This is a genomic window from Olivibacter jilunii, assembly GCF_900607235.1.
In the GTDB taxonomy this organism is placed as follows: Bacteria; Bacteroidota; Bacteroidia; order Sphingobacteriales; family Sphingobacteriaceae; genus Olivibacter; species Olivibacter oleidegradans.
This window is the reverse complement of record NZ_LR027862.1, coordinates 57,672-103,627: the sequence shown is the minus strand read 5'-3', so window position 1 is coordinate 103,627 and position 45,956 is coordinate 57,672. Positions and strand designations below refer to the sequence as shown.

Sequence of the window (45,956 nt, the reverse complement as noted above, 5' to 3'; positions counted from 1 at the left end):
CCTTAACAATGGTATCCTGCCACATACTGCTCCGACCTATATGGGGGGTGGTGGGCCTGCATGGGGCGGGATTGTGGTGACCTTACCTTGGGCAATGTATCAACAGCAGGGCGACAAGCGGATACTGGAAAAGAATTTTGAATTGATAAAAAATTGGCTGGCTTTTCTGGATTCAAATACGAAAGAGGGCCTCTTGCAGCGATTTGGCGGGCATTGGGATTTTCTGGGCGACTGGCTCTGGCCAGGAGCTACTGCTGAAGGAATGAATAATGATAAGCCCGAAACGCTCTGTCTTAATAATTGCTACCGGGTGTACAATTTAAGGACAGCCGCAAAAATTGCAGATGCACTTGGCAAAGAGAAGGAAGCTAACCAATGGGAGGAACAGGCGAATGTCTATAGTAAAGTTATTCACGATCGTTTTTTTAACAAGACGGACAACAGCTATGCCGATAGCTCCATGGCGAATCTGGCCGCAGCACTCTTAGCGGATATTATGCCTAAAGATTTGCGTCCTCAGGTGATGGAAAGACTGGAACAAGAAATTCTGCTTAACAGGAACGGTCATATTCATGTGGGTATCACCGGTGGTGCGCTGTTGTTTAAATTGCTCCGTGAAAATAACAGAAACGATTTGATTTATAGCATGACTTCCCAAACGGATTATCCGAGCTGGGGCTACATGAAAGCGAATGGCGCAAGCACCATTTGGGAGATGTGGGAGAAAGATCTACCCGGGCATTCGCTCTTACATAGCTCGTACCTTTATCCGGGAGCGTGGTATATAGATGGTATTGCTGGCATCAAACTGGATCCAAAGCGGCCTGGATATCAACATTTTGTTGTGAGTCCTCCCAGCGCCTTACCCGCGCTGCGATGGGCGGAAGCTTCATTCAACTCTCCTGCGGGCCTTATTGAAGTGAAATGGAAAAGGGAGGAGCGCTTAGCCCTGCAGGTTATTGTGCCACCCAATTGTAGTGCAACATTGCGATTGAAGCATGAAGATGATATTGATGTGGAACCCTACGGAAATTATATCAAAAAAATCGGTCAGCAGGGCGGTGAAGTGATTTATGAACTGCAGGCCGGTACGTATTCTTTTTAGCGGATTGATCACCTTTTAATAATAAATTATGATACGGAAAGTAAATGAACATGTTTGGTGGAAATGTACTTGTTTGATCTTGTTATTTTGTGCTATCGCTATGGGAGAAAGTCAGGCACAAAAGCTTAGTTTATATGGCTTAACTTGTGAATATCAAAAAAATCCCGTTGGCATTGATATCGCAGTTCCACGGTTAAGCTGGAAGATAAAGGCGACGGAAAAAGGGGTGATGCAAACGGCTTACGAGCTGAAAGTAGCCACTGATGTTGGTGGATTGAAAAAGGGAAATACGTGGCATTCGGGAAAAGTCGCAAGTGATGCTTCGGTACTTATACCCTTTGGCGGAGCTACGCTGGAAAGTAAAACGCGTTACTTTTGGCAAGTCCGTGTTTGGGATAACAAAGGAAACGTTTCGCCATGGAGTGAGGTAAGTTTTTGGGAAATGGGCTTGCTCAATCCTACCGATTGGAACGCGAAATGGATTCAGCTTGATCAGGCAACCGCGCCTATTTCCAATCCCAGTCCTCAATTTAGGAAAGTGTTTGACCTGAATCAAGGGATAAAAAAAGCAAGACTCTATATCACATCGCATGGCTTATACGAGGCTTATCTGAACGGTGAAAAGGTAGGGGATGCCTATTTTACCCCTGGATGGACCAGCTATCATAAGCGTTTGCAGTATCAGGTCTACGATGTTTCCAAGCAGCTCAAAAATGGACAGAATGTTATAGGCGTTCTACTGGGCAATGGCTGGTTCAAAGGAAATTTGATGGGTGGAAACAATTTTTACGGAGGCGACCTGGCTCTTTTGGCTCAGCTGGAAATCGAGCTTGAAAATGGGGAAAAGATGAATGTTTCCAGCGATGGTACGTGGAGCTGCTCAACGGATGGCCCGATCCGAATGACTGACATTTACAACGGCGAAACTTATGATGCCCGTATGGAGCAGGTTAATTGGACAACTGTTGCTTTTAAGGATGATACATGGAAGCCCGTTAAAGTGAACGATTCACTTGCATACCAACGGCTAGTCGCATCGCCCGCTCCACCCGTGACGGCACAGGAGAGTATTCAACCCCTTAAGATTATCACAACACCAAAAGGCGAAAAGGTGATTGACTTTGGACAAAACCTGGTGGGATGGATTCAGTTTGACGCCAAGGGAAAATCAGGTGATTCCCTGGTTTTCTATCATGCTGAAGTATTAGATAAAGAAGGTAATTTTTATACGGAGAATCTGCGTTCGGCTAAGCAGCGATTGACTTACATTTTCAAGGGGAGCGGCTCGGAAACGTATCACCCTCGTTTTTCTTTTCAGGGCTTTCGGTATGTGAAGATTGAAGGTGCTAACGAAAAAATCAATTTAAATAATATAAAAGCAGTTGTTCTACATTCAGATATGCGTCAAACAGGGGACTTTGCAACCTCGGATAGCTTGATCAATCAACTGCAGCACAATATCCGCTGGGGGCAAAAAGGAAATTTTTTGGATGTCCCTACGGATTGTCCACAGCGCGATGAACGATTAGGTTGGACGGGCGATGCACAGGCCTTTTTCAATACGGCAGCTTATAACATGGATGTCGCTGGTTTTTTTATGAAATGGTTGCAGGATGTAAAGGCCGACCAGTTCGCCAGCGGTGCGATACCACACGTCGTACCCTATTACTGGAAAACGAAAGAGGGTGGCTCGGCTGGCTGGTCGGATGTGGCTACGATTATTCCGTGGAATTTTTATCGTCTGTACGGCGACAAGCGGATACTGGAGCAGCAATACACCTCAATGGCAAAATGGGTGCAGTTTATGGTAGATAATAGCACGAATGACCTTTGGAATAAAGGGTTTCATTTTGGTGATTGGCTTTTCTATATTCCTAATGATGATCGGGATGGACGGGCTGCTATTACCGACAAGTATCTTATTGCCCAGTGTTTTTTCGGACATTCCGTACAATTGATGATCAATGCAGCCGAGGTATTAGGAAAAAGGGAGGATGTTGCCCGTTATCAGCAATTGCTGCAGCAAGTGAAGACAGCCTTTATGAAGGAGTATGTAACACCGTCAGGTCGCTTGGTTTCAAGCTCACAGACAGCCTATGTATTAGCCCTGCAATTCGATATGTTGCCGGAGAATCTACGTGCACAGGCAGCAAAACGCTTAGCCGATAATATCAAAAGCTATGATAACCACCTTACCACCGGCTTCTTGGGGACACCCTACCTTTGCCACGTCTTGAGTCGATATGGCTATGAGGATCTCGCTTATACCTTATTAATGCAGCGTACCTATCCATCCTGGCTTTATCCGGTGTTGAAAGGTGCTACCACTATTTGGGAGCGCTGGGATGGTATCAAGGCGGATGGTTCCTTTCAAAATAAAGACATGAACTCGTTTAATCATTATGCATATGGAGCTATAGGCGATTGGATGTATCAACAGGTTGCCGGTATTCAGGCGCCAAGTGAGACACCGGGCTATAAAGCGTTTGTGATTGCTCCGCGACCTGGAGGTGGATTGTCTTTCGCCAACGCTTCGCTTGAGACGATCTATGGAAAAATCGTCTCGAACTGGAAAATTACCGGCACGAAGATGCAAATGACGGTAGAAGTTCCGCCGAATACCACCGCAAAAGTATTTTTTCCCAATGCGGTGGAAAACTCGGTGAAGGATGAAAAGGGAATTGTAGTGGATAATTCCGCTGTGGAAATAGGTTCCGGTAAGTATAGTTTTACATTTGATGTGGTACGCAATTAATCAAAAATCTGTATCTTTCGACTTTGTAACCTATATCCATGAAGTGTGATCCGTTTTTTGAGTATATAAAGATTGATGAGTTTTCGGCAACACCAAAGTATTTACAGCTAACGAATGCCATATTGAATGCCATTAAAAATGGTAAAATCGATAAGGATACGATGCTGCCCTCTATTAACGAGTTAAGTTTTGTTTTAGAGGTCTCAAGAGATACTGCTGAAAAGGGTTATCGGTATCTCAAGAAATTAGGGGTGATCGATTCCGTGCCCGGTAAAGGGTATTATGTGAGCCGTACCGACTTCAGGCAAAAGAGAAGCATCATGTTACTTTTCAATAAATTGAGCGCACACAAGAAGATTGTGTATGATGCCTTTATAAAAACGCTCGGAACGGATGCTGCGGTCGATTTTTATATTTACAATAACGATTTTAATCTTTTTAAAAAGCTCTTACAGAACCAAAAGCAGGATTATACGCACTATGTGATCATCCCTCATTTTGTGGAGGAACGTGAAAAAGCCGCCGAAGTAATCAATCAATTGCCAAAAGAGAAATTGCTGTTACTGGATAAAAAGGTACCCGGAGTAGAAGGCGATTATGCTGCCGTATATGAAAACTTTGAAGAAGACATTTACCATGCCTTGGAAGAGGCTAAAGGGGAATTGGCTAAATACCATACCTTAAAATTGATTTTTCCGGATAAAAGTTACTTTCCACGAGAGATTATAAAGGGATTTTATCGCTTTTGTCAGCAATATGCTTTTGACCACCTGCTTGTGAGCGATATTGCGAAAGAGCCGATCAGTGCAGGCGAAGTTTATATCAATCTAATGGAAGACGATTTAGTGATTTTGTTGGATCGTATTATTTCCATGAAATTGGAAATCGGAAGCCAGGTTGGTGTCATTTCTTACAACGAAACCCGCGTTAAACGATTTATACTGAACGGCATAACCACCATCTCAACTGATTTCGAAAAAATGGGCACAACTGCTGCCAACCTCATATTGGAAAACTCCAAACAACATGTCGAAGTGCCCTTCTATTTGTTTAAGAGAGCGTCTATTTAGTTATTGGTTATTAGTTGTTAGTTATTAGTTGTTAGTTATTGGTTAATAGTTGTGCGTTGCGAGTTGCCAGTTGTGAGCAGAGACGCTCATAAGGGCTAGGTTAGTTGTTGGTTATTGGTTACTAGTTGTTGGTTATTCGTTATCGGTTAATAGTTATTCGTACTAACTACTTAACTACTCGACTATTTAACTACTTAACTAGATTAGTTATTCGTTATCGGTTAATAGTTATTCGTACTAACTACTTAACTACTCGACTATTTAACGACTTAACTAGATTAGTTATTCGTTATCGGTTAATAGTTATTCGTACTAACTACTTAACTACTCGACTATTTAACTACTTAACTAGATTAGTTATTCGTTATCGGTTAATAGTTATTCGTACTGACTATTTAACGACTTAACTAGATTAGTTATTCGTTATCGGTTAATAGTTATTCGTACTAACTACTTAACTACTCGACTATTTAACTACTTAACTAGATTAGTTATTCGTTATCGGTTAATAGTTATTCGTACTAACTACTTAACCACTAGACTATTTAACGACTTAACTAGTTATCACATCGGCTAATTGTCACATTAGCTAATTCCCTACTCAACTATTTAACGACTTAACGTCTCAACGACCCGATCGCTTCGCCTACTTCAATCGGTAAATCGGATTCCAGCACATCGGCGCCGTCTTCAATAATGGCTCGGTAGGCTTTTGCGCGTTCTTCTTTCGTTTTTAACTTGTCATAAGTGGGCGCTGCCGAAATCATACAGCGTATGCCTTTTGCATGCAGTAACTTGTACATCACTTGATTATCGGGTTTTATATCGGGTCCGATATAAGCGATCATTTGACTGGCTGGTATTCCCACATCCTCATAAGGCTTTAACGCATCGGGGGTTTTTACAAAAGCAGAGAACATTTGATTTTTATTCTGTTCGTAATAAAATTTCGCTTGCTCGGCATTGTGTACTGTTACCATCACAAAGGCTTCTGCTTGGTGCTTTTTGATTAAGGCGGCGGTCATTTCCATCGGTACATCCTTTTTGTCGAGGTTTAGAACCGTTTTACCCCTTGCCCACTCGATTGCTTCAGAAAGGGTAGGGATATGGTAAGGTGTGACGTTTCCGTTAACATCTTTTAACTTGAACTGTTTAAGTTCTTCATAGGTGTAGTCGCTAACCTTTCCTGTGCCGGTAGTCGTGCGTTCAAGCGTCGCATCGTGCATCAATACGATGATGCTGTCTTTCGTAAGCCGTGGATCGATTTCATAAAATGCTTGTGTATATTTTAGCGTATTTTCGAATGCTTCGATCGAGTTCTCGGGAAAGCCTTTTTCCGTACCGCCCCGATGGCCTGAAATAATGGGTTTATTGCCGGGCCTATATTGGAAAAAGCGGTGTAGCTCTTTTGCCGTTTTAACGGAAATAACATGTAACTTTTCTTGAGCGGTAGCGGGGCGACTTAAGCTGCTGACAATAAAAAGGCTTAATAGAAATAATTTATTCATAAGGTAATTAAATTTTAACGTGTATTCAATTGATGAAGGCTTAATATCCCCTGATTGTCCAGTTCAAAAAGAGTGATGGCAGAATTTTCCTGAACAATCCGACGATAATTTCGCAAAGGCATTCCCAATTTGTAGGCAAGATATAACCTGTTGACGGTGTTATGAGCCACCACCATAATGCTGCGATCGCGATGCGTCTGCAACATTTCCAAGAAAAAAGCATCTACGCGTTCCACAATTTCGCTACCGGTATTACCGGTACCACCGGCTCGGGCAGTTTCGGGTGCTTTTTCCCACGCATTCCAAAGTTCAGGATCTTCCCGCACAAATTCCTCCCTGGTTTTTCCTTCCCAATTACCAAAGTCAAGTTCTTTTAAACGCTCCTCCTTCTGTATTTGTATCTTGCCCTCAATGGCTAGAGCGGCTGTTGTAAAAGCCCGTTGCAAGGGCGAAGCATAGACGGCTTCGATGGGTGTATCCTTCAGAAAGAATGCCACTCGTTTTGCCTGTTCTACCCCCCTTTCCGTCAGGCCTATATCTGTTAGGCCACAGTAGCGGTTCCCGTCTGCATTATAGGCTGTTTCGCCATGTCGTAAAAGATATACCGTTAACATGTCGCAATATATTGTTTGTCGATTAACAGATGAATAAATTGATGATAATTTTCTTCGTATATGGAAATAAGCTCTTTTTCCGGCAATACCTCTTCAGTTATCTGTGTCATGTGGTTGACGGCTTCTGTCATAGAGCCATATATGGTTTTGGACGCAGCAGCTATTGCCGCCCCCAATACACCGGTTGCTTCCCGGGATTTATAAATGGGCTTCTTGAGTACACTGCTTCGGATACGCAACCAGGGAGCGCTATTGCTGGCCCCCCCGGCGGTGAAGATAGCGCTTACCGGCTCGGATGACAGACCTTCGATTTGTTCATAAGCATAGCGTTCGATATAAGCCACGCCTTCCATATTGGCCGTATAACGTTCTTCATTCGATATGCTTGGAGGAGCAAAACCCATTGCATGCGGTGAAGTAAAAGGGAATCGTTCGCCTTTTTGTTTTAATGGCCAGGCAAGATGTGAGGTGGGCAAGAGTCGAGCGGCATGCGCGTTTAATATCGGCAGCTCTTTTTTATCAAAATCCAAACTAACCCAATCGGCACCGGTGTTGCTCGCGCCGCCCGGCATCCAATATCCTTCGGGATGCCGATGGCAATAAATGCTACCGCTGGGATCAATGATTTTGTTACGGGTTACGCCCTTAATCACCATGGTAGTCCCAATAGTCGTATTCCAATCGCCTGGTTTGACGGCGCCGGAGGCTAACTGTGAAGCGCAACCATCGGTAAGACCTACTACGACCTTTGTTTTGTCCAATCGTAGTGCCCCTGCTAAGTCCGTGGCCAATTCGCCAATTACCGTTCCTGATGGAACCACCTCCTGTAGCCAGGTGGTTGTAATAAGTCGATCGAGGTAATCCGGCCAGCAATAACGGTCTACATCAAAACCTGTTTTCAATGCATTGGTGTAATCCGTTATATCGAACCGGCCACAGAGTTTGCCGGTAATGAAGTCGGCAGCATGGATCCATTTGTGTATCCGTTCCGTCTTTTCCGGATAATTTTTGTCGAACCACCTGATTTTGGAAAGTCCACACGATGCATTAAAACCGGTAAATCCGTCCGGATTGTACTGTTTTGCCAGCGCTTTGCAGTATTGACCCTCTTCGGCCGAACGGGTATCACTATACATAAGTGCGTCATGTAGAGGAATGCCGTTTTTGTCTATCGGAATAACGGTTCCGGATGTAGAGGTTGTCGCAATGGCTTTGATCGCCCGGGGCGCAATATCATTCGCTGTTTGCTTTCTGATTTCCAACAACGCTTCAAGCGTATGTTTCCACCACATATCCGGCGACTGCTCTTCTCTTGACCGGGCGGTAAGTTTAAAAGGAGTAGATACTGTCTGTATAACCGTTCCGTTTGCCTGAACAAGTGCTACCCGAACCCCCTGCGTGCCAACATCGATTCCAATGATATATTCCTTCATTTTACCTGCTTAAATGTTTTACGGACTTTAGACCATTCTTCATAAAGGGCTAAGTAGCGATCGCGCTCGCGGGGAACGCTTGTGTCCAGCACATGGGTTTCATAGGACACGGTTTGTAAAGCTTCGGTACAGATCAGCGCTGCTCCGATGATGGATGATTGTCTATAAGTATCGCGGATGATGATCTTTTTATTAAATAAGTTGGCCAGAAACTGCCGCAACGTTTTACTCTGTACCCCACCGCCGCATGCTAATACATAATCCTTCGAGTGCCCGCTAACCTGATCAAGCGTTTTGTAATTTTCGTAAATGCTGCAGGCGATATCCCACAATATGGCCCAGACAAAGTCGCCCCTCGTGAGCTGGTGGGAAACGGGTGCATTGAAAATAAAACCTCCTTTGGTTAGGGGCGATTTTTCGTCTGCGATCAGCGACCCTAAAGACGCGATACACTGGGGCTGTGATACCTTGTTCAGTTCTTCCTCAATAACCTCGTAATCTTCATTTGGATAAAAAATTTCTTTAAGGCGCTGGTAATTTAGGCCGGTGACACCCGCATTCGCTTCCAGTACAAAATAGTTGTCATCGATGTGCCGACTTGTCCAAGTACGTTCCGAGGCATCGACCAGGTAGTTGTCAACGATCTTAACAACCGGCGTGGTGGTGCCTGATACGATAACCACATCATCCGTATTGGGTGACACGCTTTTTATGGCCATTTGGGTGTCCGATCCACCGACAATGACCCGAGCCTTAGGATTAATGTTGAGTTCCAACGCTAGTTGGGAGCGGACAGGGCCTAGCACTGTTCCGGCTACATTTAGCGGTGGCAATAGTGCTGGAGATATTCCGAAAAGGTCGCCGTAGGCTGCTTCCCATTTCCCGCGCTCTACATCGTATAACAATGTCTCTGAAGCTTGCGAATGCTCATAAGCAAGGATGCCCGAAAATTTAAAGTTAACCCAATCGCTGATACTGGTAAAAGCTGTTATTTTTTTGCCTGCTCCCGTTTTTCTTTCCCTGAAGCCTACCAGCTTCAGAGCGGAAAACAGAGCGGTTGGGTATCGCCCTACGACCTTATACATGGCCGATTTGTCCTTTATCATGTCTTCCCATTCGCGTCCGCGATTATCGTGGTTAGACATGCCTATCAATTCACTTTCGTCCGGGCCAAAGACTACGATCCCTTCTCGTTGACTCGTTGCGGTAATAGCGATAATGTCGAGATTTTCTGTTTCCTGAAGCACTTGCTGGCTCATTCGAATGATCTGTCCCCATAAGCATGCCGGGTCGAACGAAATGGCGTCCGGATAGTCGGCATCTTTTTCATAATGAACGTTCTCCCGCCTAAGGGCTACGATTTTTCCGTCGGTCAGAACAGTTGCAACGCGTGCATTGCCCGTACCTATGTCTACCACTAAATAAGCTAATTGCTTTTCCTGATTCATAATTTACAGCTTAAGGCGCTAAATTTCTTTGTTGACAAGTTGTTTAATACGTTTGTTGCCATTTTTGAAGAATTCCTTTAAGCAATTATTCATAATGTCAGCATGGTGATCTTCAACTTCAAATGTTGCGCCTGCAATGTGTGGAGTTGCCAGCACGCGTTCGTGATGAATCAGCTTATAATCCATTTCGTCGGGCGGTTCATGGTCAAAGACATCCAATATAGCTCCGCCGATTTTTCCTTCCGTTAGCGCTTGCAATAAGTCCACGCGATTTACGACCACTGCACGGGCGGTATTTACAAAAATAGCATCAGCCTTCATCTTGCTAATTAAATCTTTATTAATCATACCTTTCGTTTGCTCCGTAACAGGTAGATGTATTCCTACAATATCAGCGGTGCTGAAGACCTCCTCTAAAGATACTTTTTTGAAATTTACATTTTCGGAAGTATAGTAGGGATCATAATATACGATGTCGGTCGGAAAATGCTGCAGTAAATTGGCAATGGTTTGTCCAACGGCACCAAAGCCAACCATTCCAACTTTTTTTCCGGCAAGCTCATGTCCCTTGAATTGAAGATAAGAAGCATGAGCACCGGCCTCCCATTTTTTCGCCTCAAGCCATTTAATACCGGCCAGTGTGTTACGCATAAAGGTAATCAAGTTGGCTATAAACATTTCGGCGACGGCCTGTGCATTTCTTGCCGGTGTATTAAACACCGGTATGCCTAATTCAGTTGCTTTATTTATTGCGACATTGGAGGGGGTTCCCCGGCAAACACCGATAAATTTTAAATGAGGAAAGGTGGCGATGACCTTCTCGGTAACCTGGTCATGTTCCGTGATGAGCGCATCCGGTTGTTCCTCAGTAAGTAACGCTATCAGTTCTTCTTCTGTGTAAGCACTTCCTTTGATTTTCCACTCGCGGTATATAATTTCTCCGAACAATTCCTTTAGTTCGCCTTGAGCTTTCTCATTGTAAGGGGCCGTTATTAATATTTTCATTTACGTAAAGTTTTCTTGTTTCTATTTGTGTTTTGTTTTTGGGTAGCGTTATAAATAGCGTTAGCAAGGCGCTTATAAAATATAATATGGCCAGAATCCAGATGATGCCGGCATTGCCGATTGTGCTGATGAATAAACCCACTAAGGCAGGGCCGACAAATACAGGAAGTCCCGCACCGAGGTTTAGAATTGCCATAGCAGCGCCCTTGTCCTTTTCTACGAGTGAAGGAACGAGCGCAGAAAGTGGAACATAACCAGCTAATAAAGCTCCCCATAGCACACCGGCCAACATAACTGCCCAATAACTTCCATGGGTCCATGCAGGGATATAAAAGATAAGGAGTGTGGTAAGGCCACAGCCAATGCCTCCGAACCAGATGATCGTGTTGCGCCATCCGAGACGGTCGCCCACAAAACCAAAAATTAAATTAAAGGCAATGTTTGCGGTAAAAATAGTTCCCCATATCTGTAACCATTCTTTGGTGCTGATATTAAATTGCGCCATATAGATAGGTAAGAAGACAGGAAATGCAAATTGCGCCGTTGTATTGATAATCCGTACAATCCCTCCTAAAAGCACCTTCGGTTCCGCTTTAATAATGGTAAACCCTTTCAACAGCTCTTCCTTCTTACTGGTCGTTTGCCCCTGCGGTTGATGGGTATTAAAAGATTCTTTGTTAAACACGAGCGCAAAAAGAGCACCCAAAGCTACCCAGAAAATTGAACTCCAAAGGGTGTTCTGATATCCTAATTTTTCGATCGCCCAGCTGGAGTAATATGCTCCAAGCACGTTTAGGCCGCCGGTGAATACAAACCAAAACCATCCAACGGCTCTTCCAAGCATTGCTTTTGGTGTTTTGTAAGTAATCCAAACTAAAAATGAATAGGCAAACAAGGGATAGCCAAATCCACGGATGGCGTAGGTTATTAGCATGATGGGGTAATTCAAATTCGCCATGCCAAAGCCCACAAAACCAACGGTGCCGATAATGTATAATAATAGCCCGGCTAACATCGACTTTCGTGGGCCGAATGTTTCTGCTAATACCCCCGATAACCAAGACGATATGGCTATCGTAACGCCATACACGGTAAATAAAGCAGCGGATTGTTCAATATGCATATTGTGTGAAAGCAGGTAAGGGCTCAGCCAGCCCTGTTCAACTCCGTCACCCATCATAAAGATCAATATGCCCAAGTATCCCCAAGTCAGTGTTTTTGGAAGTCCGACTTTTGTTAGTAGGGAGGAATTTTCGTACATCATAGTTCCTGTTTATATTGGTATTAGTTAGCATCAAATAAACAAAAAGAAATAAAAAATAACAAATTTAAATATAAATAAATAAAATTAAAGTTTAGCCATTGGTATGCACGAGCAACACCAATGGCCATACGGTTATCTCGACTCCCACCCGGCGTTCTGTTTTAGATTGGGATTGAGGGTTATTTCCTCGATAGGAATAGGTCTTAAATACATGAAATCGTCAAATATCCGTCGTAAATTGTTTTGTGCGACAATATTTCCGCTTGTTTGATTTGTCAAATAATGTTGCGTGCCGTTAATGACAAAATACACAATACCCTTTTGCGGATTGGAGGGTACAGCGGTTACAAAGGAGACATCGTTTTTACCATCTTCATTGAGATCATACGGTGTATTCATTGCAGGAACATAAAGTCCGGTATAAGGCTTAAGTAACAAATTAGCCAACTTCCAGCGCATGAGATCATCATATCGAAAGCCTTCCATGGCTAGTTCAATAGCACGTTCTCTGCGTATTTCAAGCAGCGCAGCGCTGAGGTTTTGATCGGCAAAGTATTCCTGTTCCAGATAAGTGTCGGCTGTTAAAGGCATTGCCGTGTTGCTTAAACCGGCACGTTCGCGAAGCAGTTTGATGGTTAAGTTCCATTCCGCCTCTGTGAAACGGTTCAGCTCGGCCATTGCTTCGGCATAGTTCAGTAACACTTCCGCATAGCGCATCAAGGGAAGTGAGTTGTTGTTTTCGGCACGTCCATCGGTTGCTTTCGAATCGAGCGTAAATTTGTAGGGCATGTAGCCGGTGTAGGTATAAGTGAAGTCGGGCGGTGCCGGCTGGCCCTCCCGTTGATAGCTGCCCATGCGAATGCACTGTTGTAGGCGGAGATCTCTGTTTTTTACTTCCTCCCAGAAAGGGATCTGATTGTAGTTCGCCTGATCGGTAAATCGACTGCCATCGCGATTTAAGAATGTATTAACGAATGTTTTCGTGAAACTGAGCCGCCGACCGTAGGTTGCACTTGTCCAGTACCAATTGGCATCGTTCAGTACGCGCAAGGAGGCGTTGTTGATTGCTGCCAACATGATTTCGTTGGTTTTTGGTTGCTCATTGATAAATAGGTTTCGGAAGCTCGTCGTCGGGTCCGATTCTATGTTCAAACGGTATTGGCCGCCGTCAATTACTTGCTTGGCTGCATCAGCGGCTTCTTGCAGCCAAGTGTTTGCCGTGGCTTGAAGATTGAGTTCTTCATGATACTTGCGATAAGTGCCTTCGAAAAGACAGATTCTGGATTTGAAGGCCAAGGCTACCGGTCTGCTGATTTGGGAAGACGTGGGATCAATGGCCGGTGAAATGTTCTCGCAGGCAAAATTAAGATCTGCTAGAACTTTTTCCATTACATACGCACGTGAGTCCTGCGGTTTGTATAAATCGGGATCATCAATCGTGAGTGTTTTTTCTTGCCAGGGAACGTTGCCGAATTGTTTTACTTTATTAAAGTAGAAATAGGCACGGAAGAAACGGGCTAACCCCTCAAAATGCTTACGTGATTCGTCGCTTATTTGTGCTCTTACCATTTGCTCGAGGAAGTAGTTGATATTTCGAAGCGGCCCCCAGGTCCATCCACCGGCTTGTGCGGCCGAATAACTACCCGATAAATAATTGTCGATCGTGGAGCCTACGAGGAAATCACTTGTTTGGTCACCTCTGACGATATCATTGGCGCTAGGCAAATTGTTGTAGAAAGAATTCGCATATAATTGCAGATCCTTTTCGGTATTGAATGCATTTTCGGGTGAAAGCTTGTCCGGTGGATACTGCTCGAAGGATTTTTCGCAAGCAGTTAACAAAGCGAGTGTAGCAATAAAAAATATCTTTTTCATCCTATATTTTCTTTTATTCATTTTTTGCTTGTTTTAAAAGGCATTTTGAATAGATTCTTATTAGAGTGTTACGTTGATTCCCAGTGTATAGGTTTTGAGCATCGGATAAGCCATGCCCTGTCCTGCATTTGGATTCAGCTCCGGATCGGCACGTTCTATATTTTCCGGATCCATGTTGGGATTGTGTTTGAACATGGGCGACCAGGTCCAGAGGTTTTGGCCGGTGAAGTAGACGCTCAGGTTTTCGATGTTGAGCTTACCTAACCACGACTTCGGCAAATTGTAGCCGATCGAAATACTTTTCAGGCGTATATAGGCGGCATTTTGAAGGTAACGGGTCTGATTAAACGTTAGTTCGCCGCGCGAATTAAGTGCCGTATAGCCGCGTGGGCGAGGGAAATATGCATCGGGATTTTCTTCTGACCACATGTTATTCACAACATAAGTTGGATGCCAGCTGTACGGACGATTGTAAGGTCCCCAGAAGAGCGCGTTGTCTGCACCAGGCATAAATTCACGCTTCCCAACCCCTTGAAAGAAGCTGGTTAAGAAGAAATTGTTCCAGCTAAAATTAGCATTAAAACCAAATTGAAAGCGAGGCTCCGTATTGCCGATAATCACTTGGTCGCCGGGATCGCCTAAGGTATTGGTTCCTTGGTCAATTTTTCCATCGCCGTTTATATCTTTAAATTTAATATCGCCCGGTAGGATTTTGTTAGCGGCTGACACTCGTATAAACGACTGGTCGATTGCGTAATTATCGATTTCTTGCTGACTTTGGAAGAAACCGTCATTAACAAAGCCCCAAATGTCTCCCACGCGTTGTCCTTCGTAATAGGTCGTAATCAATCCGAGTGGATTGTTGAAGCGTGTGATGAAAGCCCTGCTGTCCGCCAGCGTAAACCGTAGGTCGTAATTGATTGGCTTCGACGTTTTGATCTGGTCGCGCCAGTTAAGACTTAATTCCCAACCGATTGTTTTCAAATCAGCGTAGTTTCCTTCGGGGACATCTGTTCCAAAAATACTTGGTAAGGGAAGTCCAACCGTAAACATATCGGTTGTTTTCCGGGTATACCAGTCGAACGTAGCATTCAGCCTGTTTTTAATGAAGGACAAGTCGGTCCCCAAATTAATAGTGGTTGCTTTTTCCCAGGTTAGCCCGTTTGGTATTACGCCGGGGTTAGACGTGTAATTCGGCCGAATACCTCCCAAGATAAGACCAGATCGGCTGACGTCCATTATCTCCAGGAATTGGTAAGGGTCAATATTGCCATTACCTAAGCTGCCGTAGGAGGCTCTCAGTTTAAATTCGCCAATCGCCTCTTTTAGACCGTTTTTCCAGAAGTTTTCTTCAGAAACGCGCCAACCGCCTGAAATGGACGGGAAGAAACCCCATTGCTGTCCGCGCGGAAATTTAGACGATCCATCATAGCGACCGTTCGTTTCGAGTAAATATTTACCGTCGTAATCATAACTAATCCGATAGAAACCTCCGGCAGTCAGCCATTCGTTTCCTCCACCTGTTAAGAGAAAATTTTGTCCATCAATTAAAGAGAAATCAGGAAGCGAAGGATTGATCAAATTATCACGTTCCATATAACGGCTCGACAATTTTGATCGCTCGTAATTATAGCCAAGTACGGCGTTGATATGGTTTTTTCCGAAGTCTTGTGTGTATTGACCATAGGCATTGAGCGCTAGATAGGTTGTGTTGTCAATAAGCTCGTTCATTTTGCTGATCCCTCGCTCGAGCGTAACACCGGGTGCATTGCTATACGGGACAGGCGTGTACAGGCGCGTGCGATTGAAAGCGGTTTTTTCAAAGGTGAAGTCGCCGTTGATTTTTAGCTTATTGTCGAAAAAATTGGTAAAAATCCGGGAGGTATTGCGGGTTTGTCTACGGGATTCATCCCAATGATTATTACCGGAAATAAAGCTGCCGAAAACAATGGAAGCATTTTCCGTGAGCGTTCCATCCGGATTACGCAACATGGCTACCGGAAAAGCTTCATCCGAAATACGTCGCCATACCGGGGTATTGCTTGGATGATTCAGTATGGGTGTAAAATAGGCTCTTTCGTTATAGGTAATGTCGTTTTCCACACGCAGCCATTCTTTCACCTGTATGCTTCCTTTAGCGCGTAAATTATATTGGTTGTATTTATCGGGATTATAACGAAAAATCCCGCCTTGGTTATTGTAGCGACCTGAGAGATAGAATGATGTCTTTTCACCACTGCCGGAGAAGCTTAATTGCTGCTCCATTGAGGGCGTGTGGTCAGCATACAATTCTTTCAACCAATCTGTGCTTCCATAATAAACGTATCTTCCGGTAGCCGGATCAATATCGGTAGAAGGGGTGTTGCCGGCCTCATGCCGCTTACGCAATTCTTCCAGGTATTCTTGCGACCAAGGAAATACACTATTAGCTTTTTGCGGGTCTGCATTGTAGTCGTTCCACGAACTAAAAGCCTCATTGAACGTTTTTGCCCACGGATATCCTTCCGTTACCAGATCCGGGCGTATGGTATGATCATTTCTGGAATAGCCGGATGAATAGTTAATAACCGATCGTTCTTTACTGGGTGTTTTCGTTGTTATTAATACGACCCCGAAGCTACCGCGGGCACCGTAGATGGCTGCGGATGCCGCGTCTTTTAAAACAGTGACGCTTTCAATATCATTGGGATTCAAGAGATCGGCATTGCCCGGTACACCATCTATAAGTACCAGCGCCGATCCTCCGGCACCAATGGAGGTCGTTCCGCGAACATTAAAGGTAGCGCCACGCGTAGGTTTTCCATCGGTCATTTTAATGTTCAGGTTTGGTATAACCCCTTGGAGCCCCCGAGTAGTGCTTGCGAGGGGGCGATTTTCAAAAACCTCTTTTCCGACTTGATCAACAGCGCCGGTTAAATTTGCTTTCTTTTGTGTGCCATAACCAACCACTACCACTTCTTCCAGATCGGCCTGCCCGATTTTCATGACGACATCCAGTTGGCTTGCGCCTTGTGGGTTCAGCTGTTGTGTGATGTAACCGATAGCAGAGAATGAGAGCGTAGCATCATCTGGAATTGATAAACGGTAGATCCCTTGCTCATTAGTAGTTGTTCCAATGCGTTTATCTGTCCCGATAACGGTAACTGAAACACCGGGTAAGCTTTCTCCACTGTCTGTCACGACTTTTCCATGAAGCGTTTTTAGCTCTTGTCCATTGGCTAGAAAAATGCAACAGAGGCAGTAGAAAAGGCTTAGGTAAATCTTTCTTTTCATTTTTTTTAGTTTTATTGATTGTTGATTTTTGTTTATAAATATTTTATAACGTTGCCAAAATTCCCTTTTGAATGTTAAAGCTTTGTTAAGTACAGGTTATTAAATCCTTTTATAGCTATTGTGCAAGGGTTTGTACTTCAAAATTCAAAATGGATTGACGCTTTTACTTGATATTTAACTACCCGCTGGTAGGCTGTATTTCGGTTACTAACTGGTTTTAAAGCCTCTAAGATAGAATATTTAATAAAAAATAACAAAATAAATGTTTTAAAAAGTTTTAATAAATAAAAAATAACAAAATGAAACATATTTGGTGTGGTATGATATTTAAGAAATAATAAGTACTATTGCAGTAGAATCCGTGATTATGAGGAATATTACCAAAAGACATGAGGCAATCATCAAGCTGATCAAAGCAAATGGAAGCGCAACCATTCCGGAATTGGTAGAGATGACAAAAGTTTCGGGGGTTACGATAAGAAAAGATTTGAAATTTTTGGAGGATAAGAACTTGTTGTTTTGTACTCGAGGAGGGGCTTCATTAACCAATCCGTATGCGAATGATCGTCCAATTGTGGAGAAGGCGTTGATTAATCCGGATAAAAAGCAAAAGATTGCGAAAGCATCTTTATCGTTGATTGGACAAAATGATTCCATCATGATCGGATCGGGTACAACCGTGTTCGAATTAGCAAAGGCATTGCAGCCAAACCATCCGATTACGGTTATAACACCTGCGATTAAAGTGGCCTTCGAATTAAGTGGAAGAAATAATATTGAGGTCCTTCAATTGGGTGGCTTGGTGAGGCCAAGTTCTTCTTCTGTTGCCGGGGCGCATGCGGAATATATATTGGAAACGATTTCTTGTGGTATGTTATTCCTGGGGGTTGACGGAATCGATATAGATTTCGGTTTATCCATTAGTAACTTGGCGGAAACGGGCCTGAACCAAAAAATGATACGTGCGGCCCAGCAGGTGGCAGTTTTGGCCGATAGTACAAAATTTGGAAAAAGAGGGATTGGTAAGATTTGCGAACTCAGTGATATCGCTTACATCGTCACCGATGAGGGGATTCCGTCGAGCATGGTTAAACTCTTGGAAAAAAAGGGAATTAAAGTGGTGATTGCGTCGTAAATATTAAAACGCTATAAATTCCGTAATTTGCTGATTCGTGAAGTGAAGTGTATCTTCTTTAAAAAAATCCATTTCTTCATTCAGCTCTTGCTTGATATAGGGGATGTGAATGCGTAAAGGAAGTGTATGAAGATTAAGGTAATGACAAACACCCGTGAAGTGCTCGATCCCACGGATATTGCCATATCTGCCGGAGCTGATTCCTACCAGTGCTGCCTTCTTTCCAACGAAGCTGTCCGGAAATAAACAACTGTCGATAAAAGTTTTCAAGACACCTGGAAAGCTCCCGTTGTATTCCGGAATAACAAAAATAAATTTTGTTGTGGCGCTGATCCTGTCTTGTATGGGTTGAAATGCGTCACTTCTCGCCCCGTAAAGATCACTAACAATAAAATTATCCGGCAGTGATTCGAGTGACATGATCTCGGACCCATAACCTTTTTTGCCAAGTTGTCTGTAGTAATAGTTCGCTACTTTTAGCGAGTAGCTGTCTTTGCGATTGGTGCCGGCTATAATTGTGATCATTGTTAATAATATGTGTAAAATCTAAACCCCTTCTGGTTTTTAAGCTGTGTAAAATTTGTATCTTAGCAACCTTGTTTAAGGTGTTTAAAAACTGCGAAGATACTAAATAAACGCATTTTTAAACAAGGAGAGAAGAAAAGGGTGCGCTTTTTTTGGGGAAACCGAATCAATTTTTTTCGGAGAAAATGCTCCATTAAGGCAATATTAAGAAGACATCCTAGTTTAATGGATTATGACGGATTGAAAGCGGGAAACCATTAGGCGAATATTTTTTACTTAGGACTTATAAATTACAATGGGTAAAATCATAGCGTTAGCCAATCAAAAAGGAGGAGTGGGTAAGACCACATCCTCGATTAATTTAGCAGCGAGTCTTGCCGTATTGGAGTACCGAACACTTTTGGTGGATGCGGATCCTCAGGCAAATTCGACCTCCGGTATCGGTTTCGATCCAAGGGCTATCAAATCGAGTGTATACGAATGTATTATTAATGATTTAGATCCCAGAGAGGCTATCCAAAAAACCGAAACACCTAATCTGGATCTGCTCCCTGCACATATTGATCTTGTAGGGGCTGAGATTGAGATGATCAATCTCAATGATCGTGAGTATAAAATGCGGTCCGTATTGAAGCAGGTAAGTGACGACTATGACTTTATTATCATCGATTGTTCGCCCTCTCTCGGATTAATTACCATTAACGCATTAACAGCGGCAAACTCCGTGATCATCCCTGTTCAATGCGAATACTTTGCGTTGGAAGGACTAGGCAAGTTGCTAAACACCATTAAAATTGTTCAAAACCGCTTGAATACCAATCTCGAGATTGAAGGCATCTTGCTAACCATGTACGATGTTCGTTTGCGTTTATCCAATCAGGTAGTTGAGGAAGTGCGCTCACATTTTAACGACCTGGTTTTTAATACCATTATCCAACGAAATACGCGTTTAAGTGAAGCTCCGAGCTTTGGTATTTCCGTGATCATGCACGATGCCAACTCAAAAGGAGCCATTAACTATCTAAATTTGGCGAGAGAGATTTTAATTAAAAACGGTTTACAGAAAGAGCAAGAGGAGGCAAAAATATAATGGCGCAACAGCGAAAAACAGGTTTAGGAAAAGGCTTAAGTGCATTGCTGAATGATACAGACGAAGTGGTAAAGCAAACAGCAGCCAGTCAGCAGTCAACCGCAGTGGGAATAGGGAAGGATGTGCCGCCGGGATCAATTAGCCAGATTAAAATTGATGCGATAGAAGTAAACCCTTTCCAGCCAAGGACAGATTTTGATGCAGAAGCCTTAAATGAGCTTGCTGATTCAATTAAATTACAAGGTCTGATTCAACCCATTACCGTACGCAAAATGGGAAATGGGAATTATCAGTTGATTTCCGGCGAACGACGCTTAAGAGCATCTAGGATTGCAGGACTGACAGAGATTCCGGCATACATAAGAACAGCTAATGACCAACAGATGTTGGAAATGGCACTCATCGAAAATATACAACGCGAGAATCTAAATGCAATAGAGGTTGCCTTAAGTTTTCAGCGCATGATTGACGAGTGTAACCTAAAGCAGGAAGAGTTAGGTGATCGGGTAAGTAAAAACAGATCAACGGTTACCAACTATCTTCGTTTACTAAAATTACCACCGGCTATTCAGGCATCTATCCGCGATGGAAAATTGAGTATGGGGCATGCCCGTGCCTTAATCAATGTCGCCGATGTCGATAAACAACTGTATATTTTTCAGGAAATTATTGAAAAAGGATTATCTGTACGGAAAGTTGAGGAGCTGGTGAGGCTCGTTAACGACAGTACTTACAAGAATAAAGCGAAGCCTGATACTAAAGAGAAGCCGCTGTCGTTTGAGTTTCAAAAGATCCAGGATGACCTGGCCTCCAAATTTTCTACTAAAGTAAAGCTCAACGTAAAAAGTAAGGGTGGAAAAGGTACGATTGAGATTCCATTTATGTCGGAAGATGATCTTAGTCGGATTCTGGAGTTATTAGATTGGTAATGACAACATTTCGGTTTCTCTCTTTACTTGTTTTTTTTGTGATGGCCTGCTCTTGTGTGCTAGCACAGGTGCCCGATAGTATTAGAACACCTAATGATATCAGTAAAGATCGTTTCAATATGACTGATACCGCTAATGTGCCGAAAAAGGAACGGAAAAGACGGGAACAAAAAGAGGAAGAGCAGAAGCCGGTCGTTTACAAAGATTCCGCTCGTTTAGCATTAGAAGCTTTGACGAAAAAGGCAGTTCGCCGATCACTTATTTTGCCGGGATGGGGGCAATTGTTTAATCGTGGTTGGGGCTATGTAAAAGCTCCGATCATCTGGGCAGGTTTCGGAGGCTTAGGTTATTCGTTTGTATTTGCACAGAATAACTACAGTGAGACCTTAGAGGAGGTTCGCTTCCGTCTAGCCAACCAGGGGCTCAGCCAGAATCCAAAATATCCTGACTACGTGACAACTGAATGGCTTATCGGGGCGAAAGATTTTTATCGACGAAACCGAGATTTAACCATTCTGCTTACCGTTGGATGGTATGCACTGAACGTAATCGACGCTTACATCGATGCGAAATTTAAACGCTATGATATGAGTGACGACCTCACTTTTAATATTCGTCCTACCCTGATGCAAGCTCCCGGTATGTTGGCTTATCGTTCGACTCCGGTAGTGGGGCTAAAAGCAACCTTTTCGATTAAGTGACAAAATTTACTACATTTAGGAGTTTTAAGTAAAATCGTATATTGCAAACCTAAACACATAGCAAAATATAATGAACATAGCCTTGATTGGTTACGGTAAAATGGGCCGTATCATAGAAAAAATTGCTTCTGAACGAGGTCATACGGTGGCATTGATTATTGATGAGAATAATCGACATGAGATCATAGCGGACGATTTTTCTGACATTGATGTTGCCATTGATTTCAGTACGCCACATGGGGCCCTTCAAAACATAAATCTTTGTTTTGAAGCAGATACGCCCATGGTTGTGGGAACAACGGGCTGGTATAGTCACCTGGCGGAAATTGAAGAAAAATGTAAAGCAGGTAACAAATCCTTACTTTACGGGTCTAACTTCAGTATTGGTGTTAATGTGTTCTTTCATATCAATAAGTTATTGGCTAAAGCTATGAGTCCTTATAAACAATATGACGTCCAAGTAGAGGAAATCCATCATACTCATAAACTGGACTCCCCAAGCGGTACGGCCATTACGATAGCAGAAGGTATTTTGGAACATAACGATGATAAGGATGAATGGGTAAACAACCTGGTCGGAGAAGGCGACGAAATCATACCGAAGAAAAATCAGTTATTGATCGAATCGCATCGGATTGAGGAAGTACCCGGCACCCACACGGTATTGTACAGTTCGGAGGTGGATCAGATTGAATTTAAACACACAGCACATAGCCGTGCAGGCTTTGCTTTAGGTGCGGTCATCGCCGCGGAGTGGTTGCAAGGTAAGAAAGGCTTCTATGCTGTTACGGATATGTTTGATTTTGGGTAGCTGTCTGCGGTCAGAAATCAGCTTTCTTTTAGAACAAGCTGAAAGCCGACTTCCGAACGCTGATTACTTTTTTAATTATTGATATCTTATTTGTTTCTTAAGGCATCAATGAGCCCTCCGGGGTTTTGACCATCCCTACGGGAGGCAGGCTTTTTAATTTTTACTTTTTAATTTTTACTTTATAAGGCATGTTAACAGCTTTTTTGGTAGTATTTTTTCTGGGCACGCAGATCGGTTTATGGTTACTTTTTGTGAAAGCAGGAAGGCCCGGATGGGAATCACTGATTCCTTTCTATCGTGAATATATTATTACTAAACTTACCGGAAGACCATGGTGGTGGGTGATTTTGCTAGTAGTCCCTATCATCAATCTTTTCATCGGTATCGGGCTGTACATAGATTTTGTTCGATGTTTTGGTCGGCGTTCTTTTCTCGATCAAGTGGGGACCATTATCGTACCTTTTATCGTCTTCCCCTTATGGGGCGCTGATAAAACGGTTACCTATTGGGGAGCTTCTGCTACAGAAGAATTTAAGAAGAAGTATCCTTACAAAAAGTCTGCGACCCGGGAATGGGCTGACGCCATCGTCTTTGCAGTTGTCGCCGCAACGTTGATCAGGACTTTTTTAATTGAAGCTTACATGATTCCCTCCGGCTCTATGGAACGGAGCTTACTTACCGGGGATTTTCTTTTTGTTAGTAAAATAAACTATGGACCACGTCTTCCGATGACGCCGATTGCTTTTCCTTTTGCTCATCACACCATGCCAATAACGGGCACGAAGGCCTATTGGGACGGTTTGGAAATGGATTATCGTCGATTACCGGGCTTGCAGAAAATCAAACGTAATGACGTAGTGGTATTTAATTATCCGATGGAGGCTGATGCACCTTTTAATAGACCGGTGGATAAACGGGAAAATTATATAAAGCGTGCGATCGGTATACCGGGTGATACCATTTCCATTGTAAATGCACAGGTTTATGTTAATGGAAAACAGGGCATAACGCCCGTGGAAGGTCAACTTATGTACGAGGTGACCACGGATGGTACCGATATTAATCTAGACCGCATTAACGATATGCGGATCGACGGTGGATCAACGGGGCAAGCGAACCAGTACGTTTTCTATCTGACACCTTCGTTGGCAAATACAATCAAAGGATGGGCAAACGTGAAGGAAATTAAACCGCTTATTTATCCGAAGGGAACCCCTGAACCTACACAGGATATTTTTCCCCAAGGGTCAGATTGGAACAGAGATAATTATGGGCCGGTCATTGTGCCGCATCAAGGTTGGACGGTTCAATTGAATGAACAGACCGTGCCAATTTACGAACGTGCTATTACGGTATATGAAGGCCACACGTTTGAGAAAAAAGGGGATGGTTATTATATTGATGGTGCTAAAGCAACGAGTTATACCTTCAAAATGAATTATTATTGGATGATGGGGGACAATCGCCATAATTCATTGGATTCGAGATTTTGGGGATTTGTGCCGGAAGATCATATTGTTGGTAAGGCCCTTTTTGTATGGCTTAGTTTAGATGACAAAGGATCTTTCTTTGACAAGATCAGATGGAATCGTATTTTTATGGGAATCCATTAATTTTAGTTATTCGTTGAGAGTAGTTAAGTTGTTGAGTAGGGAATTATTCATTCGTGTTCACTTTAAGGCATTCATGAGCTCGCTATGCTCGGTTAGTTAATTAGCCGATTAGCCAATTATTCATTAATGTTTATTTAAAGGCATTCCCTGAAAGACTCGGGACGGGCATGAGCTCTCCCGAGTCTTCGGAGTCGGTTAATTAATGTGATAATGTTGGTACGAACAACCAACAACGAATAACCAACAACTAACCTAGCCCTTAGGAGTGCCTCTGCTCACAACGGACAACTAATAACCAATAACTAACAACCAATAACCAATAACTAACAACCAATAACTAACACTACGCCCCTCCACCCAATGCTCTATACAACTCAACTCTAGCCAGCAATAATTGTTGTTTAAGGCTTACTAATTCCAGTTCACTGTCAATCGCATTCTGTTGCGCCGTAATGACTTCCAGATAAGTAGCATAACCTGCTTTAAATAATAATCCCGCTTGTTTAATACCTAGTTGAGCAACCTTTACTCGATTTTCAGCAATTTCATACTCTTCCTGCAATTTTTTAAAGGTTATCAACGTATTGGTAATTTCATTAATGGCATCCAATACAACCTGTTGAAAATCCAGTTCGGCCTTATCCCGTTCGAGTTTGGCAACTTCGATGTCCGTTTTAATTTTGCGTTTATTAAAGACAGGAGCTGTCAAACTCCCTATTATACCCCCAAATAGAGAGCCGGGAATTTTAAACCAATTTTTGGATAACATACTGTTTACCCCGCCTTCGGCTTCTATGGTCAGCGCCGGATAACGATAGGCCTGTGTGACGCCGACATTTGCATTAGCAGCACGTAGCGCGAGCTCAGAGGCACGTACGTCGGGTCGGTGACTCACCATGTATAGCGGAACACTGGCCGTAACAGAATCTTCGATCAAAAAATCAGTCAAGGAGGCATCTCGTGGAATACTATCGGGCAATTCACCGGATAAAGCTCGCAAGCTATTTTCTTGAATGACTACCTGACGCTCCAATTGCGGAATAAGCGATTGAGCTGCTAAACGTTGCGACTCGGTTTGCTGGATAGCGAGCGAGGTTACCTGACCTGCATCCCGTTGCAATTTGACAATGCGTAACGTACTATCAGTCAACCGCAGGTTTCGACGGGCTACTTCCAATTGAGCATCCAACATCAATAAGTTGTAATAGCCTTCCGCGATATTGGCAACCAATTGCGTTTGTAAGAGTTTACGAGCCTCATACGTTTGCAGATACTCCGCTAGGGTCCGCTCATTCAAGCGCCGAATTTTACCCCAAATGTCCAGCTCCCAGCTGAGTCCAATACTGCTCATATGCTGCATGGTATAATCAAATAAGGTTTCCGGAGCTTCTTTACCCTTCGTTTCGTAATATTTCGAGGAGGGATTAGAATAGAAGTTTTTGGATCGGTATTGCCTATTGACGCTTCCCAAGGTAGCATTGATGTCGGGAAGAAATTCTGCACGTGCCTGGAAAACACGTTGGTTAGCAATCTGAATGTTTTTCAGAGCTTTCCGCATATCGTAGTTACTCACAAGGGCCGTGTCAATAATTTTACGAAGTGTAGTATCGACAAAGAATTCGCGCCAATAGATGTTGCCTATTCCGACCGAATCGGCGGGACTGATTTCATCTCGATATTTTTTGGGAAGGTTCAAATGCGGCCGCTTATAATCTTTCCCTACTTTACAAGCATTAAGTAATAGACTAAGGAATATCGTCAAAAGTGCTATTGAGCCGAAGTGCCTTGTTTTTATATTTTTTTTAATCATCTTCTTCCTGAATCATTTTGGATTTTACCTTTTCATCAAAATGCTGAAAAACCATATAAAGAACGGGGATAACAAATACACCAACTGTTACGCCGAATAACATACCGCCTGCTGCACCGATACTGATTGAATGATTACCTTGTGCCGACGGTCCGACCGTCCACATCAAAGGAATCAAGCCCGCAACGAAAGCCAGTGAAGTCATTAGAATCGGTCTCAATCGTAAGCGGGCTCCTTCAATCGCGGCATCGTAAATCGACAAACCGGATTTACGTTGTTGAACGGCAAATTCCACAATGAGAATGGCGTTTTTCGCCAGTAGTCCTATAAGCATGATAAGGCCAACCTGAACATATATGTTGTTTTCGAGTCCGACCAGATTGACAGCTGTATAAACCCCTACGAGACCAACCGGAACCGAAAGTAAAATGGCGAAAGGTAAAATATAGCTTTCGTATTGTGCTGCCAGTAAGAAATAGACAAAGAGAATACTTAACGTAAAGATTAGAATGGTTTGTCCACCACTTTGTCGCTCTTCCAAACTCATGCCGGTCCATTCATAGCTATAGTTTGCTGTCAACACCTTTTCCGCCACCTCATCGACAGCTTTCATCGCGTCACCGGAACTATGGCCTGCCGCTGGTGTCGCATTGATAGCAATAGCATTAAATAAGTTATAACGATTGACGGTTTCCGGACCAAAGACTTTCCGCAGTTTTACCAAGGTATTGGCTGGTACCATGTCACCGTTTTTATTACGGACGAAAATCGATTTAAAAGACTCCGGGTCATTGGTAAATCGGGCGTCTGCCTGCATGTAGATACGATATTGTCTGCCAAAGCGACTGAAATCGCCAGCTTGTACCCGGCCGTAATAGCCTCGTATGGTTGTCATCAGATCCTTTGCGGTGACACCTAGGGCCTGTGCTTTTACAAAATCGACCTCTAGCTGATATTGTGGGAAATTGGCTTTAAACGGCGTAAATGCTGTTTCAATTTCAGGTCTTTTTTGCAGTTCTTGAATAAAATTGTTCGCCACCTTGCTGAACGATGCAAAAGTACCACCGAGGCGGTCTTGTAATACGAACTCTAAGCCACTAAAATCACCAAACCCTTGTACCGTAGGACGTGGATAAACGCTAAAAGTGGCTTCGCTAATCTGAGAAAGATCCTGACGGATACTATCCATAAAAGCGTTAATGTCTTTTATCTCTCCTCGTTCCTTATGGTCTTTTAGATTGATATAGCCTACCGCAAAGGCCGGGCTGGCCGTGGCGTCAATGGCATTGTAACCGGAAATAGTCGTCATGCCTGAAATCTGCTCGCGTTTTCTCACTATGCTGTCGGCTCGCTGTAATACTTCTGTCGTTCTCGCTAAAGAAGCCCCAGGAGGCATAGACATAGAAAAGGTAACAAAACTGTCGTCTTCTGTGGGGATAAAGCTTGACGGTGTTCTATTCATCAAAAAAATACCGGCTGCGGAAAGCAAGGCTAACAGGGCCAGGGTAAGCCATTTCTTACGCAGCAGGAAATTTAAAGAGCGTATATACTTATTGGTAAGTGTATCAAACGCAACATTAAATCCATCAAAAAACCGCCTCGAATATTTGGACAATTTGCTTCCTTTTAACTCCTTTTCCTTATCATCATGGTGGTTGTTTCTCAACAACAAAGCGCATAGTGCAGGACTTAATGTTAATGCATTGAGCGCCGAAATCAAGATAGCAGTAGCTAGCGTATAGGCAAACTGTTTATAAAATAGGCCGGACGGACCTTCCATGAAACCGACAGGAAGGAATACTGCCGCCATTACCATGGTAATCGATAAGATGGCGCCGGTAATTTCGCTCATCGCAGAAAGTGTTGCTTTCCGCGGAGATAATCCGGTACGTTCCATTTTTTGATGAACCGCTTCTACGACAACAATGGCATCATCTACCACAATACCAATGGCTAAAACGAGCGCAAACATGGTTAAAACGTTGATGGAAAAGCCAAATAGAAGTAGGAAGAAAAAAGTTCCTACCAACGATACCGGGATGGCGATTGCCGGAATCAATGTGGAACGAAAATCTTGCAGGAATATAAAGACAATGACAAACACCAAGAAAAAGGCTTCGAATAAGGTGTGTTTCACCTGACTGATCGACTCGTCTATTTGATCACGAACACTATACGTGATTTCATATTTGATACCCTCGGGAAAAGATCGCTGTAACTTTTCCATCACCTTTCGTATTTGTCCATCGATTTCCACGGCATTCGAGCCACTCGTTTGGACTACGTTGATCGTTAACCCCGGGAAGCCGTTTACTTTGTTGTCCGATCCCACATTAGAAGCACCGAATTCGATACGAGCGACATCTTTAAGGTAGAGCACAGAACCGTCTTCGTTGGTCCGAATAACTAGATTTTCATAATCCTCCGGATTACTGAAACGACCGCGATGTTTCAAAACGGTTTCGAAAACCTCATCGGATGCTTCACCGAATTTTCCCGGGGCGATTTCAAAGTTTTGACTCTTGATGGCATCGATGACATCTTGAGGTACCAAGCCGTAAACAGCCAATTTTTCCGGATTAAGCCATGTACGCATGGAATAATCTCTAGCTCCAATTCGACTGATGGCGGCAACACCTGGGACGCGTAATAACTCGCGGTTAATATTAATTTGCGCATAGGCTTGCAGGAAGGTTTCATCATAAACCGTATCAGGGTGATTACTGAAAATATTCATAGTCATGATGACACCATTCTGCTTGGGCATAACACTGATGCCCGCTTCGTTTACTTCTGCGGGAATTTGGCTGGCGGCCTTTGAAACACGCGTCTGGACATTAACGGCCGCTTGATCGGGATTGGTGCCTGCTTTGAAGAAAATATTGATACTGCCGGAACCGGTATTACTGGCGGTAGATCGTATATAGGTCATATTGTCGACCCCGTTAATAGCTTCTTCAATAGGTAGTAAGACACTCTGCGCCACCGTTTCAGCATTGGCTCCGGGATAAGATAAAGTAACGCTCACGCTCGGAGGGGCAATTTCGGGAAAACGTGTGACAGGTAATTGCAGCATGCCGACAATGCCCAACATGACCAATAAGATGGATATGACGGTAGCAAGGACGGGTCTGCTTATGACGGTTTTTAACATAGTTTTTTCCTCTCGCTAATGGAGTTAATAGGTATTTACTTTAACATGGGGATTTTAACTGCGTTTGGGATTTTGTAGTTGTGGATTAATGGCTAGGCCGTCTTCCAATTTGTCAAAGCCTGACAGTACGACGCGGTCGCCCGGCCTTAGTCCATCTTTAACAATATAGTTAGGGCCGCTGACTCCATCAAGAATGACGGCACGCATCTTTACCTTGTTATCCGGCGTTACAATATATACAAAGGTTTTGTCTTGTAATTCAACGGCAGCTACTTGAGGCATCAACAAGACGCCGGGTTTCTTTTCTTCCATCTTAAGGGTACCGGTATTCCCTTGTCTGAGAACATCATGCGGATTGGCGAAAGAAGCCCGTAAGGAGATGGCCCCCGTTGTTCGGTTTACTTGACCATCAATCGCATCTACAATCCCTTTCTCCGCATATTCGGTACCGTCGGCCAACATAAGGCGAACGTAGGGAATTAACATGTCATTGTTAGCAGACGAGTCGTTTGATCGTCCACCTTTGGTGAAATGTAGGAAATCTGCCTCGCTCATCGAGAAATAGACATACACTTCGCGAGTATCCGAAAGTACCGTGAGCGGCTGGGAGTCTCCTTTGGTAACCAAGTTTCCGATGCGTTTGGGAATTCTGCCTATGTATCCGCTCGAGGGAGCTTTAATATTGGTGAAGCCAAGATTTATCTTGGCAGTAGCTACTGCCGTTGCCGCTTTTGCTACCGAGGCTTTAGCAACCTCGTTGTTCGCTTGTGCCGTACGGAGCTGAACGTCTGATATTACATCGTTTTCTACCAAAGGTTTGAGGCTCTCGACTTCCAAACGGGCATTTTTTTCTTTAGCCTTTTCAACTGTTTCTTCTGCAATGGCATTTTTGAGCGCCTCCAAATAAGGTTGTTCGTTGATTTTAAAAAGATTTTGTCCCTGTTTCACGTAGGCACCTTCATCAACATATATTTTTTCTAGAATGCCCTCAACCTGTGGACGGATTTCTACATTTACTTTTCCTTCGATGGTTCCGAGATAATCTCGTTCTGTTAAAGCCGTACCGGTGTCAACCATAAAAACCGGAAGACTTAATCGCTTGTTGCTTTCATCTTCTGCGTTGGAGGAACCGGAATGGCAGCTGCTTGTAATTGCTAATAAAAAAAGACCTGTACTGAGTGTTAAAAGGGATTTAATGTTTTTACTCGTTTTAATAATCATTGATGTTTTTTATGTTTTAGTGTTTAAGCATGTTGTTGCTTTTCAACAAAACATTTTCAAATAAGTTTGCTTTTATAAGGACATAAAGCCAACCTGTAGGTTTCAGAATTAATGCCAAAAACGTCATGCTATGTTCGGTGATGGTAAACTAAGGTCATTCGCTAGCTTTAGTAAATCATCAAATACACTTTTAACAACAGGGATGCCATTTGCTTTTCTTTCTATGGTTGCAGCCCGCTCGGGTTCACCGGGAATAATGACAGGCTGACTTTTGTCAATGGGTTCTGCGTTTTTAAACCGATGAATCCAATTATCCATATGCTGTTTAAAATCGTCAAGAGGACGGAAACCATCGGCTCTCAATGCGCCTAAAAAATGTCCCAAACCTTCTCCTACGGGTTGAGGATGAGGCTCTAAATAAGCAACAAAAGGCGGTGCCCAAGGGCCATAATTAGCGCCCGAAAGCACGGCACTTAGAATGTCAACCGTGGCGCTAAGTCCAAATCCTTTGTGACTACCATGTGCTCGGTCACCTCCCAAAGGAAGTAAGGCCCCTCCGGATTTAAGCTCGTGCGGATTTACCGAAGGAGTGCCGTCTTTCGTTTGTACCCATCCGTCAGGAATAGAATATCCATTGCGCTGAGCAATTTCAAGTTTACCGTTAGCAGCAGCGGATGTCGCCATATCTACAACTACCGGCGGATACGCTCCTGCCGGAAATGCATAACACATGGGGTTGGTCCCTAACATCCGCTCTTTGCTGAAAGTGGGGGTTACTAGCGGACTGGCATTGGTCATGGCATAACCGATCATATCTTGTTTAACAGCTAATAAGGCATGATAACCGGCAATGCCGAAATGATTGGAGTTGCGTACAGCGACCCACCCGGAGCCATAGTCTTTAGCTTTTTTGATGGCAATTTCCATGGCATAAGGTGCTACTACCAAACCTAAACCGCGATCCCCATCTACGGTAGCCGTAGTGGGCGTTTCATGTATAATCCGTATCTCCGGTGAAGGATTTAGTCTGCCTTTTTGCCACAGCCGAACATATCCGCTTAGTCGTGCCGTCCCGTGGGAATCAATGCCGCGTAGATCGGCTGCAATCAGCACATCCGCAGCCAGTTTAGCATGCGCTGCCGTACAACCGATCGTTAAGAATACTTGTTCAGTAAATTCACGTAGGCTGGTTTCGCTTATTATAAGTGTGTTTTCCAATTGTTTGTGTTTCTTTTTGTTCAAGTGCTTCGCAAACTTAATAAATTGTTGTTAGTTGTCGGTTATTAGTTGTGGGTTGCAAGTTATTAGTTATTCGTTGTTGGTTATTAGTTATTCGTTGTTGGTTATTAGTTATTCGTACCAACATTATCAAACTAACCGACCCCAAAGACTCGAGGGAGCTCCTATAAATAATGCCTTAAATAAACACTAATGAATAATTAACCAACCCACTACTTAGCTATTTAACGTCTCAACCACTCCACAATTTCTCTACTTCACGCCCATGCTTCATTGGCTAATTCACCAATTGGCTAATCGGCTAATTAACTAATCCCCTACTTAACTATTTAACGTCTCAACTACTCAACAAAAAAATAAAAAAATCATGCAACCTTTTTACTGCTCTTGACATCTAAGAGAAAAAGGGAACATAATTTGAAGCAATTATACACCATCGATGATCTATTGGAAGGTTGCCGCAGGGGAGAGCGAAAGGCACAGGAGTCGCTCTATCGGGCAATTGCTTCGAAGATGTTCAACCTTTGTTTGCGTTACGCCACATCCGAGATGGAAGCAGAGGATATGTTGCAAAATGGTTTTATCAAGGTGTTTCAGTGTGTAGCTGGTTTTAGAGGCGAGGGGTCTTTCGAAGGTTGGATACGAAAAATCTTTGTAAATACAGCGATAGAGATGATACGGAAGAATAAGCGAATACAGAACACAATAAGTGTTGACGCCGTTTTTGACGAAGAACAACAGACATTTGATATGGAAGGGCTGGAGGTACGTGATTTGCTTGCGCTGATTCAACAATTGCCTGACGGTTATCGTATCGTATTTAATATGTATGCCCTGGAAGGTTATTCACACAAAGAAATAGCAGAAGCACTGAGTATCAGCGAAGGTGCTTCAAAATCGCAATTGTCCCGTGCGCGGGCATGGTTAAAAAGTAAATTGGTAATGTTAGAAAGAGGGGGTAATTATGGATCGTATGCGGAATGATATTTTTGATGAGGAAGTTCGGAAAAAACTTGATTCTTTTGAACCGCAGGTCTCGAACAAAGTATGGTCGAATATCGCCGAACAGTTGGATCAGCAGACAACCGGATCGGGAGCAAGGTCGCTTCAAGTGAAGAGAGCCTTGATGAGGTGGTCGATAGCCGCCATGATTGCGCTTACTTTAGGGGTGGGGATAACTTATATCAAACAGCCACGCAAAGTTGTATATTTAAGTGCAAAGAAAGAAGTTATCAAAGACGAAGGGGCTGCCTTACCACTGCCGGTGACCAAAAGCAATAATGGAATCGGTAAAGGCGAAAAGATGGTTCATAGGAGCGTATCCCCTGCGAAAAGGAATTTAAAGGAGCGAATAGACGGGCGGAAAATAACGGTATCGGAAAATAGGGCAATGACAGATCCCGATGTTATTATGGAAGACACGGGCAACCGGCCCATGATCGTCAATGAGGTAGTATCAGTCGCCGTATCTCCAGGTAATGGACGCGTGGAGCAACCGGCGCTACAGTTTGCTTTTATTGAGACTCCGACGTTAAAGGATACAAAGATGAAGAGCCAAGAAAAGAAAAATTTCGGCATAGGTGAGATTTTAAATTATGTCGTAGGTTCGGTTGATCATGGCGATGCAAAGGTGCTGTCTTTTGCCAGTGATGATGAAGGCACATTGAAAGTAGCCGTTGATTTGAAGGCATTGAAGGTTAGGCTGTGATGGGGGAATGGTTAAGTAAGGGGGATAGTCAAGTAGTTAAGTAGGGGAATAGTTAAGTAGTTAAGTAGAGGAATCGTTAAGTAGTTAAGTAGGGAAGTAGTTAAGTAGATACGAATTGACGACTCCACGACTCGACAACTTAACTATTTAACGACTCAACGACTCAACCATTTAACCTCTCAACGACTCAACAACTCAACGACTCAACTATTTAACGTCTCCAACAACTAATAACGAACAACTAATAACTACATATATGAAGCATATTTTATTTACAGGGTTAACTTTTTTAGCGTTGATTGGCACCGTTCAGGCAAGCAATACTGAATTATCGAAGGTGGAGGGGATACGTGATACAACGGATATGGACACCGTAAAAACTGAACGGAAGCGAAAGCTAACCGTCAAATGGAGCTCTGATGGAGATAATATGGTCAAGGTTGAACGTTGTAATCCTTGCGATAGCTTAAATAAAAGTAAGAGTACTGACTTTTTGAAGCAGAAGCCGAAGGTTATTTTAGGAATCACATTTTCCCGCTTTGATTTAGGATTGGCTACCTTACTAGATAATGGTAGTTTTACGCTTAGTCCGGAGAACGATTTTCTAAGGAACCGAACATGGAAAACAATTAATGTGGGCTTTGATGTTTTCCAATTCGGCTACCGCTTCAACGAAAAGTTTAGATTGTTTTTGTCTGCCGGTTTTGATTGGACCCACATCCGCCTGAAAAATGACATCATATTCGACCGGAATACTACACCGCTAAGCTACACCGAATCGGATATACATTATAGCAAAAACCGTTTCAGCTCCAGTTATCTTAGGATACCGATAACCTTCGAACATCGATTGGGCATGGATCGTGATTTACGAATTGCCTACGGCCCAATTGGAGGTTTCTTGCTAAGTGGAAGCCAAAAATTTAAGAGTGAAGAGGAAGGCAAACGGAAAGTTAAAGACGATTTTAATTATGCTAAATTCCGTTATGGTGCTTTTGCACGTGTAGGCTATAAATGGGTCGGTTTATATGCCAAGTACTATTTCAATGATATGTTTGAGAATAGTCCACAGCAAGAGGGCCTGAGAAATATGTCTTTCGGACTGATGTTCTTCTTCTAAAAACTGTTGCTTTTATAGGTCGATCAGTCGCTGTCACGATCGACCTAGTTCATGAATGCCTAAAATTTTTTTATCTTCGAGGCGTTTACACTATAAGTGTAATGTTTTTTGATGGCAAATAATACAAATACCCCTTCCTGCGATTTTATTCCTTCGGATACGCAAAAGCAAGGACTAGCATATATTCAGGTCGATAATTTATCAAAACGTTTTTCGGATAAACCGGATAGTTTAGGGTTAACCCAGATCTCCTTTGGTGTGGAGCAAGGTAAAATCACGGCGATTATAGGGGAAAGTGGAAGCGGAAAAAGCACGTTGTTGCGATTAATTTACGGTCTTGCAAGTCCTGATGAAGGGGAAATTCGTTTCAAAGGATGGAAGGTGCCGGGGCCCTTTGATAAATTGATCCCGGGGCATGAAGACATGCGTCTGGTATCTCAGCACTTTGATGATTTAAATACCTATGCCAATGTTTGGGATAATGTGGCGTCTCGTTTATCAAATACCAACTTACTGGAAAAACACGATAAAACGGAAATCGCCTTAAACAGTCTGAATATTTTGAGGCTATCCAAACAACGTATTGCTGATCTAAGCGGAGGCGAGAAGCAGCGGGTAGCCATCGCCCGGGCACTTGTGACCGGACCGCAGGTCTTATTAATGGATGAGCCCTTTAATCAGGTCGATGCTTCATTCCGCGACCACTTGCAACAAGATATTCGAAAGATAGTAGATGAGATCGGCCTAACGGTCATTATGGTATCCCATGATCCAAGTGAAGTATTGGCTTTATCGGATGCTTTATTAATTTTACAAGACGGTAATTTAATGGGAGCAGGTAGCCCGAAAGAAATTTACAATAATCCACCCAATGCGTATACCGCTAGATTATTGGCAAGGAGTAATATATTGTCCGAGGAGGAAGCTAGTTATCTATTACCGGAGATAAGTGCAAAAGAGATCATTATCCATCCGGAGTGGATACGAATAGATGAGATCGTGCGGACTACTACGCCATTTACTATTCAGAACATCCTTTTTAAAGGCTTTTACGAAGAAATTATATTGTCGGCTGAGAAGCTCCAATTGCGATGTATTAATAAAATGCCGAATCGATATCAGCTTGGACAACAGGTGTCAATTGAAGTCTTGCAACATAAAGCGATTAATTAAGTCTCTTATCCAGGACTTCTAATAGCTTATCAAACTCTTCTTCCGTATAACCAAGGGATAAATAGATGATTTTGCCCTCTTCATCTACCACGACGTTTCTAGGAATACCGCTGTTTGCGTATTTTGAGAATATTTCCCGCTTCACATCAGGGAGGATGGGAAAGGTGTAGCCCGTTTTTTCAATGAATGGCCGCAGTTTGTCCCAATTCTCTTCACGGCCGAAGACGAATAACTCAAACTTTTTGTTAGTCTTGTAACGATCGTAAATTTCTTTCTGAACGCGAGGGAGTTCTTTTCGGCAAGGAGGGCACCATGTCGCGAAGAAATTGATCAACACGACCTTTCCTTTATAATCCTGTAGGTTTTTTAAGCTGCTGTCGGCTAGAGTGAACGAAAAATCAGGTGCCTTATCGCCTATTTTAACCAACCACTCTTGCTGATCTTGCGCGTAGGAAAATGTCGGTAGAAAGCTTATCAGGAAAAGGAACATGTATTTCATTTGCTATTTGTTTTTAGTTGTTCGTTATTGGTTATTCGTTGTTAGCCATTTGTCCTATGTCCTACTACTTTACCTGCCTGCCGGCAGGCAGGTGGTTATTACGGTACCAATACAAAAGTATCAAGCCTGCCTGCGGTAGGCAGGTATCAAGACAAACGCCAAATTATTTGCCTGTCAGTTGGGATTACTTTCTCCCGTTGGTCCGTCAGTTTCGGTTTTAACATAGAGAAGGAGGTGTTTATATTAAAAAACCTAATACGTCCGGTTAAAAGTAAAAGCCCTCCGTTCTGCCACAATGTCGCCTAGGAAATTTGCGGTTTGCACGTTGATGCATTACCGTTTAAAGCAAAGTTCCAAGCGACGAGTCTTTGGTTACTTTCTTCGGAAGAAAGTGACAAAATAAAGGTTTTTTTTTAAAACGAAATCCCTTTGACAGCTATGGTTCTATGTCATGTTACCTAGACCTTATGTCCAAAATTCGCTCATCATTTAAAAAAAGCTCACAACTGGGAATCAAAAAACTTCTTTACTGCACCATTTTATTCGCACAGGTTGAGCTTGCAAAAGCCTCCGGTTTCGCTTTGAATACAAAGCCCATACTTAAAATGTATCCCATAGCTTCATGAAGTGCCTGATTGGATTTAAACATAGGATTAGTGTTAATGTCGGCATGTACTTCTAAGTCGACATGATAGGTATCCAAAATATCGCAAAGTGAATAAGCCGTTTCAATAGAACGCTGCACTTCCGCGAGCATTCGTTCTTTGATGCTCATTTTAAGCAGGGACCGTTCTTGGTGAATGAACATAAAGCCACCTTTCTTTTCGCGGATAAAAGCAATCACGGTTGCAAAATCAGTGATTTGCCCTTTTACCTGCGAGTCGGTGCCGATGCAGACTTTGAGCTTGTTTCCTAATGCATATTCTTTCGAGATGGCTGTGCTTACTTCCTCGAGAAGTGGTTTGCGAATGGGTTCTCCGCTAAATTTTTTCCAGGTCATAAATTAAAGGTATTACGTTAAAATCTAAATAGCCCTTGCCTGCGTATCGATCTTTGCTATAAAGTTAGCGCATTTGAAGTGTTTCCTGATAAAGAGAATGTGGTTTATTTGTTAACATTTGGTTAATTATCAACACGTTGGGTTGTTGAGAGGTTAAGTCGTTAAATAGTTGAGACGTTAAATAGTTAAGTAGTTGATTAGCCAATGTGGTAATGTTGTAGGTAAGTGCGTGCCTAAAGCTTACTGCCTATAGCCCAACGCCTATAACAAATATCCAATATTTTACATCAGATTCTTCGTCCTTTTTAAACAAAATACGTTACTTAGCTGTATTATTAGATTAGATATTAATCTTATTAGTACTTATCGTAAAAAAATAGCAATATGAACTTTAAATCTCAAATCATGACGCTGGCAACGGGCGCTTTCATAGCAGCTTCTTTGTCGGCATGTAATCAATCTGGCACAAAATCAACAGAAGGAACCGACAGCACTACTGCCACTGAGGCTGCAACGAGTGCGATCAGTGTTACACCTGTCGCAGATTCAAAGGCATTTCCAGGTGCTGAATTGGCCGTCTCTTCTATTACGGCTACACCGGGTGCTTCCCAGGATTCAGTGAAGTTGGAGGTTAAATATGCGGTAAAGAATTTTACGTTGACAGAACATACAGCCGATCATAATGCGGATCATATGGCTAATTCAGCGGAAGGGCAGCATATCCATTTTATTTTGGACAACCAGCCTTATACCGCACTTTATAAACCGGAAAATAGTGTAAGTCTGAAGAAAGGAACCGAGCACTATTTATTGTCCTTTCTTTCACGTTCTTACCATGAATCCATAAAAGAGCCAAAGGCTTATGTTTTAAAGCATTTCAAAATTACCGATCAGGGAAAATATGAGGAATTACCCGTTCCTGCGGATGCCGCTTTATTCTATAGTCGTCCGAAAGGCGAATATAAGGGAAAAGATACCGAGAACTTATTGCTTGACTTCTACCTAGTGAACACGGAGTTATCGGCTTCGGGCAACAAAGTGAAAGCAGAGATTAATGACACTACGATCACGTTGGATAAATGGGGACCTTATGAAATCAAGGGAGCTCCAAAAGGAAATCTAAAAGTCAAATTAACGTTGGTAGGACCTGATGGGAACGAAATAAAAGGAGACAATACTTCTATAACGAGAGAAGTTAAATTGAGCGAATAAGAAACAATTTTTAAAGAGGGGGCTGTTAGTGATTATATCCTAGCAGCCCTTTTTTATACCCCTCATTTTATCTAAGTTTGCTTCGTAAACAATAAAACTATGCAAGATTATACCTCGTATTTATCGACAGTTGTGAAGGCTTTAGGTTTGGATGAAGCATGCGTAAAACTACTGGAAGAAGACATCAACTTAACACAGCAACTTCATCATATTGATCAAATATATGAGCGCATCTCTTACATAGGAACAAGCTTGAACGTGTCTCGAGAAGCGGAAAAACTAATCGAAGAACTTGCTGAGCGTATTAATATCGTGGTTCACAAACTGAAATTTATAGCAGATAACCAACGACCTACTGTTAAAGTGGTAGCCGAATCGACGCTTGATAACGAACTGGAGGCTTATATTAATACCATTATACGAACTGCAGGGGGAAGGGTATATAACGAAGGACTGGATACGAAGGGACCTGAGCTTTTCATCTTTCTAGCTCAAAATAGGAGTATGTTTCAATTATTAGGTGAAATCCCAGGCTTTTTAGCAGATGAGGAATGGGAAAACACGCCGGCTATTAAGGAAAATAAGGTGTTTTTAATTGACGGCGAAAAGCACTTACTTGCTAGTTTGCCCGAGGCCGCAGATGATGTAGAGCTTTTGGCAGAAATTCTTTACCCTCAATATTTTGTGTTTGGCGGGGAGGGAGAATCGTGGATGAAATTTGAGCTTAGTTAATTCGTTGAATAGGGAAATAGTTAAGTGGAGAAGTAGTTAAGTAGTTAAGTAGGGGAATAGTCAAGTAGTTAAATAGGGAAGTAGTTAGTTAAGTGGATACAACTCAACGACTCAACCATTTAACCTCTCAACGACTCAACTATTTAACGTCTCCAACAACTAATAACCAATAACGAACAACTAATAACGAACAACCAATAACGAACAACTAATAACTAATAACAAACAACTAATAACTCGCAACTATTTCACCAGCTTCTTGTATTTAATCCGCTTTGGTCCCGTGTCTCCCAATCGTTTCTTCCGGTTCTCTTCATACTCCGAGTAGTTTCCTTCAAAGAAATAAACTTGGGAATCGCCTTCAAAAGCGAGGATGTGTGTACAGATTCGATCTAAAAACCAACGGTCGTGTGATATAATCACGGCACAGCCACCAAAATTCTCGAGACCCTCCTCCAACGCTCGAAGCGTATTCACATCAATATCATTGGTTGGTTCGTCCAGCAGTAAAACATTGGAACTTTTCTTAAGGGTAATGGCTAAGTGCACGCGATTGCGCTCACCGCCCGATAGTACGTCGATTTTTTTCTGCTGGTCGGCACCATTGAAGTTGAATTTGGAAACATAAGCCCGGGAATTAACGGTGCGATTCCCTAGGACGATATTATCGTGCCCTCCGGTGATATTTTCCCAGACGTTTTTGTTCGGATCTAAGTCGTCATGCATTTGATCCACATAACCCAATGCAACGGTTTCTCCTACCCGGAAGGAGCCGCTGTCCGGTTGCTCTTGTCCGGTGATTAATCGGAACAATGTAGTTTTTCCTGCACCATTTGGTCCTATAATACCAACAATGCCCGCAGGAGGAAGTGAAAAAGTGAGGTTTTCAAACAGCACTTTATCGCCGTAAGCCTTGGTTACATTTTGCGCTTCAATCACTACATTTCCCAAACGAGGGCCTGGAGGAATAAAGAGCTCCAACTTTTCTTCCCTTTCCTTCGTTTCTTCAGAAGCCAACTTTTCGTAATTGGAAAGACGGGCCTTGGATTTAGCGTGACGCGCTTTCGGAGCCATCCGCACCCATTCCAACTCCCGTTCGAGTGTTTTTTGGCGTTTACTTTCCGTCTTTTCTTCCTGTGCCAGACGTTTAGCCTTTTGATCTAACCAGGAAGAGTAATTGCCTTTCCAAGGAATACCTTCCCCGCGATCTAGCTCCAAAATCCATCCGGCCACATTATCCAAGAAATAGCGATCGTGTGTTACCGCAATCACCGTTCCTTTATATTGTTGTAGGTGCTGTTCCAGCCAGTCGATCGACTCGGCATCCAGGTGGTTCGTTGGCTCGTCTAACAGTAACACGTCCGGCTCTTGAAGTAGAAGCCGACATAATGCCACTCTTCTGCGCTCGCCTCCTGACAAATTGGCAATGGATGCGTCGGGGTCGGGGCAGCGCAGGGCATCCATGGCCCGTTCAAGCTTATTGTCCAATTCCCAAGCACCGGTGGCGTCGATTTTATCCTGTAGTTCACCTTGTCGATTCATTAATTTTTCCATCTCATCCGGGTTTTCATACACCTCCGGCAACCCGAATTTTTCATTAATTTCCTCGTATTCCGTTAAGATGGCCTTCGTTTCAGCGACTCCCTCTTCCACTACTTCTTTCACTGTTTTTGCGGGGTCTAAAATAGGTTCTTGCGCTAAATAACCCACCGAATACCCCGGAGAAAAAACAACTTCACCCTGGTAAGATTTGTCTAAACCGGCTATGATTTTTAAGAGGGAAGATTTTCCGGAGCCATTTAAACCAATTACGCCAATTTTAGCACCGTAGAAAAAAGATAAATAGATATTTTTTAGTACCTGTTTTTGAGGCGGGTAAATCTTATTTACACCGGCCATCGAAAATATTACTTTCTCGTCTGACATATTCGTGATAAAATTCTACTGCAAAGATGGCGATATTTAGTCATAAACGCGTAACTTTAGGTATCATAAAGACTGACAAGAATTGCATATGAGAGAAATGGCGTAATTGTTGATAAAAGTTACATAAAGCGCTCAAAGTTTTAATTAATAATTTTATACATTAGAGCATTAAAAGAAAGGTAAATACATTCATGGAAGCAAAATTCTCGCCACGCGTAAAAGACGTTATCTCCTATAGCAGGGAAGAAGCGCTTCGACTTGGACACGACTACATCGGCACCGAGCATCTCTTGCTGGGCCTGATCCGCGAGGGAGATGGTTTAGCAATCAAAATATTAAAGCATGTGGGGGTAGATACTGCCCGTTTACGCCGCTCCATCGAAGAGGCTGTAAAAGGGACGTCATCCACTTCGGCTAATCTTGGCAATATTCCACTGACGAAGCAGGCGGAAAAAGTGCTCAAGATTACTTACCTAGAAGCTAAGATATTTAAGAGCGAAATTATTGGCACCGAGCATCTATTACTTTCTATCTTAAGAGACGAAGATAATATTGCTTCTCAGATACTTCAGCAATTCCATATCAATTATGATATTTTCAAAGCTGAGGTAGAGCAGAACAAAACGGAAATCACCGACCAAGCAGCCGGTTCGGCTGCGGGAGATGATGATTTCCGCGATGAAGATAGCTTCAGCCAACCTAAAAAAGTGTCAGATATTAAATCGAAAACCCCGGTACTGGATAACTTTGGTCGCGACTTGACCAAAGCTGCAGAAGAAGGACGTTTAGATCCAATCGTTGGACGTGAAAAAGAGATTGAACGCGTATCTCAGATTCTTTCACGTCGTAAAAAGAATAACCCGATTTTAATTGGTGAACCGGGAGTTGGTAAATCGGCTATTGCCGAAGGCTTAGCCTTGCGCATTGTACAACGGAAAGTTTCTAGGGTGCTCTTTAACAAGAGAGTAGTTACCTTAGATTTGGCTTCCCTAGTCGCAGGTACTAAATACCGCGGTCAATTTGAAGAGCGGATGAAGGCGGTGATGAATGAACTCGAAAAATCACCTGATGTGATTTTATTTATCGATGAAATTCATACCATCGTGGGCGCCGGCGGAGCTTCCGGATCACTGGATGCTTCGAACATGTTTAAACCGGCTTTGGCACGTGGAGAAATTCAATGTATCGGAGCTACTACGCTGGATGAATATCGCCAGTATATTGAAAAGGATGGCGCCTTAGACCGTCGTTTCCAAAAAGTAATGATCGAACCGGCAACGCATGAGGAGACGATTGAAATTCTTAACCGTATCAAGGATAAGTATGAAGAGCACCACGCGGTAACTTTTACACCGGAGGCGATTGAAGCCTGTGTGAGTTTAACTACTCGCTACATTACTGACCGATTCTTGCCGGACAAGGCAATTGATGCCTTGGATGAAGCAGGGTCACGTGTTCACCTAACAAATATTCATGTTCCTCAGAGCATCATTGATATTGAAGAGAAAATCGAAGATATCAAAGTGGAGAAGAATAAAGTAGTTCGTAGTCAGAAGTATGAGGAAGCTGCTAAGCTTCGTGATACGGAGAAGAAATTACTGGAAGAGTTGGATCGTGAAAAGCAAGCTTGGGAAGCAGAAACGAAAACCAAACGTTATACCGTTACGGAAGATGATGTTGCTCAAGTGGTGTCGATGATGACCGGTATTCCGGTTCAACGTGTTGGACAAACCGACAGCCAAAAGCTGCTAAACATGGCCGAATCGATGAAAGGAAGGATTATCGGGCAGGACGATGCGGTGAAGAAACTTGTGAAGGCGATTCAACGTACCCGTGCCGGTTTGAAAGATCCGAAAAAACCAATCGGTTCCTTTATCTTCTTAGGGCCTACAGGTGTCGGTAAAACGGAATTAGCGAAAGAGTTAGCACGTTTTATGTTCGACAGCGAGGATTCTTTGATCCAGATCGATATGAGCGAATACATGGAAAAATTTGCTGTATCACGTTTGGTAGGAGCGCCTCCAGGATATGTCGGTTATGAAGAAGGCGGTCAGTTAACTGAAAAGGTACGTCGCAAACCGTATTCTGTAGTTCTATTAGATGAAATCGAAAAAGCTCACCCGGATGTGTTCAACTTGCTATTACAGGTATTGGACGAAGGACAGTTAACCGATAGTTTGGGTAGAAGAGTGGATTTTAGAAATACGATCGTTATCATGACTTCGAATATCGGTGCCCGTCAATTGAAAGACTTTGGTCAAGGCGTAGGTTTCACTACTAGTGCGAAGGCTACACAGGCTGAGACGCATTCTCGGAGTGTCATCGAGAATGCCTTAAAACGCGCTTTTGCTCCGGAGTTCTTAAACCGCGTTGACGATGTGATTGTGTTCAATTCACTTGGTAAAGAAGAGATCTTCAAGATTATCGATATCGAGTTGAAAGCATTGTTCACCCGTATCCAAGGTTTGGGCTATACCGTGAACTTAACAGAAGGTGCGAAAGAATTCATTGCGGAGAAGGGCTTTGACAGTAATTTCGGAGCTCGTCCATTGAAACGTGCCATTCAGAAGTACTTGGAAGATCCAATTGCGGAAGAAATTCTGAAAGGTGATTTAGCAGATGGCGCTACTTTAGAAATTGACTACAATAAGGAAAAAGAAGAGATTGTGGTAAATGGCTCACATAAGAGCGATAGTAAGAAGTCGGCTAAGCCTACAGATATCGAGAAAGAGCATGAAGATGAGAAAGACGGAAGCAATAGTAAGTAGCTAAGGGCTTTCAGCAATCGGCTATCAGCTTAATATAGAAAAAAGCGTCGCGCATTTGCGTGACGCTTTTTTTGTTGGGGATTTGTTAAATCGTTGAGTAGTCGAACCGTTGATTTAATTAGCCAATAGTTGAATAGGAAAATAGTTGAGTAGGGGAGTGGACCCAGTTGTTAATATGCTTTTGAGCCTCCTCAATTCGTTTAATATCTTCTTCTGCCCAAGCGGAAACTTTTAATATTTTCTTTTTGTAGGAAGAGAGATTCTCCACTTTTTTTTCTTTTTGTTTAATAGAAAATCAACAAAGTCGCTTACCTCTTTTTGTGAAGCGGCATCAAGTAAATTGTATTTTATTTGAATGTTCGTCATGGCATCTTTGTTATTTCTACTACAAGGATAACAAAATGAGGTGAAATTACGTTATTCACTATGCGTTGAAAAAGAGGATAATGCTACTCCATACTCCATATTAACTACTCCCTATTCACTAAATTAAATTATGGAGCGATTCTTGCTTAAACCTTTTCATGTTTTGTCACTCTAAGAAGTAGATACTCGTTGAGTGGTTGAGACGTTGAATAGGGGATTAGCTAATTAGTTAATGTGATAATGTTGGTACGAATAATGATAACCGTTAACAATTAACTAGTCTAGTTAAGTAGTATTGCCCTTACGAACGCCGTCACCAATAACGAACAACCAAGAACGAATAACGAATGGCTGGCAACGAATAACCAATAACGAACAACTAAAAACAAATAGCGAATGAAGAAGTATTTATTTTTAATGATTGCCTTAGTAGGTTTGGTAGGTATGAGTGGGTGTGAAAAGACAGAAGTTGTCGAACGTGCTGTTTTACCGCGAACGTTCATTTATACAATAACGCCCGACGAGTGGGGCGTCTCGGAAAATGGGCTTAATATACAAACAACTTTACCGATTGCGGAGTTGGATCGATATTACATCGAGCAGGGAAACGTCAGCGTGGCAATTAGTGAAGATGGCGAAACTTCTTATGATATATTGCCTTCCACTTTTAATGGAATTGCCTATTCTGTTAGGTATAGTGTAGGTCAAATAAATATTTATGGCGAAGACCCAATTAATAATGGAGATTTCGAAGTGCCTATTCCTAACTACGATGTTGTATTTAAAGTGACATTGTCAGATGCTGATTATGTAGAATAATTTTGTTGGCACTCAAGACACTTCTATATTCTCGAGTGCCGACGTAAATACTAATTTGTGAGAGATTCAATTTGTTTCCTTAACCAGATTGAAGTGTTGAATTTTTCATAGAACTCTTTACGTTTTAATTTCCTTATCAGTTTTCTTCAAGAAGATTCTCTATTATTTGTTTGTACTTGTTCTTTGCATGCTTTTTATCGCGGTTTTTCTATTATTCAGAGACCACTGTAAGAAAGTTTGTAAAGTCTAGAATAAGAATGAGGTTGTTATGGCACAGTTGATCGCTTGGTAGTTAATTTTTTGAAAGCAAGTAGCTCACTGATTTGTGTCACAAATCATTTCTTCCTCTTTTTTTCTGCTTTTGCTTTAATACGATCGATTTCGGTCTTCTTTTCTAAAAGTATGGTGTAAAACCATTCAGCTTCTCTTAGTGGTTTATGGTCGGGGCCGATGGCCGTTGCCTGATTTTTTATATACATTTCCTCATTAACGCAAAAAGCGTGTAAGAAACCGGCGGGATTCATTGTTTTTTCGCCAATCATTTTTCGATGTTCTAGCCAGTCGAGTTGATAATAATGCAAAGAAAAATAGACAAATACCAAGGCTTCTTTGGGTAATTTTTTAAGGCATTTCCATTGTACATCAAAGGTGGCGGGCAGCGGAGGTTGTTCCATTTTTGATTTAACGAGCATAATTTCTTCCTGTGCCAGTATTTGATATGCTTCCTGCGCATAGTCGATACTTACCAATGCGACCCGGAGAAAAGCCCCGGGATCGGGATTGATATCGCGTTGCAAGAAGGGAATATTTTGTTTCGGTGTGATGGCATCGATAGTGATCTCTACGGTACCGTCTGGCTGAATCGAACAGCGGGGAAAAACATGCAAGGTTTTCTCAAAAGGAGCATCCGGATTGAATTGGAAACCGATAAAGGGGCTAGGATCTATTTGGTTTAGGTTTTTGTGGCCAGCGGCTTCCGGGAGTTGACTGACGCATTTTTGCATAACCGCATTTAACCTGCCCGAAACATAAGGATCCATATACTCAAAAAGCAA

The 45,956-nt window shown here is 42.8% G+C and carries 34 protein-coding genes (1 of these 34 only partly in view); 17 read left to right on the top strand and 17 right to left on the bottom strand.

Annotated elements, in window-relative coordinates:
• The 3 genes from E0E36_RS27300 to E0E36_RS27290 form a co-directional block, all read left to right on the top strand.
• Nucleotides 1-1,105 (top strand): alpha-L-rhamnosidase-related protein (locus E0E36_RS27300; RefSeq protein ID WP_278045581.1); only part of this gene is annotated, 1,105 nt, incomplete at its 5' end.
• Between the two features lie 28 nt (nucleotides 1,106-1,133).
• On the top strand, nucleotides 1,134-3,860 hold the full coding sequence (locus E0E36_RS27295) for a glycoside hydrolase family 78 protein (RefSeq protein WP_130858560.1): 2,727 nt from the start codon (nucleotides 1,134-1,136) through the stop codon (nucleotides 3,858-3,860).
• A 38-nt stretch (nucleotides 3,861-3,898) separates the two neighbouring features.
• On the top strand, nucleotides 3,899-4,930 hold the full coding sequence (locus tag E0E36_RS27290) for a GntR family transcriptional regulator (protein WP_013663750.1): 1,032 nt from the start codon (nucleotides 3,899-3,901) through the stop codon (nucleotides 4,928-4,930).
• Nucleotides 4,931-5,547: 617 nt separating this feature from the next.
• On the opposite strand, the gene E0E36_RS27285 is transcribed toward E0E36_RS27290, so the two are convergent.
• The 8 genes from E0E36_RS27285 to E0E36_RS27250 form a co-directional block, all read right to left on the bottom strand.
• On the bottom strand, nucleotides 5,548-6,438 hold the full coding sequence (locus E0E36_RS27285) for a glycerophosphodiester phosphodiesterase family protein (protein WP_013663749.1): 891 nt from the start codon (nucleotides 6,436-6,438) through the stop codon (nucleotides 5,548-5,550).
• A gap of 14 nt (nucleotides 6,439-6,452) precedes the next feature.
• Nucleotides 6,453-7,052 carry a histidine phosphatase family protein gene (locus tag E0E36_RS27280; RefSeq protein WP_013663748.1) on the bottom strand — a complete coding sequence of 200 codons (600 nt, stop codon included), beginning with the start codon at nucleotides 7,050-7,052 and terminating at the stop codon, nucleotides 6,453-6,455.
• On the bottom strand, nucleotides 7,046-8,485 hold the full coding sequence (locus tag E0E36_RS27275; RefSeq protein WP_013663747.1) for an FGGY-family carbohydrate kinase: 1,440 nt from the start codon (nucleotides 8,483-8,485) through the stop codon (nucleotides 7,046-7,048). The genes E0E36_RS27280 and E0E36_RS27275 overlap by 7 nt, the downstream gene beginning before the upstream one ends.
• Nucleotides 8,482-9,933: an FGGY-family carbohydrate kinase gene (locus E0E36_RS27270; protein ID WP_013663746.1), complete on the bottom strand. Its 1,452-nt coding sequence runs from the start codon at nucleotides 9,931-9,933 to the stop codon at nucleotides 8,482-8,484. Before E0E36_RS27270 ends, E0E36_RS27275 begins: the two co-directional genes overlap by 4 nt.
• An 18-nt stretch (nucleotides 9,934-9,951) precedes the next feature.
• Nucleotides 9,952-10,938 (bottom strand): 2-hydroxyacid dehydrogenase, encoded by a 987-nt coding sequence (locus E0E36_RS27265; protein WP_130858558.1) that lies wholly within the window; start codon nucleotides 10,936-10,938, stop codon nucleotides 9,952-9,954.
• Nucleotides 10,907-12,202, bottom strand: coding sequence for an MFS transporter (locus E0E36_RS27260; RefSeq protein ID WP_242627410.1), 1,296 nt, complete (start codon nucleotides 12,200-12,202; stop codon nucleotides 10,907-10,909). The genes E0E36_RS27265 and E0E36_RS27260 overlap by 32 nt, the downstream gene beginning before the upstream one ends.
• Before the next feature lie 132 nt (nucleotides 12,203-12,334).
• Complete coding sequence (locus tag E0E36_RS27255; RefSeq protein WP_130858557.1) at nucleotides 12,335-14,077, bottom strand: RagB/SusD family nutrient uptake outer membrane protein; 1,743 nt, start codon at nucleotides 14,075-14,077, stop codon at nucleotides 12,335-12,337.
• A gap of 60 nt (nucleotides 14,078-14,137) precedes the next feature.
• Entirely contained in the window at nucleotides 14,138-17,350 is a 3,213-nt protein-coding gene (locus tag E0E36_RS27250) for a SusC/RagA family TonB-linked outer membrane protein (protein WP_130858556.1), read from the bottom strand.
• A 367-nt stretch (nucleotides 17,351-17,717) separates the two neighbouring features.
• On the opposite strand from E0E36_RS27250, the gene E0E36_RS27245 reads away from it, so the two are divergent.
• Nucleotides 17,718-18,485 (top strand): DeoR/GlpR family DNA-binding transcription regulator, encoded by a 768-nt coding sequence (locus E0E36_RS27245; protein WP_013663741.1) that lies wholly within the window; start codon nucleotides 17,718-17,720, stop codon nucleotides 18,483-18,485.
• Between the two features lie 3 nt (nucleotides 18,486-18,488).
• Here the strand turns inward: E0E36_RS27245 and E0E36_RS27240 are convergent, their stop codons facing one another.
• The gene (locus E0E36_RS27240; protein WP_013663740.1) at nucleotides 18,489-19,010 is read right to left on the bottom strand and encodes an NADPH-dependent FMN reductase; all 522 of its coding nucleotides are present in this window, start codon (nucleotides 19,008-19,010) and stop codon (nucleotides 18,489-18,491) included.
• Nucleotides 19,011-19,305: 295 nt separating this feature from the next.
• Between E0E36_RS27240 and E0E36_RS27235 the strand changes: the two genes are divergently transcribed.
• The 5 genes from E0E36_RS27235 (at nucleotide 19,306) to lepB (ending at nucleotide 24,154) form a co-directional block, all read left to right on the top strand.
• Nucleotides 19,306-20,100, top strand: a complete 795-nt coding sequence (locus E0E36_RS27235) for a ParA family protein (RefSeq protein ID WP_013663739.1) — start codon at nucleotides 19,306-19,308, stop codon at nucleotides 20,098-20,100.
• Nucleotides 20,100-21,029: a ParB/RepB/Spo0J family partition protein gene (locus E0E36_RS27230; RefSeq protein WP_013663738.1), complete on the top strand. Its 930-nt coding sequence runs from the start codon at nucleotides 20,100-20,102 to the stop codon at nucleotides 21,027-21,029. The genes E0E36_RS27235 and E0E36_RS27230 overlap by 1 nt, the downstream gene beginning before the upstream one ends.
• Nucleotides 21,029-21,730, top strand: coding sequence for a DUF5683 domain-containing protein (locus tag E0E36_RS27225; protein ID WP_013663737.1), 702 nt, complete (start codon nucleotides 21,029-21,031; stop codon nucleotides 21,728-21,730). Before E0E36_RS27230 ends, E0E36_RS27225 begins: the two co-directional genes overlap by 1 nt.
• A gap of 70 nt (nucleotides 21,731-21,800) precedes the next feature.
• On the top strand, nucleotides 21,801-22,541 hold the full coding sequence (gene dapB / locus E0E36_RS27220) for a 4-hydroxy-tetrahydrodipicolinate reductase (RefSeq protein WP_130858555.1): 741 nt from the start codon (nucleotides 21,801-21,803) through the stop codon (nucleotides 22,539-22,541).
• A 188-nt stretch (nucleotides 22,542-22,729) separates the two neighbouring features.
• A complete protein-coding gene (lepB, locus tag E0E36_RS27215) occupies nucleotides 22,730-24,154 on the top strand; it encodes a signal peptidase I (protein WP_130858554.1) in 1,425 nt (474 codons plus the stop codon).
• A 343-nt stretch (nucleotides 24,155-24,497) separates the two neighbouring features.
• Here the strand turns inward: lepB and E0E36_RS27210 are convergent, their stop codons facing one another.
• The 4 genes from E0E36_RS27210 to E0E36_RS27195 all read right to left on the bottom strand — a co-directional run bounded on the left by E0E36_RS27210 (nucleotide 24,498) and on the right by E0E36_RS27195 (nucleotide 31,581).
• Nucleotides 24,498-25,964 carry an efflux transporter outer membrane subunit gene (locus E0E36_RS27210; RefSeq protein ID WP_130858553.1) on the bottom strand — a complete coding sequence of 489 codons (1,467 nt, stop codon included), beginning with the start codon at nucleotides 25,962-25,964 and terminating at the stop codon, nucleotides 24,498-24,500.
• A complete protein-coding gene (locus E0E36_RS27205) occupies nucleotides 25,957-29,118 on the bottom strand; it encodes an efflux RND transporter permease subunit (RefSeq protein ID WP_013663733.1) in 3,162 nt (1,053 codons plus the stop codon). The genes E0E36_RS27210 and E0E36_RS27205 overlap by 8 nt, the downstream gene beginning before the upstream one ends.
• A 54-nt stretch (nucleotides 29,119-29,172) precedes the next feature.
• On the bottom strand, nucleotides 29,173-30,339 hold the full coding sequence (locus E0E36_RS27200) for an efflux RND transporter periplasmic adaptor subunit (RefSeq protein ID WP_130858552.1): 1,167 nt from the start codon (nucleotides 30,337-30,339) through the stop codon (nucleotides 29,173-29,175).
• 123 nt (nucleotides 30,340-30,462) lie between these two features.
• Nucleotides 30,463-31,581 carry an Ldh family oxidoreductase gene (locus E0E36_RS27195; RefSeq protein ID WP_130858551.1) on the bottom strand — a complete coding sequence of 373 codons (1,119 nt, stop codon included), beginning with the start codon at nucleotides 31,579-31,581 and terminating at the stop codon, nucleotides 30,463-30,465.
• 414 nt (nucleotides 31,582-31,995) lie between these two features.
• On the opposite strand from E0E36_RS27195, the gene E0E36_RS27190 reads away from it, so the two are divergent.
• The 4 genes from E0E36_RS27190 (at nucleotide 31,996) to E0E36_RS27175 (ending at nucleotide 35,579) form a co-directional block, all read left to right on the top strand.
• Complete coding sequence (locus E0E36_RS27190) at nucleotides 31,996-32,562, top strand: RNA polymerase sigma factor (RefSeq protein ID WP_130858550.1); 567 nt, start codon at nucleotides 31,996-31,998, stop codon at nucleotides 32,560-32,562.
• Nucleotides 32,543-33,286 carry a hypothetical protein gene (locus E0E36_RS27185; RefSeq protein WP_130858549.1) on the top strand — a complete coding sequence of 248 codons (744 nt, stop codon included), beginning with the start codon at nucleotides 32,543-32,545 and terminating at the stop codon, nucleotides 33,284-33,286. Before E0E36_RS27190 ends, E0E36_RS27185 begins: the two co-directional genes overlap by 20 nt.
• Before the next feature lie 256 nt (nucleotides 33,287-33,542).
• A complete protein-coding gene (locus E0E36_RS27180; protein ID WP_013663728.1) occupies nucleotides 33,543-34,406 on the top strand; it encodes an outer membrane beta-barrel protein in 864 nt (287 codons plus the stop codon).
• A gap of 111 nt (nucleotides 34,407-34,517) precedes the next feature.
• Nucleotides 34,518-35,579, top strand: a complete 1,062-nt coding sequence (locus E0E36_RS27175) for an ABC transporter ATP-binding protein (RefSeq protein WP_130858548.1) — start codon at nucleotides 34,518-34,520, stop codon at nucleotides 35,577-35,579.
• Here the strand turns inward: E0E36_RS27175 and E0E36_RS27170 are convergent.
• Both E0E36_RS27170 and E0E36_RS27165 read right to left on the bottom strand, forming a co-directional pair.
• The gene (locus E0E36_RS27170) at nucleotides 35,572-36,078 is read right to left on the bottom strand and encodes a TlpA family protein disulfide reductase (RefSeq protein WP_207303822.1); all 507 of its coding nucleotides are present in this window, start codon (nucleotides 36,076-36,078) and stop codon (nucleotides 35,572-35,574) included. The two genes, E0E36_RS27175 and E0E36_RS27170, sit on opposite strands and share 8 nt — an antisense overlap.
• 526 nt (nucleotides 36,079-36,604) lie before the next feature.
• Entirely contained in the window at nucleotides 36,605-37,078 is a 474-nt protein-coding gene (locus E0E36_RS27165) for a ribonuclease H-like YkuK family protein (RefSeq protein ID WP_013663724.1), read from the bottom strand.
• A gap of 384 nt (nucleotides 37,079-37,462) precedes the next feature.
• On the opposite strand from E0E36_RS27165, the gene E0E36_RS27160 reads away from it, so the two are divergent.
• Nucleotides 37,463-38,290, top strand: a complete 828-nt coding sequence (locus E0E36_RS27160) for a hypothetical protein (protein WP_130858547.1) — start codon at nucleotides 37,463-37,465, stop codon at nucleotides 38,288-38,290.
• Between the two features lie 99 nt (nucleotides 38,291-38,389).
• Entirely contained in the window at nucleotides 38,390-39,022 is a 633-nt protein-coding gene (locus E0E36_RS27155; protein WP_130858546.1) for an ABC transporter substrate-binding protein, read from the top strand.
• Nucleotides 39,023-39,265: 243 nt separating this feature from the next.
• Here E0E36_RS27155 and ettA read toward each other — a convergent pair whose 3' ends face one another.
• The gene (ettA, locus tag E0E36_RS27150) at nucleotides 39,266-40,948 is read right to left on the bottom strand and encodes an energy-dependent translational throttle protein EttA (RefSeq protein WP_130858545.1); all 1,683 of its coding nucleotides are present in this window, start codon (nucleotides 40,946-40,948) and stop codon (nucleotides 39,266-39,268) included.
• 191 nt (nucleotides 40,949-41,139) lie between these two features.
• On the opposite strand from ettA, the gene E0E36_RS27145 reads away from it, so the two are divergent.
• The gene (locus tag E0E36_RS27145) at nucleotides 41,140-43,716 is read left to right on the top strand and encodes an ATP-dependent Clp protease ATP-binding subunit (RefSeq protein ID WP_130858544.1); all 2,577 of its coding nucleotides are present in this window, start codon (nucleotides 41,140-41,142) and stop codon (nucleotides 43,714-43,716) included.
• 762 nt (nucleotides 43,717-44,478) lie between these two features.
• The gene (locus E0E36_RS27140; RefSeq protein WP_130858543.1) at nucleotides 44,479-44,901 is read left to right on the top strand and encodes a hypothetical protein; all 423 of its coding nucleotides are present in this window, start codon (nucleotides 44,479-44,481) and stop codon (nucleotides 44,899-44,901) included.
• Nucleotides 44,902-45,236: 335 nt separating this feature from the next.
• On the opposite strand, the gene E0E36_RS27135 is transcribed toward E0E36_RS27140, so the two are convergent.
• A protein-coding gene (locus tag E0E36_RS27135; RefSeq protein WP_130858542.1) for a hypothetical protein crosses the window boundary here: on the bottom strand, nucleotides 45,237-45,956 show its 3' portion. It continues 189 nt past the right edge of the window; the window shows 720 of its 909 coding nt (coding positions 190-909); its start codon lies off the right edge, out of view; its stop codon occupies nucleotides 45,237-45,239.

Coding starts and splice junctions, on each gene's coding strand:
- E0E36_RS27270 (WP_013663746.1), bottom strand. CDS start 9,933: ATGAATCAGGAAAAGCAATTAGCTTATTTAGTGGTAGACATAGGTACG.
- E0E36_RS27185 (WP_130858549.1), top strand. CDS start 32,543: ATGGATCGTATGCGGAATGATATTTTTGATGAGGAAGTTCGGAAAAAA.
- E0E36_RS27245 (WP_013663741.1), top strand. CDS start 17,718: ATGAGGAATATTACCAAAAGACATGAGGCAATCATCAAGCTGATCAAA.
- E0E36_RS27235 (WP_013663739.1), top strand. CDS start 19,306: ATGGGTAAAATCATAGCGTTAGCCAATCAAAAAGGAGGAGTGGGTAAG.
- E0E36_RS27210 (WP_130858553.1), bottom strand. CDS start 25,964: ATGATTAAAAAAAATATAAAAACAAGGCACTTCGGCTCAATAGCACTT.
- lepB (WP_130858554.1), top strand. CDS start 22,730: ATGTTAACAGCTTTTTTGGTAGTATTTTTTCTGGGCACGCAGATCGGT.
- E0E36_RS27265 (WP_130858558.1), bottom strand. CDS start 10,938: ATGAAAATATTAATAACGGCCCCTTACAATGAGAAAGCTCAAGGCGAA.
- E0E36_RS27175 (WP_130858548.1), top strand. CDS start 34,518: ATGGCAAATAATACAAATACCCCTTCCTGCGATTTTATTCCTTCGGAT.
- E0E36_RS27280 (WP_013663748.1), bottom strand. CDS start 7,052: ATGTTAACGGTATATCTTTTACGACATGGCGAAACAGCCTATAATGCA.
- E0E36_RS27155 (WP_130858546.1), top strand. CDS start 38,390: ATGCAAGATTATACCTCGTATTTATCGACAGTTGTGAAGGCTTTAGGT.
- E0E36_RS27285 (WP_013663749.1), bottom strand. CDS start 6,438: ATGAATAAATTATTTCTATTAAGCCTTTTTATTGTCAGCAGCTTAAGT.
- E0E36_RS27170 (WP_207303822.1), bottom strand. CDS start 36,078: ATGAAATACATGTTCCTTTTCCTGATAAGCTTTCTACCGACATTTTCC.
- E0E36_RS27180 (WP_013663728.1), top strand. CDS start 33,543: ATGAAGCATATTTTATTTACAGGGTTAACTTTTTTAGCGTTGATTGGC.
- E0E36_RS27200 (WP_130858552.1), bottom strand. CDS start 30,339: ATGATTATTAAAACGAGTAAAAACATTAAATCCCTTTTAACACTCAGT.
- dapB (WP_130858555.1), top strand. CDS start 21,801: ATGAACATAGCCTTGATTGGTTACGGTAAAATGGGCCGTATCATAGAA.
- E0E36_RS27205 (WP_013663733.1), bottom strand. CDS start 29,118: ATGTTAAAAACCGTCATAAGCAGACCCGTCCTTGCTACCGTCATATCC.
- E0E36_RS27275 (WP_013663747.1), bottom strand. CDS start 8,485: ATGAAGGAATATATCATTGGAATCGATGTTGGCACGCAGGGGGTTCGG.
- E0E36_RS27260 (WP_242627410.1), bottom strand. CDS start 12,202: ATGATGTACGAAAATTCCTCCCTACTAACAAAAGTCGGACTTCCAAAA.
- ettA (WP_130858545.1), bottom strand. CDS start 40,948: ATGTCAGACGAGAAAGTAATATTTTCGATGGCCGGTGTAAATAAGATT.
- E0E36_RS27290 (WP_013663750.1), top strand. CDS start 3,899: ATGAAGTGTGATCCGTTTTTTGAGTATATAAAGATTGATGAGTTTTCG.
- E0E36_RS27140 (WP_130858543.1), top strand. CDS start 44,479: ATGAAGAAGTATTTATTTTTAATGATTGCCTTAGTAGGTTTGGTAGGT.
- E0E36_RS27295 (WP_130858560.1), top strand. CDS start 1,134: ATGATACGGAAAGTAAATGAACATGTTTGGTGGAAATGTACTTGTTTG.
- E0E36_RS27230 (WP_013663738.1), top strand. CDS start 20,100: ATGGCGCAACAGCGAAAAACAGGTTTAGGAAAAGGCTTAAGTGCATTG.
- E0E36_RS27160 (WP_130858547.1), top strand. CDS start 37,463: ATGAACTTTAAATCTCAAATCATGACGCTGGCAACGGGCGCTTTCATA.
- E0E36_RS27145 (WP_130858544.1), top strand. CDS start 41,140: ATGGAAGCAAAATTCTCGCCACGCGTAAAAGACGTTATCTCCTATAGC.
- E0E36_RS27255 (WP_130858557.1), bottom strand. CDS start 14,077: ATGAAAAAGATATTTTTTATTGCTACACTCGCTTTGTTAACTGCTTGC.
- E0E36_RS27240 (WP_013663740.1), bottom strand. CDS start 19,010: ATGATCACAATTATAGCCGGCACCAATCGCAAAGACAGCTACTCGCTA.
- E0E36_RS27250 (WP_130858556.1), bottom strand. CDS start 17,350: ATGAAAAGAAAGATTTACCTAAGCCTTTTCTACTGCCTCTGTTGCATT.
- E0E36_RS27165 (WP_013663724.1), bottom strand. CDS start 37,078: ATGACCTGGAAAAAATTTAGCGGAGAACCCATTCGCAAACCACTTCTC.
- E0E36_RS27225 (WP_013663737.1), top strand. CDS start 21,029: ATGACAACATTTCGGTTTCTCTCTTTACTTGTTTTTTTTGTGATGGCC.